Genomic DNA, 56,870 nt, shown 5'->3' on the forward strand with positions numbered 1-56,870 from the left:
GGCGACGGCATGCCCCATCCCGCGCAGGCAGGCGGAAATCGCCTTGGCCTGCGCTTCAATCATCCCCGGATCAGTAGGTAAGGGCGGCGGTGACACGCGGGATCGCCTCCGGCAAGGGCTGCGGGTCGATTCCCATGGCGGCATTCAACCGCGCCTTGGCCGCTTGCAAATCCGAGTACAAAATGAAACGGCGCAACGTCGACAGCATGGCGGCGGCCTCGGCCTTGATTTCTTCCATGGCGCTGCCGCTGCCGGCCGACCGCGATTTGCCGGCCAGCGAGGTAATGCGGCGGTCAATCGTGGCCATCTGCTCGGTCAGGCGGTATTCCTTCATGGCATGGCGATACTGAATGTCGGCGACGCGCACCTGAGTGACCACCGCCATGCCCAAGGCCAGACGGCGGGCCCGGGTAATCTCGGCGATGTTCTGGGCTTGGCCGATCCGCTTGGGCGCACTGATGAAATCCACCAGATTCCACGCCACCTGAACCCCGGCATCGGCCCAGGCGTTGTACTTGAGATAGGAATTGGCGTCGTAATGGCCGCCGATAAACGGGCCAATGCCAGGCAACGACTTCAACAGCTCGGTATAGATTTCTTGGACATCAATGTGAAACTGCGCTTCCTCGCCCCGCAATTCCGGCCGGTTATCCAAAGCCACCTGTTGCAACGCCTCGATGTCGGAAGCCGGCGGCTCGACCATTAAGGTGGTGCCCTCCTTCAACTCGGCCAATTGAAAGGCGGCGATGGATCGCACCCCCATCAGCCCGGCCAAATCGGCCCGAGCGGTGGCGGTCTGGCGCTGCATCTCGGCAATCTGACGCATGGTGTCGACGATGGCGCGTTGATGCCCCAGCATCTGCATGGGGTCGCCGACCTTGCTGCGCTCGGCGTCTTCCGCGTCCTTGACCGACCGGATCAGCCGCAATTCCAGCGCGTTGTATTTCTTTTCCGCATATTCATTGACCACCGCCTTCCAATAGGCGGCTTGGACATCTTGAATCAGCAGATGCAGGGCACGGCGGCGCTTTTCCATCACCAAGGTGACGCGGGCTTCGTCCTGCTCGGCCCGCAGCATGGCGATGCCGAAATCCATCAGATTCCAGGTTGCCGTCAGATCACTGGTGCGGCTGGTGGCTTCGTCGCTGGTGGAATAATTACCGCTGGTGCCGGTGGACAAGTCCTTGGATGTGGTCGCCTTACCCGGTCCCCGCCGGCTCAGCCCCCCCTTGGCGGCCATTTGCGGCAGCATGGCGAAGATGGACAGATCCGCCTTGCCTTGGGCCAGCACCTCTTCCAGCAATTTAACCCGAGAATCGAGATTATGGGATACCGCCAAGGCGATGGCGTCATCAACGCCGAGCGGTTGGGCCAAAATATCTTGCGGCAAACTTTCCGCATGGCGGTCAAGCTCTTGGCGAATTTCACCAAGCTTCTCTGGCTCCAGGGCGCAGGCCGTCAACGACGACATCACCGCCGCCGCCACCATCACCGATCCAAGGCTGCTTCTCCGGCCCAAGCTCACCTCCTTCTGACGTGAGCCTTTATCTTTAAATTCAAAGTATTTAAGAAGAAGTTTAAAGCTAAGTCAAAAGTCATCGTATCAATACAACCAATGATGGGATGGCGATTTTCTTAGTACAGGCAATAGAAGCGTTATCAGACGATAACAATTACCTGAAAACCGTTTCGGCCAATGCCGTCCCGCCGGCTAAAGCAGGTTGCGATCGAACAGACTGACCAGATCGTCGGCGGAAACCGGGCGACTGACCAAGAAACCCTGGATCTCGTCGCAACCGCGCGCGCGCAGGAAATCCGCCTGTTCCTGGGTTTCCACCCCTTCCGCCACCGCCCGAAGCTTCAGGTTATGGGCCAGATTGATGATGGTGGAAACGATGGCGGCGCCGTCCCCATCCTCGGTGATGTCGTTGACGAACGAACGATCAATCTTCAACGCGTCGATGGGCATCCGCTTCAAGTAAGACAGCGACGAATAGCCGGTGCCGAAATCATCGATGGAGATGTGAATCCCCATGGAACGCAATTCTTGCAGCACATGCGCATTTTCATCGACGCGCTGCATCAGCACCGATTCGGTGATTTCCAATTCCAGGAATTGTGGCGGCAAGCCCGATTCGGTCAGTGCCTGCTTGACCAGCTCGGCGACATCGCCTTCGCGGAATTGCAGCGTCGAAACGTTGACGGCCATGCGCACGCGGGGCAAACCCAATTCATGCCACGACTGACATTGCCTGCAGGCGGCCCTGAGAACCCAGGCGCCGATTTCGGAAATCAACCCCATGTTTTCCGCCAACGGGATGAACTCGGCCGGCGAAATCAGCCCCATTTCCGGGTGCCGCCAGCGCACCAGCGCCTCAACCCCTGACATGCGGCCCGAATTCAAGTCGATCTTTCCTTGATAGACCAAGGTGAATTCATGCCGCGACAGGGCATGACGCAGCGACGATTCCATGGCCAGACGCTCGAACGAGCGGGCGTTCATCGCCGGGGTATAAAGCTGATAGGAATTGCGCCCCAGATCCTTGGCCCGGTACATGGCCGTGTCGGCGTTCTTGATCAGGGTTTCGTCGGTCAAGCCATCTTCCGGATAGACGGCGATGCCGACCGAGGTGGTGACGTACAATTCGTGTTCGTCCACCTTAAGCGGCTGCTTGACGTAGCTGATGACCCGATCCGCCAGCTTGGCGGCATCTTCGACGTGTTCGATTTCCGGCAGCAAAACAACGAATTCATCGCCGCCCAACCGGGCGACGGTGTCGCCTTCGCGCACGCAACGTTCCAGGCGCTGCGCCACTTCGCACAGCACCTGATCGCCGATGCCATGCCCCAGCGAATCGTTGATGCGTTTGAACAGGTCCAGATCAAGAAACATGATGGCCAATTGCACGCCGTGGCGATGGGCGTGGGCGATGGCCACTTGCAGACGGTCGGTGAACAGCCTTCGATTGGGCAGGCCGGTCAGCACGTCGAAATAAGCCAAATTCTTGATGCGCTCTTCGGTTTTCTTGCGTTCGCTGATATCGGAAAACACCGCCGCATATTGGGTGATGACGCCATCTTCGTCACGGATGACGTTAATGGTCAGCCATTCCGGATAGACTTCACCGGTCTTGCGACGGTTCCAGATCTCCCCCTGCCAGATGCCCTGAAGATGCAGGGATTGCCACATGCGGTCATAAAACGTCGCGTCATGCAGACCCGATTGCAGCAGCGACGGCCTTTGGCCGATGACCTCGTCGAACTGAAAACCGGTCAATTGAGTGAAGGCGGGATTGACGAATTCGATCAATCCCTTGGGATTGCAGATCATGATGCCGTCCAGCGACGCCTCGATGACCTTGCGGGCCAAATGCAGGTCTTTGCGTGACTTCAGCAACGCTTCGTCGCGTTCGCGCAGGGCTTCATCCAGACGCTGGACATATTCGTATTGCAGCGAGGCCAAGATGTCGGAGAACGACAACACCCCCTTCAATTCGCCGCTTTCGGAAGCCACCGCCAGATGACGGATATGGCGTTCCTCCAAGATATTGCGCGCCGACAGCAAGCTGTCGGTCTCGCACACGCTGATCAGCGGCCGGCTGGCGATGTCGCCGACACAAACCGGCACGTCGCCGCCACCGGCAATAATGCGGATCAAATCGCGTTCGGTGATGATCCCCGGCGCTTCGCCGTGATCGCCGATCACGACGGCGGCATCGGCCCGACCGGCATTGATCTGCGCCACCGCCTCGGCCAGCGAGGCCTGGGGGGGGATGCTGACCATCGGCCGATTGATGGCCGAACCGACATTGCGCAGCACCAGATAATGTTCGACGCCATGGCGCAAGATCACGTCGCTTTGACTGACAACGCCGGTGGGATGGCCGGAATCGTCGATAACAACGAAATGCCGCACCCCTTCCATCTGGAAGCGCAGACCGGCATCGCCCAAACTGGTTTTACCGTGAATTGTTTTGATCGGGGCGCTCATCACCGTGACGATGGAGCGATTCAAACTGGCGGGATCGGCGAAATCAACGTTCAGCGCGTCGCGCTCGGTCCAAATCCCGATAGGCAGGCCGTCTTCGGTGACGACAATCGAGGAACAACGGGCCTGTGACATGGCCCGCGCCGCCTCAAGGATCGTCGTCGCCGGCGGACAGCTTAAAATTTCTCGTTTGGCGATACGCTCGATGGTGTTTTCCGAACCCAAAACCTCATCCCCACAAATCACACCTGTGCAGATAGCATCACCGCGTTTTCAATGGCTTGCAATATGCACTTTTGGTACCCCTCTACTATCTGGCATCCGGACCGTGCTGGGGATGGCCCGATGCCTTCGCCTGGGGTAAGCTGACGCGGGTTCGAAAACGCTTCTTGCCGCAAAGCTGCATCATGACCGAAAACGCCAACGTCCATCACAGCTACCACGATCTCTCCGATGACTTGCGGCGGGAGTTTCTCGACGAAGCGGCGGAAACCGTGCAGGCCCTGGACGTTCTCCTCGACAGCGGCCGCCATGCCCACACCCCCGAGGCCGAGGTGGTGGCGGAATTCCGCCGCACCGCCTTGCGCCTGCGCGGCCAGGCCAGCAATTTCGGCCTGCGCGCCCTCTCCACCGTCTCTCGACGTCTGGACGATTACCTCGCCCAAGCGCCCAAGGTGCTGCCGCCTCGGGCCTGGGATGATCTGCAAATCTATATCGACCGCATGCAAGGACTGGTCGATAACCCGGAAACGGCGGAAAAGGAAACCTCGTCCCTGGTGCGGGCATTGCCGCGCAAACTGGGCTTTGATCTGGCCGACATCGCCATCCGCGAAGTCGAGGTCATGCTGGTCATGCCGCCGGGCGCCCAGACCCGCTATGTCGAACGCGAACTACAGCAATGCGGCTATCGCACCTTGGTGGTGCCCGACACCATCGACGCCTTTTCCCTCGCGGTACAAAGCAAGCCCGATCTGGTCATCATCTCGGCCCTGATGCCGCATCTGGACGGCATTGATCTGGCCATCGCCCTGGTATCCATGCCCAGTACCCGCAATATCCCCATTGCCGTCATCACCTCGCTCGACAGCCACGATGAATCGCTGGCGCTGCTGCCGCGCAAGGTGCCGGTGCTGCACAAGGGGCCCAGCTTCGGCGACGACCTGTTCAAGGCGCTGGACGATCTGTTCCTGATCTAAAGGCATCGAAACCGGTTGAAAAACACGTAATCAGAAGCTACCCTTGCCTGCATTTGGTGCGTCCACTTTGGGGGAGAGCCATGTCTCGGCACCATCCACCGCCCACCAAATTCGGCCCAGCCAAGGGTTTGTTGCAGCCGAAACCGCAGCTCTCCCGAACGCCCACCCCAGGGTCACACGCGCCGCCACCGACCAAATTCGCCCCAACAGCCGCCAGCGCTCAGCCGAAGATGGACACCACCTCCCGTTGGCCGCCGCCGCCGCCGACACAATTCGGCTCCGCCGCAATTTCCGCGCCGCCTATCACGTCCCACTCGGCACCGGCGGTCCGCACGGGGACGGTGCAACGCATGGAGCGCCCCTCAACCCCGCTTCCCGGAGATGAAGACCAGGAAAGGCTCAGCGCCCTTGGCTACTCATATCCAAGCGACGAGAACAACAACACATTTTTCTACTATGCCATTGGAAAACCAAAGGGAAAAGAATCTATGAACTGCTGGCAGGCATTGCTTTACTTCTTGATAGAGAAGGGGTACTTGCTGAAAGCAGCCGCCAAAGCAATAAATTCCACAAACGCATATGAAGAGCCAGAAAAATTCATGTCTCTCCTCACGGACATGAAGAAACATACCGATGGAAGCAATATAGATCCTGGCCGCGTTCTGTGTTTTTTCTCACCTTGCGAAGGACTAATTCACGTCGGACTTTCGCAAGGAAACGGAAAGATGTGGTCGCATTTGAGCGAAAGCATGAATGGTATCCAGGACATCGATCAATACATGGCATCCTGTGAAGACAGCGAAATGACTAAAAATGTCAAGGTTGCATCATATCGGATCAAGCCGGAATTCAAGACCTGACAAAGCCAAACCGTCTATCAGCGCTTGCGCGTGCTCAGCCGCCACGCCACACCGATAATGACGGCGACGGCGACGACGATGATGGTGCCCAGCGCGTTGACCTGCGGGCTGACGCCCAGGCGCACCGACGAAAACACCTCGATCGGCAAGGTGGTCGAGCCGGGGCCCGAGACGAATTGCGCCACCACCACATCATCCAAGGACAGGGTAAAGGCCAACAGCCACGCCGCCGCCAAGGACGGCGCGATCACCGGGATGGTGATCAGGAAGAAGACCTTGATCGGCCGCGCCCCCAGATCCATGGCCGCCTCTTCCAGGCTTTCGTCCATCTGCGCCAACCGCGAGCGAATCACCACGGTGGCATAGGCCATGCCCACCGTGGTGTGGGCAATGGCGATGGTGGTGAAGCCACGACCATCGGGCCAGCCGATCAGGTCCTGCAAAGCCACGAACAATAGCAGCATGGCCAGCCCCAAGATGATTTCCGGCATCACCAGGGGGGCGGTGATCAGACCGTTGAACAACAGCCGGCCGCGAAAGCGGCCATAGCGCACCAGCACCAGCGCCGCCAGCGTCCCCAGAATCAAAGCGCCGGTGGCGCTGGTGGCGGCAATCTTCAACGACAGCCATCCGGCATCCAGATAGGCCTGGTTTTGCAGCAATTCGCCATACCATTTGGTGGAAAAGCCGCCCCAGACGCTGACTTCGCGGGAAGCGTTGAAGGAATAGACCATCAGCAGCGCGATGGGCGCGTAAAGAAAGGCATAGCCGAACAACAGCGCCGTCGTCAGGGCGGAAGACCGGCGCATCAGCGGCGCTCCTCTTCTTCCAGGCGGGTTTGCAACCGCTGGAACAAAGCGATGGGAATGACCAGGGCGACCAGCATGGCCACCGCCAGCGCCGAGGCCGACGGCCAGTCGCGGGTCTGGGCGAACACGTCCCACAACGCCTTGCCCAACATCTGGGTGTCGCCGCCGCCCAACAGGTTGGGGATGACGTATTCCCCCACCGCCGGCACAAACACCAGCAACGAGCCGGCGACGATGCCGGGCAGCGACAGCGGCAGCGTCACCGCCAAGAAGGCGCGAATGGGCCGTGCTCCCAAATCGGCGGCGGCTTCCAGCAGCGACGGATCAAGCTTTTCCAAGGTGGCGTAAAGCGGCAACACCATGAACGGCAGATAGGAATAAACAATGCCCACATACACCGCCCAATCGGTGTTGAGGATGACCAACGGCTCGTCGATCAGCCCTAACCCCATCAACGCATGGTTAAGAACGCCTTCATCCCGCAAAATGCTCATCCACGAATAAACGCGGATCAGGAACGACGTCCAGAACGGCACGATGACCAGCAACAGCAACGGCCCGCGCGACCGTTCCGGCGCCCGGGCGATGCCCAGCGCCATGGGATAGCCGATCAACAGGCACAAAAGGGTGGAAATGCCGGCGATGGTCAGCGATTGAATATAGGCCTGGACATAAAGATCATCCTCGAACAGCAGCGCATAATTATTGAAGCTGGCCCGCACCATGGCCACGCCGCTTTGCGCCCAATCGATTAGCGGCTCATAGGGCGGAATGCCCAGCCGCATCTCCGAAAAGCTGATTTTGGCGACGATCAACAGCGGCGTCAGAAAGAACACCACCAGCCAGATATAGGGCACCGCCAGCACCAGCCGGCGGCCCCATTCACGACGACCGCCCGCCACTCTCATGGCAGAACCACGGCGTTGCCGGGATGCCAGGACAGGTGGACACGGTCTTCCCAAGTCACCGCCGGTTCGGCCGAATGGCGCAAATTGGCGTTGGTCACCATGATCATGACGCCCGAATCCAGGCGAACATGATAGATCGACACGTCGCCCAGATAGGCGATTTCCTTGATCATCCCCGACACCGAATTGGCGGCGCCGGCCGGGGCCTCGCGCCCCATCAGGATTTTTTCCGGCCGCACCATCACCGCTGCCGCGCTGCCCGGCGCCAAGGCGCCAGCCACCGTCAAGGGCGCTTCGATGCCGGCGGCGCGGAAGGTCACCAAACCATTGGCGGCGCTTTCCACCGTTCCGGCGAAGAAATTGGCGGTGCCGATGAAATCGGCGACCATGCGGCTGGTGGGGTATTCATAAATCTCGTGCGGGCGGCCCACTTGCAAAATGCGGCCGGCATCCATCACCGCGATGCGGGTGGACATGGTCATCGCCTCTTCCTGGTCGTGGGTGACCATGACGAAGGTGATGCCGACTTTTTCTTGGATATTGACCAGTTCGAACTGGGTTTTTTCCCGCAGCTTCTTGTCCAGCGCCGATAACGGCTCGTCCAGCAGAACCACCTTGGGGCGCTTGACCAGGCAACGGGCCAGGGCGACGCGCTGGCGCTGGCCGCCCGACATCTGGTGCGGCTTGCGTTTGGCGAAATCGCCCATCTGCACCAGATCCAAGGCCTCGGCCACCCTTTTGGGGATCTCCGCCTTGGCCACACCATCTTGTTTCAAGCCGAACGCCACGTTGTCGGCGACATTCATGTGTGGAAACAAGGCATAAGACTGAAACATCATGTTCACCGGCCGCTCATAGGGCGGCGCCGACGTCATGTCGGCCCCGGCGATCAGCACCTTGCCGGCGGTGGGGGTTTCGAATCCGGCCATCATGCGCAGCAGCGTGGTCTTGCCGCAGCCAGACGGGCCCAGGAGGGAGAAGAACTCCCCCTCCTGGATATCCAGATCAATCCCGGCGACGGCGACGGCGTCGCCGAACCGTTTTTCCACCCCTCGGATTTGAATGGCCGGGGGACGGGCTTCACGTTCCGGACGAACCGCAAGACTCACCGGGATCGTCCTTATTTCTTGGCGGCGCGGAACTTCGCCCAAGCGCGCGAACGGGCCCGGTCATAGTCCTTGCCGGCCGGCAACGGTGGGGTGATCATCTTGGCGCGCACGCTATCGGGCGGGAAGATCACCGGGTCAGCGGCCATTTCCGGCTCCACCTTGGCAAGCGAGGCGGGAACGGCGTTGGCATAACCGGTTTCGTTGGTGATCTCGGCGACGATGTCGGGGCGCAAGATGAAGTTGATGAAGGCATGCGCCGCATCGGGATGCGGGGCATCGGCCGGAATGGCCATCATGTCGATATTGACCAAGGCGCCTTCCTTGGGGATGACGATCTGGATGTTCTGCTTCTTTTTGGCCGCGGCGGCGCGGGTGCGCGACTGCACCAAATCGCCGACATAGCCCAAAGTCAGACAGATATCGCCGTTGGCCAGATCGGCGCGGTACTTTTCCGAATGGATGTACCGGAAGCTGGAGCGCACGGCCATCAGCCCATCCATGGCCGCCTTCAGGTTTTCCTCGGTCTGGACATTGGGGTCCTTGCCCTGGAACATCTGAATGGCCGGCACCGCCTCGGACGGCGTGTCGAGCAAGGCGATTCCGCACGACTTCAGCTTGGACACCACCGCCGGGTCAAACAGCATGGCCCAGGAATCGGTGGGCGCATCCGGCAGCAATTTCTTGACGGCATCGACGTTAAACCCGAACCCGGTCGCCGCCATCATATACGGCACGCCATGCGCATTGCCCGGATCGGACACGGTCAGGCTTTTCATCACCGCCTTGTCCAGACCGGCGGCATTGGGGATCTTGGCCAAATCCAGTTTCTGGAACACACCGGCCTTGATCTGTTGAGCAAAGAACGGCGAGGCCGACGGAAACACCACATCATAACCGGACTTGCCGGTCATCAGCTTGTTGTCCAACACCTCGTTGTCGCCATAAGTGTCGTATTTGACCTTGATGCCGGTTTCCTTGGTGAATTTCTCCAAGGTGTCCTTGGCGATGTAGTCAGACCAGTTGTAGACGTTCAAAACCTTGTCTTCGGCCTGGGCGGAAACAGCCGCCAAACCAACCACCGCGAAAGCGGCGAAGCGAGACAGACGAGCGAACATGGGCATCCCCCGTACGGATGTGGAATGGCGGATATTCAGATCACAAAGCCGGCGAGTCAACAGCGCTTGCCGCATTGCGATGAAATCTTCGCCAAGTGGCGCAACACTGCCACTTGTTGCGACATCGCAACAAGGCCAACTGCGAAAGCAGTCAAACCATGCGTCCGGCAACAGGTATTGCATTGCAATCCCCGATGACCCACAGTGGCGGCCAGCAAGCGCACATCTCGATTTTTCATTCTGGCCCGGCGGATTTCATGAGTTTTTCCACCGTTCTCATCATTTCCTTGGCAGCCGGAGTGGTTTTGATCATCGGCGGCGGCCTGATGATGTACATGGCCAATCTGGTCAAATCGGCCTATGAAATCAAAGTCCAGATCAATTCCGAAGTGGAAGATCGCCTGAACAAGATGGGCGACGAACTGGACAAGAAATCCAAATGGATCAAGCGCGACCTGTTGGAAGAGATCGAAAAGATCAAGGCCAACATGCACACCGAAGCCCAAAGCAAGGTCAGTGAGCTGACCCATCCCTTCACCGCGCGCCTGGACGCCCTGGATGCGGCGCTGAAGGCGGAACGGGCCGAATGGGTCAAGGCGGTGGATTCCGACCGCGCCGCCATTACCAATATCGACAACCGGGTGAAAAACCTGACCAAGACGGCGAAGAAAAGCGAAAGCAAGGATGCCGCCGTCCCGACCCTGGACGATGTCGCCATCGGCGGCGACGAACCATCGACAGCGGAAGCGCCGAAAGCGCCGCCGCCACCGTCGCCCTCCGGTCCGGCCAAGCCGACCTCGCCGCCGCAAGGATCGGGCACCGCGACCTGGCTGCCCGAACTGGGGAATGGCCGCTGATTATTCCGATTTCGGAATATTTTTTTCGTCCGCCGACGGCTTCTTCGCCGGGCGATTCTTGTCATCGTTGGAAAAGCGAAAGCGCCCGGCCAGCACGCAGCCCTTCATTCCGGGATCACAGGGACGACCGGCGACGCGGGTGCAGGTTTCGTTGACTTCGTGAACACAGCCCCAGCCGCTCATGCGTCAGCCTTTCCCGCCTCGTGCGTGGATGGTGGCGCAGTTTAGCAAATCTCCGATACGGATTCCCAGCTTGCCGTAAGCCGGAACAGGCCACACCATGGGCACAGGTCAACCGACGAGACTGGGTTCATGATCCCGACGCGCATCATCCACCCCATCAGCGAACCGGCCCAGGCGCCGCGTGAATGGCTGATTGCCAACGGCCTGGGCGGCTATGCCTGCGGCCCGTTGGCGGGTCCCCCCATCCGCCGCTATCACGGATGGCTGGTGGCGGCATTGCCGCCGCCCTGGGGCCGGACCATGCTGGTCAACCGCATGATCGAAACCATCCATCTGACCGATGATCGCCAGTTCACCCTGGGGGCCGGCACCGATGCTGACGCCTTGCTGACCGAATTCCGACTTGAATGGGGCTTGCCGGTATGGCGGTTTCAGTGGGCTGAATGCGTGATCGAGCGCCGTTTGGTGATGGAATACGGCCACAACGTCACCCATGCGCGTTGGCAGGTTCTGGCCGGACCCTGCCGCGGCCTGACCCTTCAGCCGTGGATCCAGGCCCGCCCGCACGGCCTTGCGGTGGATGCCGCCCCGGCCTGGGGCGAAGCCGTGGCCTGGGGGCCGTGCCTGACCGCCAACATTCCCGATTTGCCGCCGCTCCGCTTTGTTCTTGCGGCCGAAGACGTCAGCGCCGCCGCCGAGCCGCTGACCACTACCATGTTCTACGCCAACGAGGCCGAGGGTGGCGACCCGGCGCAAGGCCCCTTGTGGTCGCCCGGTCATCTGCTGTGCCGGCTGGATGGCGACCATCCGGCGGCACTGACCTTGGGCTGCGAAATACCCGCCGCCGGGGATGCCTTCGCCGCCGAGATCCTGCGGCGCCGCGCCTTGCTGGACCGCGCCCATCCGTCCTGCCGCGATGGCGTGGCGGCAGAGCTGGTGCTGGCCGCCGATTCCTTTGTCGTCCAGCCGCGCCACCGCACCAGCGCCCCCCAAGCGCGCACGATCATGGCCGGCTATCACTGGTTCGCCGATTGGGGCCGCGACACCATGATCGCGCTGGAAGGCCTGACCCTGGTGACCGGCCGCATCGACGAAGCCAAGGCCATCTTGCACGGCTTCGCCGGCCATGTGCGCCATGGGCTGATCCCCAATATGTTTCCGGATGGGCACGAAGACGGCTTGTACAATACCGCCGATGCCAGCTTGTGGTTTTTTCATGCCGTCGATCGCGTCGTCGCCGCCAGTGGCGACCTGAACTTCCTGCGCAGCCTGATGCCGGTTTTGACCGACATCTTGGACCATCATCGCGCCGGCACCCGCTTTGGCATCGCCATGGACCCCGCCGACGGTCTGTTGCGCCAAGGCCAAGCCGGGCTGCAACTGACCTGGATGGACGCCAAGGTGCAAGATTGGGTAGTCACCCCCCGTCGCGGCAAGGCGGTGGAAATCAATGCGCTGTGGCACAATGCGGTCGCCTGTATGGGCGATTGGCAGCGGCTTTTGGGGCAGGACGCCACAGAAACAGACAACCTGGCCGGCCGTATCCGGGCGGCGTTCAACCACCGTTTCTGGTCGGAAGAACGGGGGTATCTTTACGACGTCGTCGATGGCGAGGACGGCGATGACCCGACCTTGCGGCCCAATCAATTACTGGCCATCTCGTTGCCGCATCCGGTGCTGGCCCCCGCCGCCTGGCCGATAATGCTGGCCACGGTGCGCCGCGCCCTGTTGACGCCGGTGGGGCTGCGCTCGCTCGCCCCCGACCACCCGGCCTATCGACCGCATTTTACCGGTGACCGCTGGGCACGTGACGGCGCCTATCATCAAGGCACGGTGTGGGCATGGCTGATCGGGCCATTTGCCCAAGCCTGGCTGAAAGCGCATCCCAACGACACGGAAACCGTCGCCGCCGATCTGGCTGGCTTTGTCCCTCACCTCAGTCAATTCGGCTTAGGCACCATCGCCGAAGTCTTCGATGGCGCCCCACCGCACACTCCGCGCGGTTGCATTTCCCAGGCATGGAGTGTCGCCGAATGGCTGAGAACCTGGACCCTTTTGCCGTGACCATAGGTATTAGAAAAGATACCTTTAGAAGCAATCCAAGTGCGTATCTCCCATATTTATTTCACGCCGACTGAAATTGGCACAGGGAAAGTAAGCTCATACTTCCATGCCAGCCTCGCTAATCCTGTGTGACGATTGACCCGGCGTCCGCCGTTTGTTTAACTAGCTCCAAGCCATAAGGGACAAAAAGTCCTCGGGGTTAAAATAAGAACGCCTCAAGGGAGGGCATGGATGACAGTGCATGTGGGCGAGGTCCGTCCGGATTCCGATAAAGCGGATCAATTCGCCTCGGAAGTCCTGGAAAAAATCGAAAATCTGAGCCTGGAGGTCGCCGATATCGCCGGCACCATCGACGGCTTGGCTAAATTCGTCAAACACCAGGAAGAACTGTTCGGCCATCTCAAGGGCATCGCCCATACCATGGCCGAAGCGATCCGCCGTATCGACACCGCCGGCCGCGAGACCCGTGACGTCACCAGCCAAGCGGGCCAGCAATCCAGCGAATCGCTTGGCACCATCGGCGCCGCCCTGGGCGACATCAACCGCCTGGTCGGATCGGTCCAGGGCATCGAGGAGCGACTCGAGGAACTGGAAGGCGCGCTGGGCGAAGTCTCAACCATGTCGCGCGACATTCAAAAAATCGCCCGCCAGACCAATCTGTTGGCGCTCAACGCCACCATTGAGGCCGCCCGCGCCGGCGAGGCCGGCAAGGGTTTCGCCGTTGTCGCCACCGAGGTCAAGACCCTGGCCCGGCAAACCGCCGACGTCACCGCCGGCATCGACGACACCGTCGGCAAATTATCGGGTTCGGTCACCGATCTGATTTCCTCTTCCACCGACACCTTGCGAATGGCCGATTCGGTCAATTCCGGCGTCGGCGTCATCAATCAGGCCGTATCGGTTTTCGGCCAAGCCATCGACACGGTGGAATCCCGCGTCAGCGACATTTCCGCCGCGGCCACCACCTCGCTCACTCAATGTTCGGACGTCATCACCGAGATCGACAAGTTCTTCGAAGGCATCTCGATGACCAGCGAAAGCCTGCGCCGTGCCGATGAGCGCATCACCTCGCTGCTCTCCCATTCCGAAGACCTGATCGGCTATATCGCCGATTCCGGTTTTCGCACCGGCGACACCCCGTTCATCTTGCTGGTGCAAGAAATCGCCGGCAAAGTCTCGACTTTGTTCACCCAGGCGGTGGAGGGCGGCCAAATCACCTTGGAGGCCCTGTTTGACGAGGCCTATCAAGAAATCGCCGGCAGCAATCCAGCCCAGCACATGACCAAATTCGTGGCGCTGACCGACAAGGCCTTACCGGCCGTGCAGGAACCGATCCTGGATTTCGACACGCGGGTCGCCTTTTGCGTCGCCGTCGATCGCAACGGCTTTTTGCCCACCCATAACAACAAATTTTCCCACGCCCCCAGCGCGGATCCGGTGTGGAACAACGCCAATTGCCGCAACCGCCGCATCTTCAACGACCGCACCGGCCTGCGCGCCGGCCGCAATACCGAACCCTTCTTGTTGCAAACCTATCGCCGCGACATGGGCGGCGGCAAATACGTGATGATGAAGGATGTTTCGGCCCCGGTGACCGTGCGCGGACGCCATTGGGGCGGGGTTCGCATCGGCTATCGCATCACCACCTGACCATATCAGCATGATTTCATCAAAAAGGCGCACCGTGAAAGCGGTGCGCCTTTTTCATGTTAAAATAACGTTTCGTCACACTATGAATACAAATGGAAACATCGGAAACATTTCGAAATTTTCTATACTTTTGATCAGTAACAGTGCAACGCACATGCATTGACGCACACACATTCAGATTGCTCTACTCCGCCCTATAAATGACGGGAACAATCCCGCACTCAGACGTCCTTATCGCCACGAGCAAAATTATAATTTCCATTCATGGCGATCCTCTGGGAGGAAACATGAGCAAGCGTTTTCTTTTGCGCCACAGCATTCCCGCGGCTTTGGTGGCGGCCTGCGTCGTCACCGCCCTGTGCCTGGGCATTTTCGCCTATATCACCGCCGCCGATCGCCTGCGTATGGCGGCTCAGGAGCGGCTGACCGCGCTGGCGCAGGCACGCGCCGGCGCCGTTGACACCTTGTTGGAGGGTCTGGTCGGCGATCTGGCCCTGACCGCCAACACCCGCTCTCTTCGCGACGGGGTCATCGGCTTGGCCAATGGCTGGCGCTTGGAAGCGGCCAATGGCGACATCACCGCCACCTTGCGGCATCGCTATGTCGATACCAATCCATACGGCCCCGACACTCTGCATAAACTGGAAAAGCCGGACAGCAACAGCCTGTACGACATGGCGCATCAACGCCTCCAGGCTTGGCTCGATGATTTGCGCCAACGCCGCCAACTGGCCGACGTCTTGATTGTGTCGCCCAAGGGCGAGGTGCTGTACAGCGTCGCCAAAGCCGAGGATTTCGCCCGCCCCCTGCCCGCCGGAGCCTTGGCCGATCTGGTCGCCGCCATTGCCTCCGCCCCTCAAGGCGGACAGGTGCGAGCCAGCGATTACGCCCGCCATGGCGATACCAGCGCCGCTTTCCTGGCCGCGCCGATCCTGCTCGCCCCCAACGCCCCCACCGTTCTGGCGGTTATCGCCTTTCGCCTGCGAGCCGAGGCCTTGGACGCCACCATCGGCAACCCGCAAGGATTGGGACAAACCGGCGACGCCTATGTGTTGGGCGCCGATGGCGCCCCGCGCAGCAAGCCGCGTTTCGACCGAGCCACCGCGCCCAAGACCAACATGAGCGCCAGCGCCGAAGCCGGGCAGTCCTTGGGCCTGAACTGGCGGGTTGTTGCCGACGCCGCCATGGACGAGGTCCTGGCCCCGGTGGACGCCATGCGCAATCACATGCTGCTGGCCGGCATCGGCGTGCTGAGCTTGGTCAGCGCCATCGGCGTGCTGTTCGCCCGCGGCATCACCGGACCGTTGGCAGCCATGAGCGGAGCCATGCAACGTCTGGCCCAGGGCGACCGCGACCTGACCATTCCCGCCACCGATCGCAACGACGAAATCGGCGCCATGGCCCAGGCCATGGCCGTGTTTCGCCAAGCCCTGGCCCAGGCCGACCAGTTGCGGCACGAACAAGATCAGCAGAACCAGAAGCGGGAATTGCGCAGCCGCGATCTCGACAAGGCCATGCGCGACTTCGAAACCCAGGTCGGCACCATCGTCCACGCGGTCACCCTGGCCGCGGGAAAATTGCAGACCGACGCCCAAGCCATGTCCCGTGACGCCGAGCACACCCGCCAGCAGACCGAAAGCGGTGGGGCCGAAGCCGACCGCACCGCCGGCAGCGTCAACACGATGGCGGCGGCGGCAACCCAATTGGCGGCCTCTATCGACGAGATCGACCGCCGCATGCGCGACACCGGCCGGGTCACCGGAACCGCGGTCGAACACGCCGCCCAAGCCGGCGAGGCCATGCACAAAGTGGTGGAAAATTCGAAAGAAATCGAAGGCGTCTTGCGCACCATCGCGCTGATCGCCAATCAAACCAACCTGTTGGCCCTGAACGCCACCATCGAGGCGGCACGCGCCGGCGAAGCCGGTAAGGGCTTCGCCGTGGTGGCCGAAGAAGTCAAGCATCTGGCCCAACAAACCGCCCAGGCCACTGATGAAATATCCGGCCAAATCAACGCCATGCGGGCGGTGACCGACGGCGCCGCCAGCGCCATGGACGGCATCATCGAGGTTGTCGGCGATATCGGCCGGCTGGCCACGGAAATGACCACGGCAATCGAGGAACAGGGCAACGCCACCCGCGAAATCGCCCACGGCGCCGAACTGGCGGCACAGGCCACCCACGCCGTCAACGCCATCATCGGCAGCGTCGGCAAGGCCAGCCTGTCGACTCAGAGCACGGCGCAATCCGTGCTGGATTCATCACACCACTTGGCCCAGCAAGCCGAACATCTGCGCGGCGAGATCGAATCTTTTCTCGCCCATGTGGCCGACACCGGCTTTCATTCCGACGACGAACCGTTCATCACCCTGGCGCAGCAAAAGGCGGCCGCCATCGCCGCCGCCTTCGAGAACGCGCTCGACCACGGCCGGATCAGTCTCGATGCTTTATTCGACCAGGATTATCAGCCCGTCCCGGCGACGGCTCCGCAACAGCACCTGACCGCTTTCGTCGCCCTGACCGATCAGTTGTTGCCGCCGCATCAAGATCCGGTGCTGGATTTCGATGCTCGCGTCGCTTTTTGCACCGCCGTCGACCGCAACGGCTTTCTTCCCACCCACAACCCGGACTTTTCCCAACCGCAAAGCCAAGATCCCGATTGGAACAACGCCCATTGCCGCAACCGCCGCCTGTTTGACGACCAAACCGGACTGGACGCCGCCCGCAACACCGAACCGTTCTTGCTGCAATCTTATCGTCGCAACATGGGCGGGGGGAAATACGTGATGATGAAGGATGCCTCGGCCCCGATCATGGTGCGCGGCCGCCATTGGGGGGCCTTGCGCATTGGCTACCGCATCAGCTGATTCCAGACGGCGGTGCGGGATGCTAAAGTGGCGCCATGCTTATCCGCCCCTCCACCACCGCCGACATCGCCGCCGCCCAGGCCATCTATGCCCATCATGTGCTGACCGGCAGCGCCAGTTTCGAACTTGATCCGCCGGCGATGGAGGAAATGGCCCGTCGCCGCGCCGCCTTGACCGACAAGGGATTGCCCTGGCTGGTGGCCGAGACTGGCGGGATCGTGCGCGGCTATGCCTATGCCGGCCCCTATCGGACCCGGCCAGCCTATGACTGGACGCTGGAGGATTCCATCTACATTCATGCCGATGCCCGTGGCCAAGGCATCGGCAAGGCCTTGTTGACCCGCCTGTTGGACGAATGCACCGCCTTGGGCTATCGCCAGATGATCGCGGTCATCGGCGATTCCGCCAACACCGGCTCCATATGCCTGCATCGTTCCTGCGGCTTCAACGATGCTGGAATCCTTAAAGCGGTCGGCTGGAAATTCGGCCGCTGGATCGACAGCGTCCTGATGCAAAAACCGTTGGGCGACGGCGATACGCAGCCGATCAAAGACTGAAGCTCAGCCATGCGCACAAGCCCCTGGTAAACAAGCCCCACCGATCGCAGATTAATGATTGATCCATGGCAAATCCCAAAGCAAAGGAGGTCGCCATGCGCCCGTTCATACTTTCCCTGGCGGTTGCCGTCCTGGCCTTGACCGCCCCATTGTCGGCCCAGGCCGGCGATTATGGCCCCAAACCGAACATCGCCATGGCCGCCAAGGGCGGTTGGTGGGACGCCGACGTCAACGGCTTCAGTGGTGGTCCGGCTTATGGCCTGGAACTCTCCGCCGATGATATCTGGAGCGAAATGCCTGCCGGCAAGCTCCGCCACATGCTGTCATGGAACCATGCCGACAGCGACGGCTTGAAACTCGACAGCGCCGAATGGAACCTGCATTGGGTGTTTCAATCCAATTCCGGCGTGTGGATCGGGGCCGGCCCCGGCCTGGGCTATGTCTGGGCCGACGGCAAGGATCTGGATGACGGTATCGGTGTCCAATTCGGCGTTTCCGCCACCTATATCCAAGGGCACGCCTTGTTTGGGATCGAAAGCCGCTATCAGTGGACCGAGGCCGAAAGCGCCAACAATTGGCTGACCATGGCCAAAATCGGCTACGCCTTTTAAAACACAGTTTCAAGCTGCGGTATATAGAGCCTATCGCAGCTTGATAAAGGTCAAATACCATATTGTTTTTGTCGGGTATTAAGGCGGCATTCCCAGCACAGGAAAGACCGCCATGCGCCCGACCGAAACCTATCGCAAACACCACCAGGAACTCCGCGCCATCGCCAGCCGCATCGAAGCGGTTCTGGACGCCGCCGCCATCACCGCCGATCCCAGCGCGGCGGTCGTGGCGGTGCGTGAATTGTTCGGCAAGTTCTCCATCCATTTGGCCTTGGAAGATAACAGCCTGTACCCGCGTTGCCTGCGTCACGACGATCTTGACCTGCGCCAGATCGCCACCCGGTTTCAAACCGAAATGGGCGATTTGGGAACCCGCTTCGATTCCTACAAGCGATCCTGGCCCGGCCCCTTGGCCATTGCCCGCAATCCCCCCCAATTCGTCGCCGACACCATCACGGTGCTGGCCCTGCTCAAGACCAGGGTCGCGCGGGAGGAAAGCGAATTCTACGATATTGTCGATAAAGTCGCGTGAAAGCCTTGCATGCCGGGCGCAGGGATGATGTGATCCGCCCCCCATGCGAAAACTCATCCTTGCCCTGCCCGTCCTGCTGGCCAGCGCAGCCGCCGGCGCTGGCGAAGCGCCGCCGCCGGCCTCTATCGTCATCGACGCCGTCTCTGGCGCCATCTTGCAGCAAAGCCAAGCCGGCCAGCCCCGCCATCCGGCTTCCTTGACCAAGATGATGACGGTTTACCTTGCCTTCCAAGCCATGGCCGCCGGCAAGGCCGATGCCGCCACCCGCATCACCGTCTCGGATAAGGCGGCAAGCCAAGGCGGCTCGGTTCTTGGCTTGAAAGCCGGCTCCACCATCGGTCTGGCCGAAGCGCTGAAATCCCTGGTGGTCCGTTCCGCCAATGATTCGGCGGTGGCGGTGGCCGAGCATCTGGCCGGCAGCGAGGCGGCCTTTGCCCAGCGCATGAGCGAACAGGCCCAACGCTTGGGCATGAATGCCAGTCATTTCCTCAATGCCACCGGCCTGACCGCCCCCGGCCACCTCACCACCGCCCGCGACATGGCGGTGCTGGCCTTGGCGCTGAGGCGCGATTTCCCGCAGCGTTGGCCGCTGTTCGCCAGCACCTCCATGCACTGGGGCAAGGCCAATCTGCCCACCGTCAACGGCTTCGTCGCCTCGTATCCGGGGGCCGAGGGCCTCAAGACCGGCTTCACCTGCCCGGCCGGATATAATCTGGCCGCCGCCGCCACCCGCAACGGCCACAGCGCCATCGCGATCGTCATGGGCGCGGCGGCCAAGGGCCAGCGTCTGACCCTGACATCGGGACTGATGAACAAGGCCTTCACCGCCCCGGCCGGCGGCAATTTGTTGCAATTGGCCAATGATGATCGCAGCCCCCCGGATCTGTCGGCCCAGGTCTGTGCCGGCGGGACCATGCCCGGCGACATCGCCTCGGCCGCCCGCATGCCCCCCGGTTGGGCCATCGAAGTGGCCTTTGGTCGCGATGAAGCCGCCGTGCGCCGGAAATTGGCCCAGCGCCAGCGGGAAGTTTCCCCGGCCTTGGGCGGCGGCAAGCCGATCGTGACCATCAAACCGTTCGACGGCGTACGCTATCGCGGCCTGATCGCCGGCCTGAAAGAGGACAAGGCGATCAGCGTTTGCCTGAAATTGCGTCAGACCGACGAAAATAACTGCCTGGTTCTGCCCCCCGCCGCCGTAGCAGGAGCGGTCGAGGCGGAACGCCGCTGGCGTATGCTCTCGGCCCGCGAATAATCACTTGATGATTGCCGAAAGAACGACAAAACGCGCATAATGGCCCCGACAAGACCACTCCACCCGTCGGCAGAAGGCTAGGCACGTGGACAGACGCCACCGCAATCCGTTGGAAACACTGAGTCACCGCCTGCACATCATGGGAAATGTGCTGGGGTTTTTGTGTTGCGCCTGGATCGCCGTGGTCGGCACCACCTTGCTGGCCGAAATCAACGCCGACAATGTCGGCAACCACCGTTCCCCCGCCATGGTTGAGCGGATGAAGGAATGTGACGGCGCCTTCGCCCAGCGCTTTGCCTGCACCGACGACATCTTGTTGCGCGGCGAACGCGGCGGCGCCACCGAAGTCTTCTTACGACTGCTCGCCACCGTGATGCTGCCGGCGGTGGCGTGGTCCATGTGGCGCGCGGTGCTGGACAAGACAGATCGCCTTTGCCGACATTAATCCGTTGACCGCTCCGGCAAGGTGGTTTTCTCTGGTCTGGATTTTACTTGCGGGTCCAACCGATGATACGCGCCATCCTAAGTCTTTGCCTGATCATCGGCCTTGCCGCCCCGTCGGCACGGGCACAAGATGTCGTGATCGGCATCACCACGACGGCCCAACCCTTCATCATCACCGATCCCAGCGGCCGGCTTGACGGTTTCAATGTCGAATTGGCCAAGCTGTTGTGTCAACGCATGGCGCGGCGCTGTTCGTTGGAACCAACGACATTCCCCCTGCTCCTCGCCGGCATCGAGGAAGGCACCTTCCAGATCGGCATCGGCAACACCTTGAAAACCGCCGAACGCGAAAACAAGATGTTGTTCTCGGCCCCGATCTGGCGATCCACCAGCAGCTTCGTCGGCGCCGCCGGCATGGCGGTCGTCGATCCATCCCAGGCCCGCGCCCAACACCCTGTCTGCGTCGTGCGCAAAAGCATCCAGGAGACATTTCTGGCCGAGCAGCCCGGTCCGGCGGAAAATCTCATGGCCGTCTCGACCTTTCGCGAGCTTTTCGACCGGTTGACCGCCGGAACCTGCCGCCTGGCCCTGCTGCCCACCGTCAGCGTCCTGGAATTCCTGAGCCGCAACCAAGGCCGCGGCTTTGATTATATCGGCCCCCCCTTGCGCGATCCGCGCCTGTCGGGAACGGTCCACATCGTCGTCACCAAAGGTCGACCGGAAGTGCTGGAAGCGCTGGACGCCGCCATCAGCACCATCTTGCGCGACGGCAGCTATCGCCCGCTGATTGCCCGCTACTTCCCCTTCGACATTTTGTAAATTCCGTGACGACGACCACCGCCCAAGAACACCTGCCGTCATTACGGCGCCGTTTGGCCGCCGTGGGGCTGGCCTTGACCATTGCCGTGCTGGCGGCGCTGGTGGCCATGACGATTTCAGGCGCCAGCACCCATGCCTTGATCGAGGCCAGCCGGGAAGAAACGCTTCCGCGCATTTTGGAACGCCAGCGCGCCACCGCCAATCTGGAGCGCCTGATCCGCTTCGGCTGGGTCGCCGCCACCGCCAACGCGCCCAATGATTGGCGGCAAGCTTCGATTACCGCTCAGGCTTTGGCTTTTCATCCGTCCCTGACCTTCGATGAGGATTTGCGCAATCAGGTCATGGCGGTGCACGGGACCATCCGCCAGGTGGTGGCGCAGCGGGAACGGGCCTATGCCTTGCGCGCCCAGGCCGACGCCGCCCCCCGGATGGCGGAGTTGGACAAGATCGCCCGCGATTTGTGGATGCCCCAGGAAAGCATCCTGGTCAACCTGCAAGGAAGGCTGGCCGACGACGCCACCCGGTTGATGATCGAGCGATTCGACCGTCTTTCAGCCATTTCCGACCTGACCCGACGCTCTGGCATCGCCGTTGGGGTATTCATCTTGCTGATCTTGGCGGCGGCGGCGCTGATTATCCGCAGCAATCTGTTAATTCCGGTTTTGCGGGTGGCGCAATCCATGCGCAACACCCTTGACGGCGCCACTCAAGCCCAGCCCTTGCCTCATCCGGCCACCGCCGAGATGGCGGTCATGCAAGACGCGGCGATGCAATTGCGCGATGCCCTGCACCGGGCCAGCCTGCGTGAATTCGCCCTAAGCGCCAGCGAACAGCGTCTCAGTTCGATCTTTGCCACCTCGGAAGCGGCGATCGTCTTGTCCGATTCGCTGGGCCAGGTGATGCAGGCCAATGATGCCTTCCTGCGCCTGATCGGCGCCGACGAGGCCTTGGACCTCCACATGCGGACCTTGACCCATGCCGACGACCGCCTGCGTGAAAGTCTGCTGCAAGAGCCCATGATAAATGGGCAGGTCAATCGCTATCGCTTGGACAAACGCTTTGTCCGCCACGATGGCAGCTGCATCTGGGTCGACGCGTCGGTGCGCGCGATCCGCAACGGCAATAACCCGCCACACCAATTCGTCACCGTGGCCATCGACATCTCCGAACGCGTCCGGGCAGAGCAGGATTTGCGCTTCATTCGCGCCCTGGTCGATCAAAGCGCCGACCCGATCTATTGCATGGACCCGCATGACGGTGGCCGCATGGTTTGGGTCAACGCCGCCACCTGCCGCCATTTCGGCAAATCAGCGGCCGAGCTGATGGCCATGCGCATCCCCGATTGGGACCCCAATTTCAACTCAATAACGGCCGAAACTCTGTGGAATACGCCAGAGCTTCACAACACCCGCATTCTCGAAACCACGCACCGCGCCGCCGGCGGCGACATTATTGCGGTGGAAGTCTCGGCCTCGTGGCTGGAACATGACGGCCGCAGCTACATCGCCGGCTATATTCGTGATATCCGCGACCGTAACCGCATGCTGGCGGCGGTGCGCCGCTCGAACGAGGATTTGCAGCAATTCGCCTATGTCGCCTCGCATGACCTGCAAGAGCCCTTGCGCATGGTCGCCAGCTTCCTGCAATTGCTGGAACGCCGCTATGGCGAACGGCTGGACGCGGCGGGACGCGAATACATCCAATTCGCCGTCGATGGCGCCATCCGCATGAAACAGCTGATCGAGGATCTGCTGGCCTATTCCCGGATCGATTCCCGCGGCATGCAGCCCAAATCCGTTGATTTGACCAAGATCATCCAAGCCGCCTGCGACAATCTGGTTTCGGCCTTTGCCGATAGCGGTGGCCGGATCAGCTATCCCCCAGACCTGCCGCACATCATGGGCGACGAAACCCAGCTGGTGCGTCTGCTGCAAAACCTGATCGGCAATGCCCTGAAATACCGCGCGGCCGACCGCTTCCCCGAAATCACCGTATCGGCCCATCGTCAGGCGGACACCTGGATCATTTCAATACAAGACAACGGAATCGGCATCTCGCCCGAGTATCACGACAGAATTTTCATGATCTTCCAACGTCTGCACGGAATCGGCGCATACGAAGGAACGGGGATCGGCCTTGCCATATGCAAACGAATTGTCGAGCGCCATGGTGGGGAAATATGGGTCCAATCCCAAGAAAACACGGGATCGACCTTCAATTTTACCGTTTCAGCCGTAGATACCGAACCCCATCAATAGTACCGATGACTTCCTTCTAATCACGACTCAAATGGGCAAGAATGCCCACCTATTTGCAAACCGTTTACAATACCGATGCCCTTGTCTTCTCTTAAAGTGATGACAGTCCCGCGTGGTGACGGTATCTTCCGGCCAATCGCCAGACCATCGGGGCATGACTAATGGATCGTATTGTCACCGGAACCGAACGTACCTTTCCGACAGACGAAATCATCGTCAGCAAGACCGATACGACCGGGCGGATCATCTATGCCAACGATGTGTTTATCGACATCAGCGGCTATCGCCCGGAAGAAGTGCTGGGACAGCCACACAGCATGATCCGTCACCCCGACATGCCGCGTGCCGTGTTCAAGCTTTTGTGGGACCGCATCAGTCAAGGACACGAAGTCTTTGCCTATGTGGTCAACCGCAGCAAGAACGGCGATCATTATTGGGTTCTGGCCCACGTCACCCCCAGCGTCGATGCCGAAGGCAAGATCATCGGCTACCATTCCTGCCGCCGCGCGCCCAAGCGGAGCGCGGTTGACACCATCAGCGCCTTGTATGCCCGCCTGCGTCAGGTCGAAAGCACGGATGATCGCAAGGCCGGCCTGGAAAAATCATCAGCCATGCTGCTGGAGGCGGTGACGGCGCTGGGCTTTTCCAGCTACGACCGCTTCGTGTTGAGCCTGGGCCGTTAGGAGCATCCGCCATGAACGTCAAAACATCGATCCGCAAGCAGGCGCGTGTGGTCACCGGCGGCTTCCTGGCCGTGGTTGCCCTGCTGGCCCTGTTCAGCTTCGGCGGCATCTTGCAAAGCCTGCAACAGGCCAATTCCCAAGATCAGGTGCTTGACCGTTTTCACACCCTGATGTCGCCCCTGGCTTTGACCACCCGGCAGATACAAATGGACATCATCCAGGTCCAGCAATATCTGAGCGACGTTTCCGCCACCCGAGGCGAAAACGGTCTGGATGACGGTTTCGACAATGCCGCCCGCTATCGCGCATCCTTCCTTAAGGACCTGCAACAAGCCCGCGATCTGGGGCGGCAATTGCAAGCCGAGGCGCTGCTCAAATCCTTAGATGCCGTTGACGCCGCCTTCCCGCCCTATTACGACACCGGGATACGCATGGCCAATGCCTATGTGGCGGAAGGAACCCGTGCCGGGAACCGCCACATGGAAGAATTCGACCAGCAGGCCCGCAACTTGACTCAGTCGCTGGAAAGCCTGATCGATAGTGCCGACACGTTGATGGCCGCCGACCGCGCCGCCGCCGCCGCCGCCACTGCCGCCGGCCGAACCCGAGCTTGGGTGATCAGTGCGATTCTGGTCATTGTCGCCACCTTGGGGCTGACTTTGTCCGTCTTCCTGGGCCGCCACATCAACAAGGTCGCCGTCCTCTTGCAAGAAGCCGGCGAAGTGATGAACAAGGCCGCCAAGGGCGACCTGAATGCCCGTATGATCCGCATCGGCCGCGACGATGAAATCGGCCAATTGTTGGTATCCACGAACCGGGTGCTGGACCTGACCGAGACCTTTGCCAAGGAAATCGGCGCGGCCATGGCGGCGGCTCAACGCAAGGAATATTTCCGCTACATCCCCGAGGAAGGGCTGCGCGGCGACTTCCTGCGCTTTGTCCGTTCCATCAACGTCATCTTGGCTTCCATGGAAAGCCGCGACGCCAAAACCATTGAATTCGAGATGACCGTCAAGGGCATGGTCGATAATGTGGCGACTTCAACCCGAGGCATCAGCGACACCGCCAACATGATGGCCCAACGCTCGGAAGCCACCGGCGGCCGTTCGCTTGATGTCGGCGAGGCAGCCCAGGCCACCACCGCGCGGGCGGAAATCGTGTCGGAAGCCACCCGCCAACTGGTTTCCTCGATCAACGAAATTGCCAGTCAAGCGACACAATCAAGCGCGGTCGCCCGCCAGGCGACCACCCAGATCAGCGCCACCTCCGCCCGCATGGATGAACTGGCTCAGGCCATTTCCCAGATCGGCCAAGTGGTCGGCTTGATCAACACGATTGCCGGTCAGACCAATCTTTTGGCACTGAACGCCACCATCGAGGCGGCACGCGCCGGAGAGGCCGGGCGCGGCTTCGCCGTGGTCGCCAACGAAGTCAAAAAGCTGGCCAATCAAACCGCCACCGCCACCGGCACCATCACCGACCAGGTGGAATCGGTGCAATCGGCAGCCCGCGAAGCCATCGACGCCATCGCCGACATCGTTCACACCATCGAAAGCATCGAAGGCATCGCCGCCGCCATTGCCGGTGCCGTGCAGCAACAAGAAGCGTCGACGCAAGAGATTTCACGCAATATCGAAGGGGTGGTGCAAGAAGCCGAACACGTGTCGCTTTCGGTGTCGCAGCTGTCGCAATCCTCGGCCCATTCCTGTGCCGGGACCGTGCGCGTGATCTGGAGCGCCCGCAAGCTGGCCTCGGTGGTCAATTCCATGCATGGGCAGGTGACCAGCTATATTCAGTCAGTGAGCTAACAAAGACGGAACCGGCCACCGGAACCGGCGGCCGGGACAGGTGTTGGTCAGCGTTCGATCTGGAACATCTTGGCGGCGTCGGTCAGCTCCAACAGGCGGGCGACATACCCTTGCGGATTGCGCAACACGACCGGAACGCCTTCCAAATCTTCGCTGGCAATATACAAAAGACCAAGACCGACAGAATCAATAGTGGAAAGAGCGCTCAGGTCAAATATAAGCTTCGACGGCGGAGCAGACTTAAGCCCATCCAGCAATTTCTCAAAGGTATCATTAGCGGAAAAATCAAGCTGCCCTTCAAGGGTGACCAGGGCGGTGCTTCCGTCATTCTGAACCTTGTACTGCATTACTCTCACCCTTACTTCGCGCGACCTTGAAGGGAACACCATTCTGGCCTATGCTTTCAGCAGCATATGGCCCGGATGGTGACAGGACCGCCCGGCCCGAACAAGTCTTTTGTCATGTCTTTCCCAAACCTTCCTCGCCGCCCCATCGGAGTGCCGCAATGGCCCAACCCGAGACTTCATTGACCGCCACCGTCACGCCCCAAGATTGGTCCTGGGCCACGGTCATGGTCGTCGATGACGAGGAAATCAATCGTGACTTGCTGGCCGCGATCGCCCGCCGCAACGGCATCGGCACCATCGTTGAGGCCCGTGATGGTCTGGATTGCCTGCGCAAACTGGAAACGGTGCATCCCGATCTGATCATCCTTGATATCGTCATGCCTAATCTGGATGGTTTCGCCACCTGTGCCCGCATTCGCGCCATCCCCGCCTGGGTTGACATCCCCATCTTGGTACAAACGGCGCTGACCACCCCCCAAGACGTGCTGGCCTGTTTCGAAGCCGGGGCCTCGGACGTGGTGGCCAAGCCGATCCGGCCGGCGGAATTGTCGGCGCGCTTGCGCGTGCATCTGGAAAACCGCCGCATGGTCCGCACCCTGCGCGACACCAACCAGCGGATACACAAGGAAATGCAGGGCGCGCGCGAAATGCAGCGCACCTTGTTCCCGGCACCGGCGCTGCTTGAGCAACTGCGCGGCAACCATGGCTTGGCCATCGAGGGTCGGGTCGAGCCCTTGGACGGCGTCGGCGGCGATATCTGGACCGTCCACTCCCTCAGCGACACCTTGGTCGCGGTGATGATGGCCGATTTTTCCGGCCACGGCCTGATGCCGGCGCTCAACACCTTTTGGCTCCACGCCTTCATCAGCAAGCAAAGCACCGCCATGCGTGAACCGGCGGATTTCCTGAAGCTCCTCAACGGGGCCTTGCGCAGCAATTTGATGCGGGGGCATTTCGCCACCTTGTTCTTCGGCCTGATTGACCTGGAACGCGATGAATTGCGTTGGTCTGGTGCCGGCGCCCCCAAGCCGGTCCTGGTGCTGAACGGCGACTTTCACCAATTGGACACCACCGGCTTACCGCTCGGACTGACCGAGCGCGCCAGCTATACCAATCATTCCATAGCCTTCCCACCCGGCGCCAAGCTGCTGCTGTTCAGCGACGGTCTGACCGACATCGCAACCGATGACGGCACCCGCCTGGAATCCCATGGCTTACTCGAGCGCTTGCAGCCCCTTTTGACGCGCTTTCCCGATGCCGACCTCAACAGCATTCTGGATGCGGTGGTGCCGCCGGGACGGGCACAGCTGAGTGACGACACCACCGCCGTGTGGATTCGTCGCCAGCACCAGCACAGCAGCGCCCGCCCCGACCAACGCCACCTCACTCTGGTCGGGGTGGATTTCGCCGCTCTGACCTCTTGGATCGCCTGGCTGGCATTGCCGACACGTCAGCAGCCCCTTCCCGATCAATCCCAGCGCCCGATTCACTTGATCGCCAGTGGCGACGATGCCGCGCTGACCGCAGCCTTTGGCAGCAGCTTTGCCGCCATTATTGAAGTCGTCACGTCGCAATTGAATCAAACTCCAGCGGAAGAATTGGCGTTGCCGCCGGTCGATCATCACCTGCTGGTTTCGATGACGACCAGCACCGCCTATCGCCTGCCCCTCGCCATGCTGTTTTGCGATTCCCTGCTTGCCCGCGGCATGATCGGCGAGGCCGCCAAGGGCAACATCTTGCTGGCCCTGCAAGAAGCCATCGCCAATGGTGTGGTCCACGGCAATTTGGAGTTGCACTCCCCCCGCCGCGCCTTCGAGAACATGCGCGCCTATTGGGCGGAAATACGCCGCCGGCTGGCCGACCCGATCAAGGCCGAACGCCGCATCACCCTTGATGCCCGCCTGCGCGATAACACGGTCCTGGTCACCATCACCGACCAGGGCCGCGGCTATAACCCCGACACCGTCCAGATCCGCGATGCTTCCCGTCCGCACGGCAAGGGGCTAAAGCTGATCGGCCAATTGGCCCTGGCGCGCGAGATTGCCCGTGGCGGCCGCCAGCACACCCTGACCTTCACCCGCGAGATTGATTAGCCGTCGGAGCTGTCGCCGCCGCCGATGCCGCATCAGTTGCGAATCCACCTTAGAATTGTTATTGACTAGCCGCGCCGAATAGCTTAGCGTTCTGGTCAGATGTTGGCCTCTCCGAGGTCAGCCTCCCTCTCTAAGACAACTCCTCCGCCGCCCGCCTCCCCCCCTTGGCGGGCGGCTTTTTGTCTGCCCCCCTGAAACACAAATGTAACCATTGGTCGATTTGCCTTCCCCCAGTAACTCTGCTATGCAAGACGTGGGGTGGAGGAGACTTGATGAATCCATTTGTCCGCATTGGTTGCATCCTCACCTGTTGCGCGGCTCTCCTGACCGCCGGCGACGAGGCCAAGGCCAAGACCGATCTCGTCTTGTGGCATTCCATGCCCGGCACCCTGGCGGCGTGGATCGACGATCTGGCCCAGGGGTTCAACAGCCAAAACTCGCAATACCGCGTCGTGCCCCAATACAAGGGCAGCTACGATTTCAGCATGCAGGAAGCCCTTGCCGCCCATGCCAGCGGCAAGGCTCCGCACATGGTGCAGGTCTTCGAAGTCGGGACCGCCACCATGATGGCGGCACGCGACGTTATCCGCCCGGTCCACGAGGTGATGACCCAAGCCGGCATTGATTTTATGGACAATGCCTATTTGCCGGCGGTGACATTGTATTATTCCAGCCTGGACGGGAAATTGCTGTCCTTGCCATTGAACAGCTCGACCCCGGTGCTGGTGGTCAATCGCAAGGCGCTGGCCCAGGCCGGACTTGATCCCAAGCAATTGCCGACCACTTGGCCCGAGGTGGAAACCGCCGCCCGTTCCCTGCTCAAGGCCGGCTATGCCTGTGGCTTCACCAGCCAGTGGCAATCGTGGATCTTGCTGGAAAATATGTCGGCCTGGCATGACGTCCCGTTCGCCAGCAAACAGAACGGCATCGGCGGCATCGATATCGAACTGAAATTCAATTCGCCATTCCATGTCCGCCACATCGACCGTCTGGCCGGCTGGGTCAAGGACAAGGTGTTTGTCCCCGACAGCCACCGCGACGAAGCCCTGACCAAGTTCCTTGATGGCACCTGCCCCATGCTGTTGGCCACCTCCGCCGCGTATGGCGAGCTCAAGGCGGCGCAAAACCTGGATTTTGGCATCGGCATGCTGCCCTATTGGCCGGAAATCCAATGGGCGCCGCGCAATTCCATCATCGGCGGCGCCACCCTTTGGGTGATGAACGGCCACCCGCCCACCGATTACATCGGCATCGCCCAGTTCTTCCAGTATCTCTCGACGCCCGAGGTTCAGGCGGCGTCGCATCAGCGCACCGGCTATCTACCCATCACCCGCGCCGCTTATTCGCTGTCGCGGCGGCAGGGCTTTTATGAAAGCAATCCGGAAACCGAAACGGCGATCAAGCAGATCACCTTGCACTGGCCAACGGAAAATTCCCGTGGCGTGCGCTTGGGCAATTTCATCGCCATTCGCAGCATCATCGACACCCAGCTTGACGCCATCTGGGCCGGCACGGTCAGCGCCCAACAAGGGCTGGACGAAGCCGTGCGCCAAGGCAACGCCTTACTGAAAAGCTTCGCCCACGACAGCACCGTCAAGCGCTGAGAAAAGCACCGACGATTTCGCTGAATTCGGCCGGCTTATCGGCGTGGAGCCAATGTCCGGCCCCCTCCACCGCCCGCCATTGCGCCTGGGGGAACAAGGCGGCGATGATGTCTTCATGGCTGGGCAGCACGTAATCGGATGCGGCGCCATGCAGGAACAGCGCCGGACCGTCATAGCAAACGCCGTCGGCCAGATGGGGAAAGCCCAAGATATCGTCCATGGCCGCGCCCAGCACCGCCAGATTGGGCCGCCAGCGATATGATCCGGGCTGGCCATCCAGATTTTGCATCAGAAAGGCGCGCACCCGGGGATCGTCGATCACCCCATGCATGGCCAGTTCCACGTCACCGCGCCGTTGCGCCGTGCTGATCGGGGCGGCGCGCATGGCCTTGATATAGGGGGCGAAGGTGTGGGTATAACTGACGGGGGCAATGTCGACCACCACCAGTTTCTCCACCATCTCGGGATGGGTCAACGCCAGCATCATCGCCGCCTTGCCGCCCATGGAATGGCCGACCACCGCCGCCCGACCGCCGCAATGGGCCTTGATGAAATCGGCGACTTGGCGGGCCATGAACGGGTAATCCATGCATTCCGACCACGGCGAAGCGCCGTGATTGGGCATGTCCAGCGCCATCACCTTGTGAGTTTCACCCAACTTGGCGGCGATGCCGCCCCAGTTCCGGGCCGACCCCAGCAATCCATGCAAAATGACCAGCGGCTTGCCGCAACCGGCTTCGACGACGTTAAGGTTCATAGCGGTCAATGCCCGATGATTTGGCCCAGGAATTGGCGGGTTCGCTCGCTTTTCGGATCGGAAAAGAACTGTTCCGGCGGCGAGGTTTCAATCACCCGCCCCTCGGCCATGAACACCATGGTGTCGGCGACGGCGCGGGCAAAGCCCATTTCGTGGGTGACGCAAATCATGGTCATGCCTTCACCCGCCAATTCGATCATCACGTCCAAAACCTCCTTGACCATTTCCGGGTCAAGGGCGCTGGTCGGTTCGTCGAACAACATGATCGACGGCTTCATGGCCAAGGCGCGGGCGATGGCCACACGCTGTTGCTGGCCGCCCGACAACTGACCGGGAAATTTTTTCGCCTGATCGGGAATGCGCACGCGCTGAAGCAATTGCATGGCCAGATCCTCGGCCTCGGCCTTGGGCACATGCTTGACCCACAAGGGGGCCAAGGTCAGATTTTCCAACACCGTCAAATGCGGAAACAGATTAAAGCTTTGAAAGACCATGCCGACATCCTTGCGGATGGCTTCGATGGCTTTCAGATCATCGGCCAGTTCGATGCCGTTGACGATGATACGGCCGCCCTGGTGTTCCTCCAGCCGGTTGACGCAGCGGATCATGGTTGATTTGCCCGAGCCCGACGGCCCGCACACCACCACCTTTTCGCCTTTGCGCACGGACAAGGACACATCCTTGAGCACATGGAAGGCGCCATACCATTTCTGCACATCGATCAATTCGACTACGGGCGCGTCGTCGGTCATGCGGACTCCTATCGACGGGTGCCGGTGGCGAGCTCGCGCTCCAACCACTGGCTATAACGGGACATGCTGAAACAAAAGACCCAATAGACCAAGGCGGCGGCGATGTAACCCTCGACGAAAAAGGGGCGCCAGTCAGGATCGGCCAGGGATGCCTTGGTCGCCGCCAGCAGATCGTACAGACCGACGATGGTCACCAGCGAGGTGTCCTTGAAGCAGGAAATGAATTGATTGACGATGGGCGGAATCACCAGCCGCAATGCCTGCGGCAACACGATCAGCCGCATCTTGCGCCAATAAGGCAGGCCCAGGGCATCGGCCGCTTCCTCTTGGCCGCGCGGAATGGCCTGAAGCCCCCCGCGCACCGCCTCGGCCAGATACGCGGCCGTAAACAAGGTCATGCCGACCAAGGCGCGCAACAGCTTGTCGATGGTCACGCCTTCGGGCAGGAACAGCGGAAACATGACCGAGGCCATGAACAGCACGCTGACCAGCGGCACGCCGCGCACCAATTCGATATAGCCGGTGCAGACGGCGCGGATGGCCGGCAGGTTGGAACGCCGCCCCAAGGCCAGAACGATAGAGAGCGGAAAGGCCAGCACGATCCCCAGCAGGGCCAAGCCCAGGGTCAAGGGCAGACCGCCCCATTGCGGCGTTTCCACATAGCGCAGGCCAAGAATACCGCCCCACATCAACCACGCCACCACCAACACCACGCCCAGCCAGGCATAAGCCAGGGCTGGCACCCAAAAGCGGCGCAGCGCACTGGTCGCCAGCATGGCGATGACCAGGGCGGTGGCCAAGGCCGGGCGCCAATGCTGGTCATAGGGATAAACGCCGAACAGCATCAGCCGGTTCTTTTCCCCCATCAGCGCCCAACAGGCGCCGGTGCCGTCGCGGCAAGCGGCGGCGGTGCCGTCGGCGGAAAACCATGTGGCGTTAAACACCCCCCATGACAGCAAGGGCGGCACCACCTCCCACAGCAGCAACACGGCCAGCAAGGTCATGATGGCGTTGGGCACGCTGTCGAACAGATTGCTTTTGGCCCAGTTCAGCGGCTTCCACACCACCGCCGAAGGCGCGGCCAGCACCGCCGAGGACGGTTCCTCGACATCGGCGGCGGCGGTGGCGTTGTGGATATCGTCTTGCGGTCTGATCATCGGCTCACCAATGCCACCTTGGTGTTGTACCAGTTCATCAACAACGACAGCGCCAACGAGATGACCAGGAACACGCCCATGGTCACGGCAACGCCTTCCACCGCCTGTCCGGTCTGGTTGATGGCGGTATTGGCGACGCTGACCAGATCGGGATAGCCGATGGCCACCGCCAGGGATGAATTCTTCAGCAGATTGAGATACTGGCTGGTCAGGGGCGGCACGATCACCCGCAACGCCTGCGGCAGCACCACCAGACGCAGGGTCTTGGCCCGCGACAGGCCCAAGGACAGCGCCGCCTCGGTTTGGCCGTGCGGCACGGCGAGAATGCCCGAGCGCACGATCTCGGCGATAAAGCTGGCGGTATAGACGGTCAGGCCGGCCAGCAAAGCGGCGAATTCCGGCGACAGATCGACACCACCTTGGAAATTGAAGCCGCGCAGTTCCGGCACGCTCCATACCAGCGGCGCGCCAAACAAGGCGAAAGCCACAAGCGGCAAGCCAATCACCCCGGCAAGCCCGCTGAGAATCCAGGGAAACGGCCGCCCGGTGCGGTACAGCCGGTTAATGGCCCACCGGCGCAAAAAGACCATGCCGATCACGGCGATGACCAGCATGGCCACGACCGAACCATAGGATGAATGCCATTCCGGCACCGGCATCTTCAGGCCGCGATTGGACAAGAAGACACCTAAACCGACATCAATGGCCTGACGCGGCACCGGCAACGAGGTGACCAAGCCGTACCAGACGAACAATTGCAGCAGCAGCGGGACGTTGCGCACGCCCTCGACATAAAGGGTGGCCAAACGGGCGATCAGCCAGTTGCGCGACAGCCGGGAAATCCCGACCACCAGCCCGACCACCGAGGCCAGGGCGATGCCCAAAACCGCGACTTTCAGCGTATTGAAGACGCCGACCACCAAAGCCCGCAAATAGGTGTCGGCAGAGGAATAAGCGATCACCCCTTCGCCGATATCGAAACCGGCCTCCTGGCCCATGAAGCCGAAACCGGTGGCGATACCGCGCGCCGCCAGATTGGCCAGGGTGTTTTGCACCAGATACCAGCCCAGCGCCAACACCCCGGCAACCACCAGCACCTGATAGACGATGCCGCGGAAGCGAGCGCTGTAAACCAGCGCTCGCAGGGTTTTCGGCCGTGTCGTCCGCAGCCCGCCCATGGGGAACGACCCGTTCTTACTTGAACGGCGGCGCGTACATCAGACCGCCCTGATTATAAAGGGCGTTCTGGCCACGGGCGATCTTCAGCTTCGAGCCCATGCCGACATTGCGTTCAAAGCTTTCACCGTAATTGCCGACCTGCTTGATAATGGTCTTGGCCCAAGCCTCATCCAGGCCCAAGGCCTTGCCGTTGCCGGCGGTCACGCCCAACAGGCGCTTGACCTCGGGATCGGCGGAGGTTGCGGCCATCTGATCGACATTGGCCATGCTGACGCCCTTTTCCTCGGCCGCGATCATGGCGAAGATGGACCACCGCACAACGTCGAGCCATTGGTCGTCGCCATGACGCACGGCGGGAGCCAGCGGCTCTTTCGAGACGAGTTCCGGCAAGATGGTGTAATCGGCCGGATTGGGGGCTTCGTTGGCCCGCACCGCGGCCAATTGCGACGCATCCGAGCTGAACGAGTCACAGCGGCCCGAGAAAAAGGCCGAGGTCAGTTCTTCGTTCTTTTCGATCACCACCGGCTTGAAGGTCATCTTGTTGGCGCGGAACCAATCGGCAAGATTTTGTTCGGTGGTGGTGCCCGGCAACACGCAGATGGTGGCGCCGTTCAGTTCCTTGGCCGATTTGACCCCCAGCTTGGTGGGAACCATGAAGCCCTGGCCGTCGTAATAATTGGTGACGGTAAAGTTCAGGCCGTTGGCGGTGTCGCGCGACAGCGTATGCGTGGTGTTGCGGGCCAGCATGTCGATTTCGCCCGATTGCAGGGCCGGCAGGCGTTGCTGCGCCGACAGCGGCGTGTACTTCACCTTGGTGGAATCACCGAAAACGGCGGCGGCGACGGCGCGGCAGACATCGACGTCAAGACCGCTCCAATTGCCTTTTTCGTCGGGGGCGGAGAAACCATAAAGGCCCAGATTAACGCCGCATTGGACGAAACCCTTGGCCTTGACCGCATCCAATGTCGATCCGGCAAAAGCCGGGCTCGAGCCTACGATTACGGCAGCGATCGTGGCGAGTGTCTTCAACGCTTTCATCGGTTCTCCCCCATATGACTGTTGGAATGATCAGGCTATGCTGGAAATCGGCCGAGGTCTAGCTGGTATCACCAGGGCAAAACAACTTTTGCCATATCTGGGAAGCTATTCCCCCCATTTCCAGAGTCATTTCAGCATTTGATCGACGTCACGGAATTGACTTGGCGATCCGGCCATCGTTATGGTCCACCAACACCTGAACAAGGTATGCAATCCGCATCATGGCAATGCACCGCCGGGGATTTCTAAAGTTGTTTCGCACCGACGGCTCGACCGTGCGGGCGTTGCTGCTTGCCCTGGCCGTGCAAATCCTGCTGCCGTTGCTCGGCGTGCTGCCGGCCCAGGCCGCCCCCTCCGCCGATACCATGGTCATCTGCACCGCCCATGGCATGGTCACCTTGGTCGCTGACGGCCAGGGCGGCTGGGAACAAACGCAACAATCCGCCGAAACCGGCATTTCCTGCTCCTTCTGCCTGCCCCTGCTGGCGGTGGCGACGGCGCCCTCGGTCGCCCCCGGCATACTGTTGCCGGTTGTCACCACCCTTGCGTCGCCACGCTATCGCGACGAAGCCGCCCCACGTCCGGTCCTTACCCTGTCGGCGCGGCCTCGCGGCCCGCCAATCCTGGTCTAGCCCCCTTTCCTTTCCTTTTTTTTCGGCTAGACGAGGTTTTCTTTCATGTCCTCCGCATCCTTGCGGCGGCGCGTCTGCGCATCCGCCATCACTTTCGTTGCCCTTATTCCGCCGGCCTTGGCCGAAGACGACCCCACCGTGCTGGACGAAATCAGCGTCACCGCCACCCGCAGCGAACGGGCCACCAAGGACGTCCCGCAATCCATCAGCGTCATCGGTTCCGAACGGATCGAAGCCGAGCGCATGTTCAACATCAAGGACGCGCTGTCGGGCACGGCGGGGGTGCAGGTCGACAGCAAGAACGGCGGCTCGGACGTGCGCCTGTCCATTCGCGGCGCCGGCATCAAGGCGGCCTATGGCGTGCGCGAGATCATGGTCTTGCGCGACGGCGTGCCGATGAGCGACCCCGACAGCTTTACCCGTTTCGATTTTATCGACACCCAAGACATCGACCGCATCGAGGTGGCCAAGGGGCCTGGGTCAATTTTCTCCACCGGTTCGGCCGGCGGAACGATCCAGATCTTGTCGAAATCGGTCTTCGACCAAACCGCCAATCGCGCCCGCATCGGCCTGGGCACGCAAGGGGCGCAGAATCTGCACATGCGCTGGGGCGGCATGATTGACGACACTCAGGCGGTAGCGGTAACCGCTTCGCGCCGGGTGCTGGAGAATGGCTGGCGCCATTGGAACAATTTCGAGACCAATCAGGCTGGGTTCAAATACGGCCGGATCATGCCCTCGGGCGGGACGTGGGATTCGGAAATCAGCTTTTCCAACAGCTTCACCCAATTGCCCGGCACCATGAACACCTCGCAGTTCAATGAATACCGGACGACCGGACGGCAAAACGACAATTCCGACGCATTCAAGAATTCCGGCCGCGATGCCTGGACGCTGTTCGGCAACACCCGTTATGAACAAGATTTCGGCGATTTCACCTTTCGCCCACGCGTCTACGCCAATCACTGGGAGCATTATCACCCGGTAACCGGCGTCATCAACGTGTCCGAAGGCAATTACATCTTCGGCACCGATATCGAAGGCGAATACCGCCATAATCTGGCCGGCATGAATTCCACCTTGGTCGGCGGCGTTACCTTGCGCGCCGATCTGTCGCTGGATGCGCGCAAATACGCCTATCGCGATTACACCACCGCCGGCACCCGCATCAAATCCACCTTGTCCGACCGTCAGGGCGGCCTGCTTGAAACCCAGGACACCAAGAACTATCTGGCCGGCGTCTTCGCCCAGGAAACCCTTACCCCCACCGATCGTCTGTCCGTCGATCTGGGCGGCCGCGTCGATCGCAGCATGTTCGAGATCGATACCGATAAACGCGGCGAATACAATTACGCCACCGGCAATTACACCTGGGGCGCCAGCCAGTCACAGGCGACGCCGTCCTTTACCCTGGTATCGCCCAAGATCGGCGCCAGCTACAAATTAACCCCGACGCTGACCGCCTATGCCTCGCTGGCCCAGGGCGATCAGATACCGTCATCGTCGGAACTGACCAGCAACCCTGGCCTGACCACGGCCCAGTCCCGCAATTATGAAATTGGCCTTAAGCATCGTTCGAACCAATGGCAGTTCGACGCGGCGCTGTACTACAACCCGGTCAAGGACGACATCGTCCAGGTCTATGAAAACGGCCAATCGGTTTATCAGAATGCCGGCCAGACCGAGAAAAAGGGCTTTGACGGCACCTTGACCTACCGCCCGTTGCCGGGCCTGAGCATCGGCGGCAGCTACACCTATAGCGACTATACCTATGACCGCTTCGCCGAAATCACCGGCAGCGGCGCCGCCAAGACCACCACCAGCCGCGCCGGCAACCGGGTGCCGCTGATCCCCATGCACCAATATTCGCTGTTCGCCCAATATCGCCACGACAGCGGCCTGAACGCGCGGATCCAGACCATCAGCTGGGGCGAATACTGGATGGACAACGCCAACACCGAGAAATACGGCGGCTATTCCTTTGTCACCAACGTCTCGTTGGGCTGGGACATCACGCCGGAACACGCCATCGCCCTGAACATCGACAACGTGTTCGACCAGCATTACGCCACCGAAGCAAAAAAGGACACCAACGGCAGCAAGACCTTTGGCGGAGCGGCGCCGCGCAGCTTCCTTGCCACTTACACCTTGAAATTCTAAGACGGAGGTCATCCATGCGCATTTTCCTGATGGCCGCCATCGCCGTGGCGACGGCGTCTCCCGCCCTGGCTCAACATGACCACGCCAGCCCCTCTGCCCAAGCCGCCGCCCAAGGATGGACCGCGACCCCGATCGTGACGGCGCGGCCGGCCGGACGGCTGGAAGCGGTGGCGACGCCGCTGAACATGACCGCCGACGCGGTGCGCGTCGTGCCGCCGCAAGGCCCGACCCGGTCGCTGAGTCTGAATGACGGCAAGGCCCGGATCACCCCTGAAATCGGAAACTACCATCTGGTGCTGGCCTCCAGCGACCACGATGGCAGCTTCATCACGGCCGCCACGGCCATCTATTTCAGCAATCCCGGCCCCGGCCCCGGCGATCTGTTGGCGGCAGCGCGCCCCGGCTTGCTTTTGCTGCCGGAACGCTTGCCGCGCGAACATTCCAGCTATCGGTCGGGGGAAAGCGTGCGCTTCCGCCTGATGGCCGATGGCCAGCCCCTGCCGGGGGCGGTGGTAAACCTGGAAACGGCCAATGGCACCCACCAGCGCCTGTACAGTGATCTTGACGGTTGGGTTTTGGTGACATTTCCCGCCGATTTCCCACCCATCGACCAACGCCCGCCACAAGTCCATGGCCGCCCCAACGGCAGCGCCTTCGCCCTGTCGGCACGGCTCGGCAGCGGGGCCATCCCGCGTCTGGCCAGCTTTGCCTACACCTATGGTCCCGACCAATTGGACGGAACCTCGCCCTGGGCTGGCTTCGCCCTGGCCGTGCTCGGCATGGTTTTAGCCGCCCCCCTGGTCATCCGCCGCACCGGAGCCGCCAAATGAATGCCCTGACCCTGATGCGTCTGCGCCCCTGGGTGCAAGCCTTTAGCCTGATTGTGCTGGTCTATGGCGCCGGCGCCGTCGGCCATTATTCCGCCGACAAATTGTCGGGTGCGCTGCCCGCCTTGTCGTGCGCCTATGACCAGGAAAACGCCGCCTATTGCGTGCTGGTGCCGTTGCAGCACCAATTGCATCACCGGGTCGGAGAAGGCTTGGTGAAGCTGCACGGCATCACCATGACCTTGTTCCTGCCGTTGATGTTCACCGTGTTGTCGTTCCTGGCCTTTTTTGTTGTCCTCAACAAGGCGTTTTGCGGCTGGATCTGTCCGCTGGGAACGGTGCAAGAAGCCCTGCACCGGATCGGGCAACGCTTCGATTTGGCCTTCCGCCGGGTTCCGCCGGCATGGCGGCCCCGAGTTTCCTCGATAAAATGGATCGTGCTGGTTTTGGCCATCTTCGCCTTGCCGCTGATTTCCGGCATGGGCGTGTTGCCCCATTCGTTCCGTGATCCGTGGTGTCAGGTCTGCCCGTCGCGCATCGTCACGACTTTGGCCACCGGCGATGTCAACCAATTGGCCTTGCCGTTGGCCGGCACCTGGAGCGAGATCATCTTCGTCGTTCTGCGTGATCTCGGCTTCGGCTTCGGCGCCGTCTTCGCCCTGTCGTTCCGCCAACCGTTCTGCCGGGTCTGCCCCATGCTGGCCCTGCACGCCATGTTGCGGCGGTTCGCCCCGTTGCGGCTGGTCAAACGGGCCAGTGCGCGCTGTGACCGCTGCGGCCTGTGCGCCAAGGCCTGCCCCATGGATATCACCGCCATCCATACCGCCAGCGGCGCCACGGCCTTTGATGCCGATTGCACCTTGTGCGGCCGCTGCATCGCCTTTTGTCCCGAAGACGGCACCTTGTCGCTGCGCTTGGGACCGCTGCCGCTGGTAAAATCGTCGGCGGCGGCCTTTAACGCCATGACCCGGCGGGAAAGCCCCGAAGGCAAGCCCAAGCCCGTCGCCAAGGCAGGACGTTAGCCATGGATCTGGTGGCGCTGGGCGGAATCTTCGTGCTGGGGGTATCGGTGGGCCTGACCGCCTGCGCCGCCTCGTGCCTGCCCTTCATCGGCACTTGGGCGCTGGCACGCGGCAAGGGCGGCTGGGACGCGGCCGAGGATCTGGCCGCGTTTCTCGCCGGACGGTTGGCCGGCTATGGCTTGTTGGGGGGCATCGCCGGCTGGGCCGGCGAAAGCCTGGGTCGCATCCTGGCTGGGCCGTTGGGACATGGGGCCATCGGGCTGGCCGGAATCGCCGCCGGGCTGGCCCTGGTCTGGCGGCCCCGCCGCCCCACCGGCTGCGCCGTCAGCCGTGCACCATTGCCGCCGCTGCTGTTGGGGGCCGCTCTTAGCTTGACCCCCTGTGCACCGCTGGCATCGTTGCTGGCGGCGGCGGCATTGGCGGCACAACCGCTGCAAGGGGGGATCATGGGAATCGTATTCGGCTTGGGCGCGGCGGTAACACCGCTGGCGCTGGTGGTTCCGGTTCTTGGCCTGCTGGGCCGCAACCTGCGTCTTCAGGGCGGAGTGGAAAACTGGTTGCGCTGGTCCGGCGCCGGCGTGCTGGTCGCCCTGGGTCTGCGCCGTCTCAGCCTGTTGGTGGGGATATGATGATCGCCGGCCCCCGCCTGTGCGTGCGCGCCGATCCCGGTGGCCGCCGCCGCGGCCCCGTGGCGGCGGCGGTTCTGCATGGCGCCGCGGCCCTCGCCTTATTGGGAATCGCGCCGCCCTTGGCGCCCCAGCCGCCCCAGCCGCTGTTGATGGTGGAATTCGTCACCCTGCCCCCCCCAGCCCCAACACCGACGGCCCCAACACCGATCGCCGCCGCCCCGATCCAAAAGCCGCCGTCCAAGCCCGTGGCCACGATCCCGCGTCCGCCCCCCGCCCCCAAAACCATCGCGGCCAAGACAATTGCCGTGCAAAACACAACACCCGTGGCTGAAACCGAGGTAGAGACGAAAGCGGACAATAAGACGGTCGATCAAGGGGTTGAACCGGCAGCGGCGGCCCCCACGGCTGCCATTGCCGCCGCGACAGCCGGAAACGGAACCAAAAGCGGCGACGAAGCCGACAGCTTGCCGAATGCCCATGCCGCTTACCTCAACAACCCCAAACCGCCTTATCCGACATTGGCCCGACGGCGCGGTTTGGAAGGCGTGGTCATCTTGATGGTGCGTGTCGATGAATTAGGCCACGTCGCCACACTGAATGTTCAGCGGTCATCGGGACATTCGGTGCTGGATCAATCAGCTTTGGAGACGGTCAAGTCCTGGCGCTTCGTGCCGGCCAGACGGGCCGGGCATACGGTAGAAGCCGCCATCGAAATCCCCATCCGCTTTGCCCTGACCGGAACAAGCTGACATGCGGGGCAACAAACGACAAAGCCAAGGACGGGGCCGACAAAGCGGCCCCGTTTTCCTCACGCGGCCAAAGCGGCCTGATTTTGACGCAACAGCAATTCGACCACGGCCAATTGCCAGATGCGGCTGCCTTCCACCTTGGCGTCTTCGGCAATCTGCCGAAGCATTTCGATGGACAGATTGCGGATCCATTCTTCCAACATAATGCAACAACCTCCATGTTGTTGCGGCGCAGCATATCTGAAAATGCAGCGGTCTTACCACCGCAGCCAATGCATCGGAGGCATGTGTGGAATGCAAGAGATTGTGGTTTTCCGATAGCCGTGGCGGAACGGAGAATATGCGGAATTATGTAGCAAACGCCACCAAACCCAATTCGTTTTGGGAAACTGGGCGCTTAAGCTCGGCTCCAGACTGATATGGAGCGGATCGAGCGATGAGCCGGGCCAGCGTGGAAAGTGTGGTGAAAGTGCTTCTCCGGAAGCGGACAGTTCTCGCCAAAGCCGTTGCCCTGGCCGAGGCGGTCGTGGAGGTCAGGCGCCAGGAAGTGGCGCACCTCGATGCGACCATTCGACTTTTGACCACGGACACCCCTCCCGATAAGAAAAGGCCTGGGCGCCGGAGCGGCAGCCTTAGCCGCACCCTGGTCGGCATCCTCCGGTCAACCAGGCAGGCCCTGCCTATTCAGGCCATCGTCGAGAAATATCTCGCCGTCTCGGGCATGCCTGCCGACGATCGCTCAGCCCTCACCACCGCGATCCGGCGCTCCCTCATCAATCTGCGGAACCGGGGCGCCGTTACTACGGCGCCCGGCCCCAAGGGAGGTTACCTATGGCGCATCAACGCCGAGGTTTCCGAACTCGCCGCTGATACCCCCTGAACTCGGGATCTGGTCCGCAGTTGAGCGCCAAGTGCAGGATGAGCATCACCAATTCCAGCGCAGAAAGGCGGCGGTGATCCTCGCGAAAGGCCGCCTCCACAGCGTAGCGGTGCAGATGGTGGCCGGATATCCGGTGGTGCTGACCGCGCTCCAGTTTGCGAAGCCGAGAGAAGAAGCTTTCCGCCTGGTTGCTACAAGCAACCCCATCCGAATAAACCTCCTCGTGGTTGATGCGATAAATCTCGTGCGTGGCATGCAAATCGTTCCACGAGGGCGCTTCATCGCCATAGCCGATAGTGCCTGGGCGCATTCGGCGCGCCAGGAACGGCACTCCTCCAGCCTCTGTCGGAGCAACGGTCACAATTGTCCGTCCCGTCGGCTTTCGCTCCCTGCCCACGATCACGACCCTGCGCTTTGGGCTCTTGTTTCTGGCCTTCCGGCGGTCTCGCCGGTTTTTGCGCCAATTGGCCTTGCGGACGTGACCGCCGATATAACAGCCGTCGAATTCGACCTCCTCTCCTTCACCGCCAATTTGGCGGTCGGAGCACTCGACCAAGAAGCTGTGCCGAAGCTTGTGGAATAGGGCAAACGTTGTTCGGTGATTGACGTCCAGTTGCCGCGACAGTTGCGCTGCCGACGTTCCTTTCGCTGCGGTTGCCCACAAGGTGACGACCACCAACAACTGGCGCAGTGATAGCTTTCGGCCATGAAAGGCCGTCCGGCTGGTCAGGCTAAAATTTCGAGCGCACCACTTGCATTTGAAGCGTTTGCGGGCATCCGGACCAGTAGCCGGCATATTGCAGTCAGGGCAGATCGCCGCCCCTTGGGTCGAAGGCCATCGTGCTCGGCAGAAGAGAGCGAAGATGTCGGCATCCGACATTTGCATGATGTGAAGCAGGCCAAATCCGCGGCTGGCCGCAGATAGCAAGAAATGGATCGACATGAGTTTCCCCGTTTGCGCCCCGAAAGAGGGCGCAGCATGGTTGTGCTGGGCCGTGCGATCTGGCATGCTGCGAGGTGCGTATGCTCACGCATGCTCAGATTGTCGGTGTTGGCTTAGGCTGGCAGCGACATCCGCATCAAAGCCCCGCCGCGTCAACGGCGGGGTTTTTCGTTTCGATGGGGTCTCCGCGCCTCTATAAATGTCTCTGCGTGATAAGCGTGTCTACATGCACAGAACCTCCATGGAGTAGGTTCGGCAAATATCCGTGACGAACCACCCCGTTGGCAATCCGAAAATGGAAGGCGGGGGCGTGGTGTGAGAAGGTGTCGTGTGCGAACAACGCCGCCGTTCCATTTCTCCATTACATCATTTTCACGCGACCACATTTTCTCCACTGAGGGTGGTGACTACAAAATTCGCAGTTTTCTGCGGTATTTGCACCCAGTGGTGCGGAGCTGCAATGTTTTGTCTGCGCGAATTGCGGCCCCTTCTTCCCGTTTTCTCCTCACCGCGCCCTGACAGCGTTGCCGTGCTCCGCCGAGTTGGCAGCCAGAGGGTCTTTAGGGAATGAGCTTCGGCCCGGTCTTCAGCCACACTCGGCGATACCGCCCCCATTCCAGGGCAATGCCAATGGTGCAGCAGGGTGTCCTTCGAACCCAAGAACCCAAGGTAGCGGTCTGGACATCTGCTTCCCTCGCATGGAGACTGGCCGGATGAAGGGGAGGTGAAAATGCCAATGGATGAGCAATGCCAACCCAGGCGTACAGCCATGACGCGCGAAGTCTGGATGGCGATTTGCCAAGCGCATCCGAGCAATACCGCGGCCCTCGAAGGAGAGGCGTGTCTATGCGACGGCGCATGGCCTGACGCGATGTCGGCCACCGTCCATTGGCAAGCCTGGCGGACGCTAAACGCCACTCGGACAGACGCTCTGTCGCAACGCTTCGTCGTGGTTGCCGATCAAGCGTTGGCATTCCGCGCTACGCTGGCGCCAGAGCAGTACGTCTGGGCACCGGACGCCGCCGCACGCGTGCCCAAGCATTGGCGGAAGGCACACCCGGAGGTAGATGCGCTCGCGCGACGCCTTGAGGCGTCAGAAGCGCACATCGCTCCAGCATTTTCCTGAACAACGGCCAATAATAACCATGGTTTCGGCTCCGCCCGTGGTCTCGACGATTGATTTATCCAAGCCCCAAACTTGGCCCTTTTCGATTTGCGCTCATTTCGATCGGTTCGGCGATGTCTACCGTGCCTGGGACGCTGGCCAGGGGAGCGCGGCATCTTTTGACCTGGCCGTCAGCGACCTAGTCGACCGGATGCAGCCCTTTTCCCTGAGGGGCTGGCATTGTACCCGCCTGACCGAGGACGAAATGGCCGAAATTCTAGCCAACGGCATGCGTCTGCCAAACCAGCTCTTTTTGCACCAGCGGGTTGACCAGTTGGAAAGTGCCTGCCTGATATCGGCACAGACGGCCAAGCTTCTGAGGGAGTGCAACAGCGCTGCGGATTCCGGTCGGGCTGAAATGCTGTGGTTTTGCTTCTTCCGCCCCGGCAAGGCTGGTGAAGGTGGGATCGGGAGATTTTTCAAACATTGGGGCGGCGAGGCCCTGTATGTGCACCACGAAGGCAATCTTTCCACTTCACCCGAGCTGCGCCGGATCGGCACCCCTTGCATCGTTGAAGCAGAGGTTCCGATTTCGTTTCTTAGATCCCAGACCAGCCTCGCTCTGAAACTGATCGAGCGGAAGCTGTGCAGTATCGGCCGAGCTGCCCGACGCGGGGTCGATCACGAAGGCGCCATCAACGTGCCGCTGCCGGCGGAGAACATCCACCGTCTCATCACCTATCCACATTACGAGTTCCGGCGCATGACAGGGTGCGACAGGTGGCGCGAGCCAATCCTATTGGCTGACCGGGACGCCAACCCAATGCGACCACTTCGTCGCAGGCTTGCCTCGTCAGAAGCATAGGTCATCGCGTCGAGTATCGTGGGCAGCAGATCGGGAACCTCCGCTCCTACAGAAGGAGCCGGGATCGCGCGTCCGCAGCTATCGGTTCTCACTCAGCCGAAGCCGCGCACCTGGCCCCATCGTTTCGTCGGCATCGAGAAAGACGACGCCGGCAGCTTCCATGGCGACGCGCATGGCCAGGACGTTGTTGTAGGTCTGCGCCCCGCGCCGTTTCTCGAAGTTGCGGACGGTGCTTTCCCCTAGGTGCGCTTTCTCGGCAAGATCCCGTTGGGACCAGCCAAGCAACGCGCGCCCGGCAGCGGATTGTTCGATCGTCAATGGCCTATCAGTCATGCGGCATCTTAGACGGTGATAACGATTTTCGTCAATGGTGCTCGAGATGCGTTGACCGCGCACGAATAACGCTATACACTTCCAAATAACGAAAATCGTTATTTTTGAGGTGCTCGAATGCCCAGGCCGTCCGGCCAACACTTCCTTCTTTCCGCAAAGGCGCGCACGTTGTCGCTCGCCCAGGTGTTCGGACTGACCGACGCCGCTGCGGAGGAAGTGTTTCGCGGCATTCGCTGGGCCGATACGGAAGGCAATCCAGTATGTCCGCATTGCGGATGCCCGATCTGCTATGAATGTCGGCGTCCCAGCGGCGCCAGCCGGTGGCGCTGTAAGGCTTGCCGAAAGGACTTCTCCGTCACCTCCGGCACACTATTCGCTTCTCACAAGCTGCCGCTCCGCATCTACCTAGCGGCGATAGTGATCTTTGTGAACGAGGTGAAAGGAAAGTCCGCACTGGCCTTGGGGCGCGACCTGGGTGTCCAGTATAAGACGGCCTTCGTCCTGGCCCACAAGCTGCGCGAAGCCATGGCGATCGAGGCTCGTGAGAATCGCCTCGGTGGCGAGGGCACAGTAACCGAGATTGATGGCGCTTACTTCGGTGGCCATGTCCGACCGGAAAACCTTAAGAAGGATCGCAAGGATCTGCGGCGGACGGAGAACAGGTCTGGGAAGCGCCGCTGCGTCGTCGTCGTTCGTGAGCGCCAAGGCCGCAGCCTAGCCCGGAGCTTTGCCACCGAAGATGCCGCCACCGGCTTCATCCGTGCCCATGTCGCCAGAGGCGGCGTCATGCATGCCGACGAAGCAAGTTCTTGGAACCGGTTGCATGCGCATTACGACCTGCGTCGGGTCAACCACATTCACGGCTACAGTATCGACGGTGCCTGCACCAATCAGGCCGAAAGCTGGTTTTCCCGCCTGCGCCGAGCAGAGATCGGTATCCACCACCATATCAGCGGCGACTACCTCGATCGCTATGCCCAGGAAGCGGCCTTCCGTGAAGACAACCGTCGGCAGCCGAACGGCGAACTCTTCCGCTTGGTCACCAGCTTGGTCTGCGCCACCAAGCCCTCTATCGACTTCTGCGGCTATTGGCAGCGAGCTCAACTGGCCGGGAAAGGGGCGTAAAGATGCCTGAACCACTTCGCCACAACGGCTTCTTGTGCGTCACCGACATCAACGGTATCCGCCACGCCCTGAGGCTCAGTTCCATTTGTGGGCTGCGCGATGCCGATAGTGACCGCACCGAGGCGATCATCGTCGTCAATGGTGGCCGGGATGCGATCATTGTCGCACATGACCTCGATCAGCTATTTGGCGCGATCGCCAGTCCGCAGTGATTGCAATGGCGATCGGAGTTGTACGCCCCCCCCAAAAAATCCGAAGCAAGAAAGCCCGTCGAGTATCTTGACGAACGCACACAATGGATGATGATTAAAGTGATGGTGCAATCAATACACGGCCTCATTGCCGCCTACAGCACCAAAATATCTTTGATCTACTAGGTGAGAAATGCCTGATATAGAAGATAATGACAATATATTCGAAAGAATAATTAATAATATCATTCAATTTCATGCATACATTGAGCCCGCGCTAAGGATGGCGACGATGGCGTGGGCATTTTCCCTGACAAGCATACTCTACATTATTATCATAGCATTCTACTGCAATGATCGGGAAATACCATTTTTTGATTTCGCCGCCACGACAGGGGTATACATATGGATTGTCGGCGCCTTGGTCGTGTTCTTTTCCGCGATCCTATCAGTGTACAGTCTTGCCCCGGTCTTTATGAAAGTCGCAATTCTTAAACGCGTACAGATTAGCAATGCGACTGCAATAGGGTTAACGTTGGCCCCTGCTGTTATCGCCATCAGCATTATATTCATGAGAACGCTGTTTCTGAAAGACAGGGAGTTCATATTTGCTGCTACAATCATTGTAGCAACATCAATATTTACCTGTATTGTCTGCTTCTATCGCTATCTAACAGCTCCACTAGTTGAAGGTGCGACGAGTCGGGCTGGAGATGCAGTGCTTGCGGCAAACCTATTTGTAGTCCCTGTATTTATGCTGGTATCGAAGCTATCTCTGATGGGAATCCACCACCTGGAATCATCAGAGGGTTTACAGAACATCGATTTTTCCAGTTATGCATGGATAATATATGCCGCCTCTTTTCTCGTTATTCCCATTATAGTTGTTGTATTTTTCAATGCCGCACCGGGATTAAAGACGCGGAAAGGCATTTTTTTATTCGGTGCGCTCGCCATTGTAGCTCCGCTCATGCTAGCTCCATTTGCTATATTTGATAGAGTCCTGACCTTCTTGAGTGTCGGTGGCGATGTGCCTTTCGCATTTTCTCTTCAAAAGGGGGAGAATGTGTGGGGGCAGCAAGAAGTGCGTGGCTATATGCGATTTATAACCACTGACAACGTCCATATCTCTTGCGGGAAGGGAACCCCTGTGGCGACCCTAAATTTGCGCCATGTAACGGGTATTCGGCGGATATTGGATGGTGAGGATGTCAACTGTAGTGCGATCTACCCGGCTGGGCAAAAGAACAGAGCGGACGCTCAGTCTCCGTAAATATAGCGTTTTCTGCTTGCTCGTCAGGGCACAGACCTTTGGCCGCAACTTATCCCGGCGCGATATCCTCACCCATTATGACGATCTTACTACCTGTTGCTGAACTGTCGGGGCCTCGTCACTAGCGCAGTCTCGAATCCGTTAGCTGCACTGTTACGCTTCAAATCGCACGAACGAAACGAAGCGAGGCAGCAGTATTCATGCCCCGCCGCCACATGCGGTTAGACCACATAGTTCCTTCCATCACGTTGTAGCCAGGCTGAATTTCCAATCTGGCGGCCCCATGAAACATGGGGGCGTCGCTAACGACATCAGTCTCGTTCCTCTGGCTGAACATGTAGCTCATCGCGGGGCGCGCATTCTCGCCCCCTCTGATCGGTTCCACGAGGAAGGTGTCTGAGTCCTTGATGGGAGTGTCCTGATTGGGGTTCCAAAGATGAATGTGGATGTGCCCCCAAGTCTGAGTTATTCGTGCACGCATCTTTAGCGGAGTGAGGGAAGGCAGTTCTTCGCCGTCGCAAACCCGAAAATCAATCGATGGCTCCTTCCCGCAAGCAGATTTCAACAGCCTCTCGATGCGCGGCCAATTGCTGCAAATCTCCACTTCCCATTCGCCATTCAGATCCGGAAAGACCCAATCATTCATTTTTGGGAATGCTTTCCAGAATAAGCGCCAGATTGGGGTGACAAAGAAGATCGCGATGACAACCTGGACCCAAAACACAACTTTTCCGAATGACGGCTCCACACCGATTTCGGGAAGATATTCGTCCAGCAAACCGAATGCGAAATTCGTCGCGAGCACGACATAGCTGATCGCCGTGATCCAAAATTTAGGCCCAAAAATCCGATACATTCGTCACCATCGATGCATGAGCTTCTTGGCGCCGCGTTCCAGCTGATATGCGGACACGGCTCCTATCTTCTAGCGCGGGGCGCGATTCGCATTCAATGTTTTTACGTCAATCCGGCTTGCGGCTGGAAAATAAGCCACTATATCGTCAGGACATGCCCAATATGTGGTAGAACCCCATGACTTGGAGGGTCGCTTTCCTATGGCCGCATCCGTAAACGCCCACTCTTTGTTCGCGGGTCGAGATCCGGCCGCGTTCCTGAAAGCCATCACCCCCTCTGATGCCCAGCGTAGGCAGTTGTTAGAGGCGCGTAAAACCATCCGCGCCCACCTCAAGGCCGGTTTCCATATGCTGAGCCAGGATGTGACCACCCAGCAACAATTGGGATTGATCGACCGGCAGACCATGAAGCCGTTGCGGCTCAGCCCCAAATTCGCCTCTCAGGGCTCGTTCGTCTACGGCACCTTGAACAATCCCGCGCATCAGCCGCCGCAGGAGATGGATCTCGACGACGGCATGTATTTGCCGTTAGAGGTTATTGACAAGGTACCGCCAAAGGTTGCCAGCAACCTGCTGTTCAAGGTGGTCGGTGACATTTTGGCGCATTTGTGCTCCCTGAATCCAGGCTGGGAAATGGAGCGTAAATCGACGTGTTGCCGTGTTTCCCTGCCATTTGGCGCCCACATTGACGTTCCGCTGTACGCCTATCCCGATGAGTACGAGGAGTACTTGGAAAAGGCGGCCGTCGCCTTTGCCGAGTCGTTTTTTGCCCAGGATTCTGTTATGCGCCAGAAACCATTGGAGAGCGACAAGGTCTGGCTTGCGCACAGGGACAACGGCTGGCAACAATCCGACCCTAAGAAGATCAAGGACTGGTTTGAAGAGAAGGTGGACCTGCACGGCGAGCAGTTGCGTCGGGTTTGTCGTTATCTGAAGGTTTGGCGCGATCAGCACTTCCCGACTGGTGGTGTGCCCTCGATTGCCCTGATGGCCCATACTGTTGCCATCTTCGATACCACTTGGATGGATCCTGATCGGGACGACCTCGCATTGTTGCGCGTGGCTGAGCAATTGCCGGGCTTACTGACGGAGAAGGTCGCCAATCCCACCATCGACGTGCCCGAAGGTGATCCGAGCAAGTATCTGGATGGAGGTCTGGAGCCCAAGGATCGGCGTGATGTCGTCCAAAAGGCCTGGGATCTGAAGCAATTTCTTTCCGAAGCGCTTGAGGACCATTGCCAGCGCCAACGGGCGCTGAAGAACCTTCGGCATGCGTTCGGCCCACGTATGCCTGATCGCCCCGACCTCCTCCACGTAGATGCGGCTGAAGCCGTGGTTACCAGCGTGGAGCCACGTGTTCTGGCACCGGCAATCATCCCCAACCACTCGCATTCCGCCTGATGGCCGATTGGCATCGAGAGGTCCATCGGGCGCTCGTCGAGGCCGGATATAAACCGGTCTCGCATGCCAAGGCTCGGCTCGCGTACCAGGGGGCTATGCGCGCGGGCTCATTTGACGTCCCGATTCTCCTGCAACTTGACGAAGATATGGTCCGACGACCATCAATCACGTTGCTGGACCGGCCTGGGGTTCTCTCAAATCCGCTGCCACATATCGATCCCGACAACGGCCTATGCTACCTAGACCCACAACTTTCAAGGATGGACCCGCTCAATCCGATGGGTATGGTGGGGGCCTGCCTGAACAAGGCGCAGGCGCTGTTGGAAAAGCTCGTCTCCGGGCAAAACGACGCGGAGGCAGAACGCGAGTTTCCATTGCTTTGGGACCCGGACTACCCAGCATTCAGCACACTCCCGCAGGGATTTTCCGGAGCGGCGACACTCTTTAATTTTGAGGGAAAAAACACCATTAGTGTGCTTGTGGCCTCAGAGGACCAAGCGCAGGATTATGGGCGGGCTTGGCCAGCTGGCGGGGTAGAAATAAAATCAATTTGGCCTGCTTATGTATTGAACTGGCGCCATCCGGTAAAACCGACCCAACCTTGGCCGGTCAAGACAGTCCAGAATTTTTTGGATTTTCTAGCATGGATCTCTCCTGTTATTGCCGCAGAGGCAAGAAAACACATTGATCTCCGAAACGGTCATAAGTTTTTGTTAGTCTTGGATGCGCCAAACGCGTGTGTCGGGGGCTTTTTTGAGGTGCCAAAACAATATCGGCGCCCAGAGTTCAAGACGCGGCAACAAGCGCTTCTACACGCATTCGATCGAGAAGATTGGCCCCTGAAGAGAATGACGTTTCAAAAGCTCGACCAGGACCACCTCGTCCGACGAAATCTCGGGGAAAACGGCCTCGCCGGCAAGAAGGTGATGCTAATCGGTTGCGGCACGATCGGCGGCTTTCTCGCCGAAATGCTGCTCAAAATCGGCGCCGGAATTGATGGGGGGCGATTGACGCTGGTGGACAGCGACGTGCTCATGCCGGGAAACTTGGGGCGCCATATCCTTGGTCTGCGTTACCTCATGCAAAATAAGGCTGCTGCATGTAAGGAATATCTCGGCCAACCACTCGGACCGGCCCTGGTGGATGTCTGGACCGAGGATGTGCGAAATCTTCGCAAGGATATGTGGCGCTACGACCTAATCATCGAGGCAACCGGTGATGAAGCTATTTCAGAATGGCTGAATGCCTGGAGACTGTCGCAGTTGCCATCATCCAGTAAGTTCCCGCCAATTCTCCATAGTTGGATTGAAGGGCCAGGAGCGGCTGGCGTCGCATTTCTGAACGCTTGGCCAGAAACCGGATGTTACCGGTGCCTCAAGACGCCAGATGGCACGCCTCGCTTTCAGGTTCTTTTCAAGGCGGCCCCCGATGCGGGCGTGGTTGTAGCCTCGTGCGCAGAAGCTTCCTACGTTCGATATCCTGTTTCAGCATCAACACAGGCGGCGGCTCTAGCGCTTCAAAGCGTTATCGATTGGCTGCGGGACGGAACCAGACGGCCATTCAGACATAATCAAATTGATTCGGATTTCGCTCGTGCCAGCGGATCCCATAACGTCGCCCACCAGAAAGGCTGTCGCGCATGCTCGAATCAATCCACGCCCCAACAGGCGACGAGCGCGGCCTAATTCTTCTGCGGCCCCGTGTGTTCCAACTCATGATGGCCTTTCGCCAGACCGGACCTGTGGCTACTGAAGCAGGGGGGGTGCTGATTGGCAGCTTGCGCGGGCCTCATATCGAGGTCATTGACTGTACCCAACCCATGCAAAACGACCTAAGGCGCAGCCATGCGTTCGACCGTCGAGATGCGGGGCACGTGGCCGCGATACACGCGGCTATGAAGGGCAGTGCAGGAACCATTGGATACGTTGGAGAGTGGCACACACATCCTGAACCCGTGCCGTCCCCTTCGGGGCAGGATAGCGCAAATTGGCGCAATCTCGTCCGTCAGACGAAACATTCATTGGCTTTCGTGATCTTGGGAACGGATGGGCTGTTCATGAATTCACTGGACGAACGCGGCAAAGGTTCTGCCGGCTGGAAGTTGTGCTTTCCCGAGAGCTGCAATGAGGTGCTACGCAAAAATCCGACAATTAACCTCACCCCCTAAGCCCACCCCATGTGATCATCCTCCCGTTTTTTTTGCTCACGAGCACCGCTCAAGCGGCACCGTCATTTTCTGGTTCATCATCGAGGATTAGGCGCCATTTAACGTTCCGGGCGTGCCCGATCTTTTCCACCGCTCCAATTTTGCGAAGATCGTGGAGGGAAACCAGGATGCGCTTAACGAAATCCAATCGCTGCCGGCGATCTGCCTTAGGGTCCAGCCCCTTGTCCAGCATCGCCCGCTCCGCGATGTCATTGGCACAGACGATCTCCCTTTCGCGGAGCATGTCGTAGCAGCGCCTCGTGATCTCGTTCCGGCCGAAATAGGTTGATCGTTTTGGTATTCGACCCTTGGTCGGAATGTCTTCGGGTAACAGGCCGAACAGTCGCAGTACGGCATCGACGTGGAATAGATCCGCCTGAAGGCGATCCAGTTCCTGCTGGAGGTCTATGATCCGGCCAGCGATTGCCGACCGCTTGTCGCGTAGGCTGGAGAGAGTGGTGGTGTCGCTCATGTCCCCGAATCTACGGGAAACCGGCTCCGCCCGTCATTTTCCGGGTGGTGGCGTTTGCTACATAATTCCGAAAATATGGCGCGCCCTGTTGGATTCGAACCAACGACCTGCCGCTTAGAAGGCGGCTGCTCTATCCAACTGAGCTAAGGGCGCGCAATTGATTCGGGCCGGCATGTCAACGGGGTGACCGACGGCATACATTTCGCGCGGATGTCGGGGAAACACCAAGGATCAAGCCCGGCAAAGCCCCGCCGACGGCGAAATCGTGTGCCGGCGAGGGTTAGAAGCGGCCGAATTCCAGCTTATCAAAGCGGAAATTGTCGGAATAGTTCTTGGCCGGCACCGGCTTTTTCGTCGCTTCCTCGAATACCTGGAAATCCAGGCCCTTGCGCTTGGCATAGGCCACGGCTTCATCCTTGCTGGCGAACTTGATGCGCACCTGCTGGGTCATGTCATCCGAACCCAGCCAGCCCATCAGCGGATCGGCCGCCTTTGGCGACGCCGGTTCGTATTCCAGCACCCAAGCCTTGGTATTGCCCTTGCCCGATTGCATGGCGGTCTTGGCCGGACGATAGATGCGAACCTGCATGGACACTCTCCTTGGGATAGTCTTGGAATCCAACCCTTTTGGTCGGGGAGACAAGATTCGAACTTGCGACCCTGGCGTCCCAAACGCCATGCTCTACCAGGCTGAGCTACTCCCCGAGTGGGCTGTTTCTAAGGCGTTTTGCCGCTTAAGGCAAGCCTCGCTTCATCATCCATTCGGCTGAATCAACGGTTGCCAGCGCAGTCTCTGAGCATGATCGCACACCAATTGAATAATGGCCTGCTCCAACGCCAAGCCAGCCGGCGACAACGGCTTTTCCGTCGGTCGGGCCAAGGCCATCCGCCGCGTCGCCAACGGCGTGTCGATTTCGGCCACCGTCAATTCGCCCCGCTGAACCATGGATTCGACCGAGGCATAAGGCAAGACCGTGTAAACCCGTCCCAGCCGAACTGCCTCGATCAACGCCGGCAGAGCGTCGATTTCGATCACCGGATCAATCGCACACTGACTGGTCAAAGCCAAAGAATCAATCATCAGCCGCAACCGGTGCGGCCGCGCCGGCAGCACCAGCGGCACTTGCGCCAGCCTTTGCGGCGAAACCCGAGTCCCTGGGGCGAAACATCCTGCCGGGCCGACCAACATGGTCGCCTCTTCCAGCAATGGCGTCACTACCAGATGACCCATGGACGACATCTCGTACAAGATCGCCATATCCAGCCGCCCTGCTAAAATCCATTCATGGATCGAGGCGCTAAAGCCTTCGACCAGATGCAGCCGGACCTTGGGAAAACGTTCTTGGAACCCCAGCCCCAACAAGGGCAGCAAGCTGATGCCCAAGGATGGCGGAACCCCCAACGACAACGCCCCCGATGGCTGCCCCCCTTCGGCATGGACGGCTTCACGCAGGGCTTGGGCCGCCTGCAACAGCCGCCGGGCATGATCCGCCACGATCTCGCCGGCCGCATTGGCCACCACTCCCCGTCCCGTCCGCACCAAAAGCGGCACACCCAAATCCTCTTCCAGCATCTTAATCTGACGCGACAATGCCGGCTGGGCGATGCGCAGCAGCGATGCCGCCTTGGAAAAGCTGCGTTGGTCGACGATGCAGATGAAGCTGCGAAGTTTATGCAGATCCACGATATACCTAAATGCGATATCTAATATGAGAACCATATCTTAGACGCATAGCAATCGACAAGCTAAGCTGGCCCAGGTTTGAATTGGCACGGCACGCAATAATATGAACGCAGCGTTGGACGGAATCCTGGTCATCGCCTTGGAACAGGCGGTGGCGGCACCTTTATGCACGTCGCGGCTGGCCGATGCTGGCGCCCGCGTCATCAAGATCGAACGGGCCGATGGCGATTTCGCCCGTGGCTACGACCACGTCGCCCATGGCGAAAGCGCCTATTTCGTCTGGATCAACCGTGGCAAGCAATCCCTGGTGCTGGATATCAAGCACGCCGAAGACGCCGCGTTGTTGGAGCGGATGTTAGGCCAGGCGGACGTGTTCATTCAAAACCTTGCCCCCGGCGCGGCGGAACGTGCCGGTTTTGGCTCGGCCGCACTCCGCCGCCGTCATCCGCGCCTGATCACCTGCGATATCAGCGGCTATGGCGAGGACGGTCCTTATCGCGACATGAAGGCCTATGACCTGCTGGTTCAAAGCGAGGTCGGTCTGGCCGCCATCACCGGTGCGCCCGAAGGGCCGGGACGCGTCGGCGTCTCGGTCGCGGACATCGCCTGCGGCCTATATGCCCATGCCGCCATCCTGCAAGCCCTGTTCGAACGCGAACGCAGCGGCCAAGGCAGCGCCATCGCCTTGTCGCTGTTCGATGCGGTCGCTGATTGGATGGCGGTTCCGTTGATGCATTACGATTACACCGGCACGGCGCCGCAACGGGTTGGGCTGAATCACCCCAGCATCGCCCCCTATGGCGCCTATGCCGCCGGCGACGGGCGGCAGGTGGTCTTGTCGATTCAGAACGAACGGGAATGGCAACGCTTTTGTGACGAGGTGCTGCGCCGCCCCGAAATGGCCACCGACCCGCGCTTTGTCTCCAATCCCCAACGGGTGGCCCATCGCCCCGCCTTGGACGCCATCATCACCGCCGTGTTTTTGCCGTTGACCCAGGCGCAGGTGATCGAACGCCTGACCACCGCCCGCATCGCCTTTGGCCGTCTTAACGGCGTCGACGATCTGTCGGTTCATCAACAATTGCGCCGCATCACCGTCGAAACGCCATCGGGACCAGTATCCACCGTGGCGCCGCCGATCCGTTGGCACGACCACGACCAACAGCCCGGACCGGTCCCAGGCTTGGGCCAACACAGCCGCTCTATCCGCGAAGAGTTCACGCCATGACCTTGGATCACCTCAAAACCTGGATCGGAACCCACGAGGAAGTCACCGACACGCTGTGCGCCGCGCCGCTGGCCGGGCTGGCGGCTTGCCTGGATCACGACACGCCGCCTTGGGCCGTCGGCACGGTACCGCCCTTGGGACATTGGCTATATTTCCTGCCCCGTGCCTTGCACCGCGACATCGCCGCCGACGGCCACCCCCATCGCGGCGGCTTTTTGCCGCCGGTACCGCTTCCCCGGCGCATGTGGGCAGGGGGCGATCTGTCGTTCCCGCAGCCGCTGCACGTCGGCGACACCGTCCGCCGCATCTCCCGCATCAAGGATGTCAGCCATAAATCTGGCCGCTCTGGCCCCATGGTCTTCGTTGCCGTCGAACATGAAGTGCACAGCGAAACCGGCATCGTCTTGCGCGAAATCCACGACATCGTCTATCGCCAGCCGGCCCAACCGGGCGATGCACCGCCGCCGCCGGTCGCGCCGCCAATGCCGGCGCGGTGGCAACGCGCCATCACCCCCGACGCGGTCCTGCTGTTCCGCTATTCGGCCTTGACCTTCAACGGTCACCGTATCCATTACGACCGCGATTATTGCCGCCAAAGGGAAGGCTATCCCGGATTGATCGTCCACGGCCCGCTTACCGCCACCTTGCTGGCCGATTTGTTCCTGCGCCACAATCCCGGCGCGCGGGTTACCGGTTTTCGCTTCCGCGCCAAGCGGCCATTATTCGACACTCACCCGTTCAGCCTATGCGGCGCCCCCATCGTCGGCGGAGCCGCCTTGTGGGCGCTTGACCAC

Annotated in this window: 54 protein-coding genes and 2 tRNA genes (2 of these 56 running past the window's edge); 33 read left to right on the plus strand and 23 right to left on the minus strand. The window is 60.4% G+C overall.

Going from position 1 to position 56,870, the window contains the following annotated elements; all coding sequences use genetic code 11:
• The 3 genes from KEC16_RS04220 to KEC16_RS04230 form a co-directional block, all read right to left on the minus strand.
• Nucleotides 1–63, minus strand: the 5' end (the start) of a protein-coding gene (locus KEC16_RS04220; protein WP_211546425.1) for a peptidase domain-containing ABC transporter. Its footprint begins 1,935 nt before the window's first position; only the first 63 of its 1,998 coding nucleotides appear in the window; the start codon lies at nt 61–63; its stop codon lies beyond the left edge, outside the window.
• A gap of 7 nt (nt 64–70) precedes the next feature.
• Nucleotides 71–1,525, minus strand: coding sequence for a TolC family protein (locus KEC16_RS04225; protein WP_428846048.1), 1,455 nt, complete (start codon nt 1,523–1,525; stop codon nt 71–73).
• A gap of 186 nt (nt 1,526–1,711) precedes the next feature.
• Nucleotides 1,712–4,213: an EAL domain-containing protein gene (locus KEC16_RS04230; RefSeq protein ID WP_211546426.1), complete on the minus strand. Its 2,502-nt coding sequence runs from the start codon at nt 4,211–4,213 to the stop codon at nt 1,712–1,714.
• A gap of 182 nt (nt 4,214–4,395) precedes the next feature.
• Here KEC16_RS04230 and KEC16_RS04235 point away from each other — a divergent pair, with 182 nt between their 5' ends.
• Nucleotides 4,396–5,184: an Hpt domain-containing protein gene (locus KEC16_RS04235; RefSeq protein WP_211546427.1), complete on the plus strand. Its 789-nt coding sequence runs from the start codon at nt 4,396–4,398 to the stop codon at nt 5,182–5,184.
• 230 nt (nt 5,185–5,414) lie between these two features.
• Entirely contained in the window at nt 5,415–6,044 is a 630-nt protein-coding gene (locus KEC16_RS04240; protein ID WP_211546428.1) for a hypothetical protein, read from the plus strand.
• 17 nt (nt 6,045–6,061) lie between these two features.
• Here the strand turns inward: KEC16_RS04240 and KEC16_RS04245 are convergent, their stop codons facing one another.
• Genes KEC16_RS04245 through KEC16_RS04260 form a run of 4 tightly spaced genes read right to left on the minus strand, consistent with a single transcriptional unit; the run spans nt 6,062 to nt 9,985 of the window.
• Complete coding sequence (locus KEC16_RS04245; protein WP_211546429.1) at nt 6,062–6,853, minus strand: ABC transporter permease subunit; 792 nt, start codon at nt 6,851–6,853, stop codon at nt 6,062–6,064.
• Nucleotides 6,853–7,761, minus strand: a complete 909-nt coding sequence (locus KEC16_RS04250; RefSeq protein WP_211546430.1) for an ABC transporter permease subunit — start codon at nt 7,759–7,761, stop codon at nt 6,853–6,855. Before KEC16_RS04250 ends, KEC16_RS04245 begins: the two co-directional genes overlap by 1 nt.
• On the minus strand, nt 7,758–8,870 hold the full coding sequence (locus KEC16_RS04255) for an ABC transporter ATP-binding protein (RefSeq protein ID WP_346344024.1): 1,113 nt from the start codon (nt 8,868–8,870) through the stop codon (nt 7,758–7,760). Before KEC16_RS04255 ends, KEC16_RS04250 begins: the two co-directional genes overlap by 4 nt.
• An 11-nt stretch (nt 8,871–8,881) precedes the next feature.
• Complete coding sequence (locus tag KEC16_RS04260; RefSeq protein WP_211546431.1) at nt 8,882–9,985, minus strand: polyamine ABC transporter substrate-binding protein; 1,104 nt, start codon at nt 9,983–9,985, stop codon at nt 8,882–8,884.
• A gap of 257 nt (nt 9,986–10,242) precedes the next feature.
• Here KEC16_RS04260 and KEC16_RS04265 point away from each other — a divergent pair, with 257 nt between their 5' ends.
• The gene (locus KEC16_RS04265; protein WP_211546432.1) at nt 10,243–10,842 is read left to right on the plus strand and encodes a hypothetical protein; all 600 of its coding nucleotides are present in this window, start codon (nt 10,243–10,245) and stop codon (nt 10,840–10,842) included.
• Here the strand turns inward: KEC16_RS04265 and KEC16_RS04270 are convergent, their stop codons facing one another.
• Nucleotides 10,843–11,025: a hypothetical protein gene (locus tag KEC16_RS04270; protein ID WP_211546433.1), complete on the minus strand. Its 183-nt coding sequence runs from the start codon at nt 11,023–11,025 to the stop codon at nt 10,843–10,845.
• Nucleotides 11,026–11,154: 129 nt separating this feature from the next.
• Here KEC16_RS04270 and KEC16_RS04275 point away from each other — a divergent pair, with 129 nt between their 5' ends.
• The 12 genes from KEC16_RS04275 to KEC16_RS04330 all read left to right on the plus strand — a co-directional run bounded on the left by KEC16_RS04275 (nt 11,155) and on the right by KEC16_RS04330 (nt 26,570).
• Entirely contained in the window at nt 11,155–13,089 is a 1,935-nt protein-coding gene (locus tag KEC16_RS04275) for an amylo-alpha-1,6-glucosidase (RefSeq protein WP_211546434.1), read from the plus strand.
• Between the two features lie 231 nt (nt 13,090–13,320).
• A complete protein-coding gene (locus KEC16_RS04280) occupies nt 13,321–14,739 on the plus strand; it encodes a methyl-accepting chemotaxis protein (RefSeq protein WP_211546435.1) in 1,419 nt (472 codons plus the stop codon).
• Between the two features lie 287 nt (nt 14,740–15,026).
• Complete coding sequence (locus KEC16_RS04285) at nt 15,027–17,606, plus strand: methyl-accepting chemotaxis protein (protein ID WP_211546436.1); 2,580 nt, start codon at nt 15,027–15,029, stop codon at nt 17,604–17,606.
• Between the two features lie 35 nt (nt 17,607–17,641).
• Nucleotides 17,642–18,163 (plus strand): GNAT family N-acetyltransferase, encoded by a 522-nt coding sequence (locus KEC16_RS04290; protein ID WP_211546437.1) that lies wholly within the window; start codon nt 17,642–17,644, stop codon nt 18,161–18,163.
• Nucleotides 18,164–18,258: 95 nt separating this feature from the next.
• Nucleotides 18,259–18,774 (plus strand): hypothetical protein, encoded by a 516-nt coding sequence (locus KEC16_RS04295; RefSeq protein WP_211546438.1) that lies wholly within the window; start codon nt 18,259–18,261, stop codon nt 18,772–18,774.
• Nucleotides 18,775–18,886: 112 nt separating this feature from the next.
• Nucleotides 18,887–19,306, plus strand: a complete 420-nt coding sequence (locus KEC16_RS04300) for a hemerythrin domain-containing protein (RefSeq protein WP_211546439.1) — start codon at nt 18,887–18,889, stop codon at nt 19,304–19,306.
• Nucleotides 19,307–19,349: 43 nt separating this feature from the next.
• Nucleotides 19,350–20,558, plus strand: a complete 1,209-nt coding sequence (locus KEC16_RS04305) for a D-alanyl-D-alanine carboxypeptidase family protein (RefSeq protein WP_211546440.1) — start codon at nt 19,350–19,352, stop codon at nt 20,556–20,558.
• 85 nt (nt 20,559–20,643) lie between these two features.
• Complete coding sequence (locus KEC16_RS04310) at nt 20,644–21,003, plus strand: hypothetical protein (protein WP_211546441.1); 360 nt, start codon at nt 20,644–20,646, stop codon at nt 21,001–21,003.
• A 62-nt stretch (nt 21,004–21,065) separates the two neighbouring features.
• A complete protein-coding gene (locus KEC16_RS04315; RefSeq protein WP_211546442.1) occupies nt 21,066–21,821 on the plus strand; it encodes a substrate-binding periplasmic protein in 756 nt (251 codons plus the stop codon).
• Between the two features lie 5 nt (nt 21,822–21,826).
• On the plus strand, nt 21,827–24,079 hold the full coding sequence (locus KEC16_RS04320; RefSeq protein WP_211546443.1) for a sensor histidine kinase: 2,253 nt from the start codon (nt 21,827–21,829) through the stop codon (nt 24,077–24,079).
• A 161-nt stretch (nt 24,080–24,240) separates the two neighbouring features.
• Entirely contained in the window at nt 24,241–24,762 is a 522-nt protein-coding gene (locus KEC16_RS04325) for a PAS domain-containing protein (protein WP_211546444.1), read from the plus strand.
• An 11-nt stretch (nt 24,763–24,773) separates the two neighbouring features.
• Nucleotides 24,774–26,570, plus strand: a complete 1,797-nt coding sequence (locus tag KEC16_RS04330) for a methyl-accepting chemotaxis protein (RefSeq protein WP_211546445.1) — start codon at nt 24,774–24,776, stop codon at nt 26,568–26,570.
• Nucleotides 26,571–26,617: 47 nt separating this feature from the next.
• Here the strand turns inward: KEC16_RS04330 and KEC16_RS04335 are convergent, their stop codons facing one another.
• Nucleotides 26,618–26,917 carry an STAS domain-containing protein gene (locus KEC16_RS04335; RefSeq protein WP_211546446.1) on the minus strand — a complete coding sequence of 100 codons (300 nt, stop codon included), beginning with the start codon at nt 26,915–26,917 and terminating at the stop codon, nt 26,618–26,620.
• Between the two features lie 158 nt (nt 26,918–27,075).
• On the opposite strand from KEC16_RS04335, the gene KEC16_RS04340 reads away from it, so the two are divergent.
• Both KEC16_RS04340 and ugpB read left to right on the plus strand, forming a co-directional pair.
• Nucleotides 27,076–29,010 carry an ATP-binding SpoIIE family protein phosphatase gene (locus KEC16_RS04340; RefSeq protein WP_211546447.1) on the plus strand — a complete coding sequence of 645 codons (1,935 nt, stop codon included), beginning with the start codon at nt 27,076–27,078 and terminating at the stop codon, nt 29,008–29,010.
• A gap of 272 nt (nt 29,011–29,282) precedes the next feature.
• The gene (ugpB, locus tag KEC16_RS04345; protein WP_211546448.1) at nt 29,283–30,614 is read left to right on the plus strand and encodes a sn-glycerol-3-phosphate ABC transporter substrate-binding protein UgpB; all 1,332 of its coding nucleotides are present in this window, start codon (nt 29,283–29,285) and stop codon (nt 30,612–30,614) included.
• Here ugpB and KEC16_RS04350 read toward each other — a convergent pair.
• The 5 genes from KEC16_RS04350 to KEC16_RS04370 are packed head-to-tail and all read right to left on the minus strand — an operon-like array spanning nt 30,604 to nt 35,497.
• The gene (locus tag KEC16_RS04350; protein ID WP_211546449.1) at nt 30,604–31,371 is read right to left on the minus strand and encodes an alpha/beta fold hydrolase; all 768 of its coding nucleotides are present in this window, start codon (nt 31,369–31,371) and stop codon (nt 30,604–30,606) included. The two genes, ugpB and KEC16_RS04350, sit on opposite strands and share 11 nt — an antisense overlap.
• Nucleotides 31,372–31,376: 5 nt before the next feature.
• Entirely contained in the window at nt 31,377–32,123 is a 747-nt protein-coding gene (locus tag KEC16_RS04355) for an amino acid ABC transporter ATP-binding protein (protein WP_211546450.1), read from the minus strand.
• 8 nt (nt 32,124–32,131) lie between these two features.
• A complete protein-coding gene (locus tag KEC16_RS04360; RefSeq protein ID WP_211546451.1) occupies nt 32,132–33,280 on the minus strand; it encodes an amino acid ABC transporter permease in 1,149 nt (382 codons plus the stop codon).
• Entirely contained in the window at nt 33,277–34,458 is a 1,182-nt protein-coding gene (locus KEC16_RS04365; RefSeq protein ID WP_211546452.1) for an amino acid ABC transporter permease, read from the minus strand. Before KEC16_RS04365 ends, KEC16_RS04360 begins: the two co-directional genes overlap by 4 nt.
• A gap of 16 nt (nt 34,459–34,474) precedes the next feature.
• Nucleotides 34,475–35,497 (minus strand): amino acid ABC transporter substrate-binding protein, encoded by a 1,023-nt coding sequence (locus tag KEC16_RS04370; protein WP_211546453.1) that lies wholly within the window; start codon nt 35,495–35,497, stop codon nt 34,475–34,477.
• Between the two features lie 251 nt (nt 35,498–35,748).
• On the opposite strand from KEC16_RS04370, the gene KEC16_RS04375 reads away from it, so the two are divergent.
• The 6 genes from KEC16_RS04375 to KEC16_RS04400 are packed head-to-tail and all read left to right on the plus strand — an operon-like array spanning nt 35,749 to nt 41,516.
• Nucleotides 35,749–36,129, plus strand: coding sequence for a DUF2946 family protein (locus KEC16_RS04375; protein WP_211546454.1), 381 nt, complete (start codon nt 35,749–35,751; stop codon nt 36,127–36,129).
• Nucleotides 36,130–36,174: 45 nt separating this feature from the next.
• Nucleotides 36,175–38,289, plus strand: a complete 2,115-nt coding sequence (locus KEC16_RS04380; RefSeq protein ID WP_211546455.1) for a TonB-dependent receptor — start codon at nt 36,175–36,177, stop codon at nt 38,287–38,289.
• Nucleotides 38,290–38,303: 14 nt separating this feature from the next.
• A complete protein-coding gene (locus tag KEC16_RS04385; protein ID WP_211546456.1) occupies nt 38,304–39,119 on the plus strand; it encodes a hypothetical protein in 816 nt (271 codons plus the stop codon).
• Nucleotides 39,116–40,138 carry a 4Fe-4S binding protein gene (locus KEC16_RS04390; RefSeq protein ID WP_211546457.1) on the plus strand — a complete coding sequence of 341 codons (1,023 nt, stop codon included), beginning with the start codon at nt 39,116–39,118 and terminating at the stop codon, nt 40,136–40,138. Before KEC16_RS04385 ends, KEC16_RS04390 begins: the two co-directional genes overlap by 4 nt.
• A gap of 2 nt (nt 40,139–40,140) precedes the next feature.
• Nucleotides 40,141–40,767 (plus strand): urease accessory protein UreH domain-containing protein, encoded by a 627-nt coding sequence (locus KEC16_RS04395; protein WP_211546458.1) that lies wholly within the window; start codon nt 40,141–40,143, stop codon nt 40,765–40,767.
• The gene (locus KEC16_RS04400; RefSeq protein WP_211546459.1) at nt 40,764–41,516 is read left to right on the plus strand and encodes an energy transducer TonB; all 753 of its coding nucleotides are present in this window, start codon (nt 40,764–40,766) and stop codon (nt 41,514–41,516) included. The genes KEC16_RS04395 and KEC16_RS04400 overlap by 4 nt, the downstream gene beginning before the upstream one ends.
• A 59-nt stretch (nt 41,517–41,575) precedes the next feature.
• Here KEC16_RS04400 and KEC16_RS04405 read toward each other — a convergent pair whose 3' ends face one another.
• The gene (locus KEC16_RS04405; RefSeq protein WP_211546460.1) at nt 41,576–41,719 is read right to left on the minus strand and encodes a hypothetical protein; all 144 of its coding nucleotides are present in this window, start codon (nt 41,717–41,719) and stop codon (nt 41,576–41,578) included.
• A 233-nt stretch (nt 41,720–41,952) separates the two neighbouring features.
• Here KEC16_RS04405 and KEC16_RS04410 point away from each other — a divergent pair, with 233 nt between their 5' ends.
• Nucleotides 41,953–42,396, plus strand: coding sequence for a hypothetical protein (locus KEC16_RS04410; protein WP_211546461.1), 444 nt, complete (start codon nt 41,953–41,955; stop codon nt 42,394–42,396).
• On the opposite strand, the gene KEC16_RS04415 is transcribed toward KEC16_RS04410, so the two are convergent.
• Nucleotides 42,356–43,339: an IS1595 family transposase gene (locus tag KEC16_RS04415; RefSeq protein WP_211546462.1), complete on the minus strand. Its 984-nt coding sequence runs from the start codon at nt 43,337–43,339 to the stop codon at nt 42,356–42,358. The genes KEC16_RS04410 and KEC16_RS04415 overlap by 41 nt on opposite strands.
• Nucleotides 43,340–44,406: 1,067 nt before the next feature.
• On the opposite strand from KEC16_RS04415, the gene KEC16_RS04420 reads away from it, so the two are divergent.
• Nucleotides 44,407–45,309 (plus strand): hypothetical protein, encoded by a 903-nt coding sequence (locus KEC16_RS04420; RefSeq protein ID WP_211546463.1) that lies wholly within the window; start codon nt 44,407–44,409, stop codon nt 45,307–45,309.
• 78 nt (nt 45,310–45,387) lie between these two features.
• Here KEC16_RS04420 and KEC16_RS04425 read toward each other — a convergent pair whose 3' ends face one another.
• Nucleotides 45,388–45,627, minus strand: a complete 240-nt coding sequence (locus KEC16_RS04425; RefSeq protein ID WP_211546464.1) for a helix-turn-helix domain-containing protein — start codon at nt 45,625–45,627, stop codon at nt 45,388–45,390.
• Between the two features lie 132 nt (nt 45,628–45,759).
• On the opposite strand from KEC16_RS04425, the gene KEC16_RS04430 reads away from it, so the two are divergent.
• The 3 genes from KEC16_RS04430 to KEC16_RS04440 all read left to right on the plus strand — a co-directional run bounded on the left by KEC16_RS04430 (nt 45,760) and on the right by KEC16_RS04440 (nt 48,231).
• Nucleotides 45,760–46,767, plus strand: a complete 1,008-nt coding sequence (locus KEC16_RS04430) for an IS1595 family transposase (RefSeq protein WP_211546465.1) — start codon at nt 45,760–45,762, stop codon at nt 46,765–46,767.
• Nucleotides 46,768–46,769: 2 nt separating this feature from the next.
• Nucleotides 46,770–46,979 (plus strand): hypothetical protein, encoded by a 210-nt coding sequence (locus tag KEC16_RS04435; RefSeq protein ID WP_211546466.1) that lies wholly within the window; start codon nt 46,770–46,772, stop codon nt 46,977–46,979.
• Nucleotides 46,980–47,151: 172 nt separating this feature from the next.
• A complete protein-coding gene (locus tag KEC16_RS04440; RefSeq protein WP_211546467.1) occupies nt 47,152–48,231 on the plus strand; it encodes a hypothetical protein in 1,080 nt (359 codons plus the stop codon).
• 160 nt (nt 48,232–48,391) lie between these two features.
• Here the strand turns inward: KEC16_RS04440 and KEC16_RS04445 are convergent, their stop codons facing one another.
• Nucleotides 48,392–49,087, minus strand: a complete 696-nt coding sequence (locus tag KEC16_RS04445) for a hypothetical protein (RefSeq protein ID WP_211546468.1) — start codon at nt 49,085–49,087, stop codon at nt 48,392–48,394.
• Between the two features lie 199 nt (nt 49,088–49,286).
• Here KEC16_RS04445 and KEC16_RS04450 point away from each other — a divergent pair, with 199 nt between their 5' ends.
• Genes KEC16_RS04450 through KEC16_RS04460 form a run of 3 tightly spaced genes read left to right on the plus strand, consistent with a single transcriptional unit; the run spans nt 49,287 to nt 52,653 of the window.
• Nucleotides 49,287–50,486, plus strand: a complete 1,200-nt coding sequence (locus tag KEC16_RS04450) for a CBASS cGAMP synthase (RefSeq protein WP_211546469.1) — start codon at nt 49,287–49,289, stop codon at nt 50,484–50,486.
• Entirely contained in the window at nt 50,486–52,171 is a 1,686-nt protein-coding gene (locus KEC16_RS04455) for a ThiF family adenylyltransferase (protein ID WP_211546470.1), read from the plus strand. Before KEC16_RS04450 ends, KEC16_RS04455 begins: the two co-directional genes overlap by 1 nt.
• Nucleotides 52,126–52,653, plus strand: a complete 528-nt coding sequence (locus tag KEC16_RS04460; protein ID WP_211546471.1) for a Mov34/MPN/PAD-1 family protein — start codon at nt 52,126–52,128, stop codon at nt 52,651–52,653. Before KEC16_RS04455 ends, KEC16_RS04460 begins: the two co-directional genes overlap by 46 nt.
• A gap of 49 nt (nt 52,654–52,702) precedes the next feature.
• Here the strand turns inward: KEC16_RS04460 and KEC16_RS04465 are convergent, their stop codons facing one another.
• The 5 genes from KEC16_RS04465 to KEC16_RS04485 form a co-directional block, all read right to left on the minus strand.
• Nucleotides 52,703–53,164, minus strand: coding sequence for a hypothetical protein (locus tag KEC16_RS04465; RefSeq protein WP_211546472.1), 462 nt, complete (start codon nt 53,162–53,164; stop codon nt 52,703–52,705).
• A 76-nt stretch (nt 53,165–53,240) separates the two neighbouring features.
• Nucleotides 53,241–53,317, minus strand: a tRNA-Arg gene (locus KEC16_RS04470).
• A gap of 127 nt (nt 53,318–53,444) precedes the next feature.
• Nucleotides 53,445–53,753, minus strand: a complete 309-nt coding sequence (locus KEC16_RS04475) for an ETC complex I subunit (RefSeq protein ID WP_211546473.1) — start codon at nt 53,751–53,753, stop codon at nt 53,445–53,447.
• A gap of 39 nt (nt 53,754–53,792) precedes the next feature.
• Nucleotides 53,793–53,869: transfer RNA gene (locus KEC16_RS04480), tRNA-Pro, on the minus strand.
• A gap of 49 nt (nt 53,870–53,918) precedes the next feature.
• On the minus strand, nt 53,919–54,848 hold the full coding sequence (locus tag KEC16_RS04485; protein WP_211546474.1) for a LysR family transcriptional regulator: 930 nt from the start codon (nt 54,846–54,848) through the stop codon (nt 53,919–53,921).
• Between the two features lie 103 nt (nt 54,849–54,951).
• Between KEC16_RS04485 and KEC16_RS04490 the strand changes: the two genes are divergently transcribed.
• Together KEC16_RS04490 and KEC16_RS04495 are read left to right on the plus strand one after the other, a co-directional pair.
• Entirely contained in the window at nt 54,952–56,076 is a 1,125-nt protein-coding gene (locus KEC16_RS04490) for a CaiB/BaiF CoA transferase family protein (protein WP_211546475.1), read from the plus strand.
• Nucleotides 56,073–56,870 carry the 5' portion of an HTD2 family dehydratase gene (locus KEC16_RS04495; protein ID WP_211546476.1) on the plus strand. The gene runs 42 nt beyond the window's last position, so the window shows 798 of its 840 coding nt (coding positions 1–798); the start codon lies at nt 56,073–56,075; its stop codon lies beyond the right edge, outside the window. Before KEC16_RS04490 ends, KEC16_RS04495 begins: the two co-directional genes overlap by 4 nt.

Source organism: Magnetospirillum sulfuroxidans, from assembly GCF_018224925.1.
Classification (GTDB): domain Bacteria; phylum Pseudomonadota; class Alphaproteobacteria; order Rhodospirillales; family Magnetospirillaceae; genus Magnetospirillum; species Magnetospirillum sulfuroxidans.

Excerpts from the sequence above, each read along its gene's own strand:
- KEC16_RS04235 (WP_211546427.1), top strand. The coding sequence starts at position 4,396 with ATGACCGAAAACGCCAACGTCCATCACAGCTACCACGATCTCTCCGAT.
- KEC16_RS04240 (WP_211546428.1), top strand. The coding sequence starts at position 5,415 with ATGGACACCACCTCCCGTTGGCCGCCGCCGCCGCCGACACAATTCGGC.
- KEC16_RS04245 (WP_211546429.1), bottom strand. The coding sequence starts at position 6,853 with ATGCGCCGGTCTTCCGCCCTGACGACGGCGCTGTTGTTCGGCTATGCC.
- KEC16_RS04250 (WP_211546430.1), bottom strand. The coding sequence starts at position 7,761 with ATGAGAGTGGCGGGCGGTCGTCGTGAATGGGGCCGCCGGCTGGTGCTG.
- KEC16_RS04260 (WP_211546431.1), bottom strand. The coding sequence starts at position 9,985 with ATGTTCGCTCGTCTGTCTCGCTTCGCCGCTTTCGCGGTGGTTGGTTTG.
- KEC16_RS04265 (WP_211546432.1), top strand. The coding sequence starts at position 10,243 with ATGAGTTTTTCCACCGTTCTCATCATTTCCTTGGCAGCCGGAGTGGTT.
- KEC16_RS04270 (WP_211546433.1), bottom strand. The coding sequence starts at position 11,025 with ATGAGCGGCTGGGGCTGTGTTCACGAAGTCAACGAAACCTGCACCCGC.
- KEC16_RS04275 (WP_211546434.1), top strand. The coding sequence starts at position 11,155 with ATGATCCCGACGCGCATCATCCACCCCATCAGCGAACCGGCCCAGGCG.
- KEC16_RS04280 (WP_211546435.1), top strand. The coding sequence starts at position 13,321 with ATGACAGTGCATGTGGGCGAGGTCCGTCCGGATTCCGATAAAGCGGAT.
- KEC16_RS04285 (WP_211546436.1), top strand. The coding sequence starts at position 15,027 with ATGAGCAAGCGTTTTCTTTTGCGCCACAGCATTCCCGCGGCTTTGGTG.
- KEC16_RS04290 (WP_211546437.1), top strand. The coding sequence starts at position 17,642 with ATGCTTATCCGCCCCTCCACCACCGCCGACATCGCCGCCGCCCAGGCC.
- KEC16_RS04295 (WP_211546438.1), top strand. The coding sequence starts at position 18,259 with ATGCGCCCGTTCATACTTTCCCTGGCGGTTGCCGTCCTGGCCTTGACC.
- KEC16_RS04300 (WP_211546439.1), top strand. The coding sequence starts at position 18,887 with ATGCGCCCGACCGAAACCTATCGCAAACACCACCAGGAACTCCGCGCC.
- KEC16_RS04305 (WP_211546440.1), top strand. The coding sequence starts at position 19,350 with ATGCGAAAACTCATCCTTGCCCTGCCCGTCCTGCTGGCCAGCGCAGCC.
- KEC16_RS04315 (WP_211546442.1), top strand. The coding sequence starts at position 21,066 with ATGATACGCGCCATCCTAAGTCTTTGCCTGATCATCGGCCTTGCCGCC.
- KEC16_RS04325 (WP_211546444.1), top strand. The coding sequence starts at position 24,241 with ATGGATCGTATTGTCACCGGAACCGAACGTACCTTTCCGACAGACGAA.
- KEC16_RS04330 (WP_211546445.1), top strand. The coding sequence starts at position 24,774 with ATGAACGTCAAAACATCGATCCGCAAGCAGGCGCGTGTGGTCACCGGC.
- KEC16_RS04335 (WP_211546446.1), bottom strand. The coding sequence starts at position 26,917 with ATGCAGTACAAGGTTCAGAATGACGGAAGCACCGCCCTGGTCACCCTT.
- KEC16_RS04340 (WP_211546447.1), top strand. The coding sequence starts at position 27,076 with ATGGCCCAACCCGAGACTTCATTGACCGCCACCGTCACGCCCCAAGAT.
- ugpB (WP_211546448.1), top strand. The coding sequence starts at position 29,283 with ATGAATCCATTTGTCCGCATTGGTTGCATCCTCACCTGTTGCGCGGCT.
- KEC16_RS04350 (WP_211546449.1), bottom strand. The coding sequence starts at position 31,371 with ATGAACCTTAACGTCGTCGAAGCCGGTTGCGGCAAGCCGCTGGTCATT.
- KEC16_RS04355 (WP_211546450.1), bottom strand. The coding sequence starts at position 32,123 with ATGACCGACGACGCGCCCGTAGTCGAATTGATCGATGTGCAGAAATGG.
- KEC16_RS04360 (WP_211546451.1), bottom strand. The coding sequence starts at position 33,280 with ATGATCAGACCGCAAGACGATATCCACAACGCCACCGCCGCCGCCGAT.
- KEC16_RS04365 (WP_211546452.1), bottom strand. The coding sequence starts at position 34,458 with ATGGGCGGGCTGCGGACGACACGGCCGAAAACCCTGCGAGCGCTGGTT.
- KEC16_RS04370 (WP_211546453.1), bottom strand. The coding sequence starts at position 35,497 with ATGAAAGCGTTGAAGACACTCGCCACGATCGCTGCCGTAATCGTAGGC.
- KEC16_RS04380 (WP_211546455.1), top strand. The coding sequence starts at position 36,175 with ATGTCCTCCGCATCCTTGCGGCGGCGCGTCTGCGCATCCGCCATCACT.
- KEC16_RS04385 (WP_211546456.1), top strand. The coding sequence starts at position 38,304 with ATGCGCATTTTCCTGATGGCCGCCATCGCCGTGGCGACGGCGTCTCCC.
- KEC16_RS04390 (WP_211546457.1), top strand. The coding sequence starts at position 39,116 with ATGAATGCCCTGACCCTGATGCGTCTGCGCCCCTGGGTGCAAGCCTTT.
- KEC16_RS04395 (WP_211546458.1), top strand. The coding sequence starts at position 40,141 with ATGGATCTGGTGGCGCTGGGCGGAATCTTCGTGCTGGGGGTATCGGTG.
- KEC16_RS04400 (WP_211546459.1), top strand. The coding sequence starts at position 40,764 with ATGATGATCGCCGGCCCCCGCCTGTGCGTGCGCGCCGATCCCGGTGGC.
- KEC16_RS04405 (WP_211546460.1), bottom strand. The coding sequence starts at position 41,719 with ATGTTGGAAGAATGGATCCGCAATCTGTCCATCGAAATGCTTCGGCAG.
- KEC16_RS04410 (WP_211546461.1), top strand. The coding sequence starts at position 41,953 with ATGAGCCGGGCCAGCGTGGAAAGTGTGGTGAAAGTGCTTCTCCGGAAG.
- KEC16_RS04415 (WP_211546462.1), bottom strand. The coding sequence starts at position 43,339 with ATGTCGATCCATTTCTTGCTATCTGCGGCCAGCCGCGGATTTGGCCTG.
- KEC16_RS04420 (WP_211546463.1), top strand. The coding sequence starts at position 44,407 with ATGCGCTCGCGCGACGCCTTGAGGCGTCAGAAGCGCACATCGCTCCAG.
- KEC16_RS04430 (WP_211546465.1), top strand. The coding sequence starts at position 45,760 with ATGCCCAGGCCGTCCGGCCAACACTTCCTTCTTTCCGCAAAGGCGCGC.
- KEC16_RS04435 (WP_211546466.1), top strand. The coding sequence starts at position 46,770 with ATGCCTGAACCACTTCGCCACAACGGCTTCTTGTGCGTCACCGACATC.
- KEC16_RS04440 (WP_211546467.1), top strand. The coding sequence starts at position 47,152 with ATGCCTGATATAGAAGATAATGACAATATATTCGAAAGAATAATTAAT.
- KEC16_RS04445 (WP_211546468.1), bottom strand. The coding sequence starts at position 49,087 with ATGTATCGGATTTTTGGGCCTAAATTTTGGATCACGGCGATCAGCTAT.
- KEC16_RS04450 (WP_211546469.1), top strand. The coding sequence starts at position 49,287 with ATGGCCGCATCCGTAAACGCCCACTCTTTGTTCGCGGGTCGAGATCCG.
- KEC16_RS04455 (WP_211546470.1), top strand. The coding sequence starts at position 50,486 with ATGGCCGATTGGCATCGAGAGGTCCATCGGGCGCTCGTCGAGGCCGGA.
- KEC16_RS04460 (WP_211546471.1), top strand. The coding sequence starts at position 52,126 with ATGCTCGAATCAATCCACGCCCCAACAGGCGACGAGCGCGGCCTAATT.
- KEC16_RS04465 (WP_211546472.1), bottom strand. The coding sequence starts at position 53,164 with ATGAGCGACACCACCACTCTCTCCAGCCTACGCGACAAGCGGTCGGCA.
- KEC16_RS04475 (WP_211546473.1), bottom strand. The coding sequence starts at position 53,753 with ATGCAGGTTCGCATCTATCGTCCGGCCAAGACCGCCATGCAATCGGGC.
- KEC16_RS04490 (WP_211546475.1), top strand. The coding sequence starts at position 54,952 with ATGAACGCAGCGTTGGACGGAATCCTGGTCATCGCCTTGGAACAGGCG.